The sequence below is a fragment of the Salipiger marinus genome, assembly GCF_900100085.1.
In the GTDB taxonomy this organism is placed as follows: Bacteria; Pseudomonadota; Alphaproteobacteria; order Rhodobacterales; family Rhodobacteraceae; genus Salipiger; species Salipiger marinus.
In genome coordinates this window covers 331,207-378,633 of sequence record NZ_FNEJ01000001.1, presented here as the reverse complement: position 1 = coordinate 378,633, position 47,427 = coordinate 331,207, and the positions used below count along the sequence as shown (strand labels likewise).

Genomic DNA, 47,427 nt, shown 5'->3' with positions numbered 1-47,427 from the left:
GAAATCACTCCGGGGCAGACATCCGATTACCTGGGGTTCGACCTGGTCATGGTCAACAACCTGCCAGAGCCGAGCGTCCTGCTGGCTGACAGAGGCTATGATGCTGACCGCATTCGGAAAAAGATGGAGGCGCGGGAGGTGCTCACCCAAATTCCCATGCGCAAATCACGCAGGATGCGCGTGGGTGTGGATCATTCTCTCTATTCCTTGCGCAACCTTGTCGAGCGGTGCTTCAACAAGTTGAAAAACGCACGCCGTGTCGCCACACGCTACGACAAAACCGCTGAGAGCTTCTTGGGCTTCATCGACATCACCTCCATCCGACTTTGGCTGCGCCTTTTGTCAACATGACCTAGTTCGCTCAGGCGGAGAGGGACAAAGACTTGGCGCGCAAGAAATTTCAGTCGCGCCGAGATTTCCTTCGCCCTCCGGCGCAAGCGCAGTCCCAGCAGAACCACCTCTAGAAGACCTGCCCTTGTCGGATGTGGTCAGGCAGGTCGCAGGCAGCAAGGCAGCGTCGCCGACATCACCCCAAACTTTTCCCTCCGTCGCAAGATCTGCGGGTAGGGTTTCTCCCCCTGCGATTAGCGTATCTGTGTTGGCTGGGGATCGGGCGAACACAGGTGACGAGGCGGTATTGCCTGAGACAAGTCGTCTGCCACCTGTTGACGGTCATGCAGTTTTGGCGAGTTCGCTCAAGGCTAGTTTCCACCCGCCTACTCCAGATGCGCAACGCAGCGACAATATGGTGTCGCCCCGTGCACAGAGATCAACGGTTACATCCGTCCCGACCCGCTCCGTCACGGGCGAGCCAGTTCCGGTCGCTCAGGCCCTGTCGACTGAGAGGGCACAAAGCGCCAGTGACGTGACAATGCCCCCTATGCCAAAAGCACCTTTTTCCTTTGTTGTAAGCCGTCTTGCTACGGAAAAGACCGCTTCGTCTGAGCTGACGATAACAAATCCAGATCTGCAAAGCGTAGTTGAGACGGAATCACCCGCAGCAAGATCACCGCAGCGCCCCAGTGTCGCGGATTCAGGTGCGGCTGTCCCATTCCAGGCCAACCATCCTCTGCCGGATACAGAAGGGAGGCACGTAACTGGAAACAAGGCGCGACCCGCTTCAAGCCCGGTCCTTCCTTCAGCCGCAACCCCTCTGGTTCCGGCGGAATCTTGGCCGTCATTTGAAGTAGATGCCGCGCCGCGCCGTTCAGAAACTCCTGTCCTGCCAGCGGCTGTCAGACCGGAGCTTGCACCAGCTATGGCTCCAAAGCCTGATAGCGCAACAGCCGAGATCTTGGAGTTGCCTACGGGGGGAAGGGAGAAGAAAGACATACCTGTCTCAACGCAGACCCACCAATGGGATTCGGGGTTCCCTATCCGAGCTGACGCCAAGATTCTGACCCCAGATCCGGCCTCTCAGGCGGAGGCCGTGACTATGCGCCCGCCAGCTCCCACAACCGACCCTTCACGGGGCGCCTCGACCGTACCGCCTGAGTTGCTCAAAATAGGAGCACAGAGCCAACCGCTGGACGAGCGAAGTGAGGCGGCGGGTGAAATGCTCCCGCGGAGCGCTGATGAAGAGGCGAGTGCGCCTGTGCCGCTGGCGCGCTCTCACTTCAAAGTGGCCTCGGTGGATGAGGTGCAAGTGCGGGGGGGGCCGCCTCTGCAAAGCACGGCGTCTGTCGATCAGCCACCTGCCGAGATTCGTGTCCGCCCCGTTGCGTCGGTCACAGCGCAACAGCCCTCACCGGAGACCGGACGAAGGACAGAAGAGGCGTTGCCTGTACGCATAGACGAGACTGCTTTGGGGCAAGGGCCATCCGCTACGGAGCGAATGCCAACCAAAGCTTTTGCTTTCCCAAGGACTGTTCATAAAAATCCGCCCTTAAACATCCCTTCCAAAGATGTCGTTTTCAATGGCGTGTCTCAGCAAGATGCCCCTCTGTCGCGACAGCGCGGCGCGTCTGTGCTGGCCCCGCGGATCGAGGAGCCGGAAGACCCGAAAATCGATCCCCTTCCTGCTGTCGCCGAGCCGCGCGCGCCACAGGCGACCTCGGGTTTGCAGCTACGAGCGCACCGGCACGAAACAGCAATGCAGGTGATTCGTCAGATCGGGGAGGCCATCGTAGACCGAGGGGGCGATGTAGTGGAACTGCGTCTGGAACCGGAGGAGCTTGGCCATGTCCGGTTCCGCATGACCGGGGGCGAGCATGCTCTGAGCGTGACAATCTTGGCGGACCGCCCCGAAACGCTTGATCTTCTGCGGCGGCATGTCGACCAGCTGGCGCGGCATCTCGACGATCTCGGCTGTTCCGCGACGCAGTTCCGGTTTGGCGAGGGTTCAGGGCAAGGGGGCGCCTTTCACGGTCCCTTTGCCGGGGGAGACGGACCTGAAGACCTTGACGCAATTCCGCAAAACGACACCAGCGAGCCTTCATCCGGGCTCGACATACGGGTTTAGGAGACTCAGATGGACCTGACCAGCACGCAGACCATTTCCCCGACCACGGCTCTGACTGCCACGCCTCAAACTCCACCAGCTGTGTTGAACAGCGACTTTGAGACGTTTCTCCGCATGCTTACGACGCAGGCCCAAAACCAGGATCCGTTCAATCCTGTCGATGCCACCGAATATGCGTCGCAACTGGCAACATTTTCTTCGGTTGAACAGCAGGTAAAGACCAACCAGATTCTCGCCGGACTGGCCGAGCAGGTGACGGGCAGCGCGTTTGAGCGCATTGCGGGCTGGATCGGGATGGAGGCTTTGGTGGACACTCCGGTGCGGTTTGAAGGAGTTCCGGTGACCCTGCGCCTTGATCCGCACAAGGAAGCGGAGTCGGCCAAGCTGGTTGTCAGGAATGAGGCGGGCACGGTCCTTCAGTCGGTGGCCGTGGACCTATCGAAGCCCGAATTGGAGTGGACGGGGCTGGACGAGTCCGGTGCCGCGCATCCAAGCGGCCTCTATCGGTTCGAAATCGAGAGCTATCGGGGAGAAGAGCTGCTTTCGACCACCCCCGCTTTGACCTATGCGCGGGTGCAGGAGGTGCGGCAGCAGGGAACGGATGTGCTGCTGACGCTCGCCAACGGCACCCACCTGTCTGCCGCGGAAGTCCAAGGGCTGCGCACCCCAAATGGCTGAGCCGGTTCGCCTAAAGCCAGCTTTGCATAAGGGTGACGGCTGCCGCTCCGATCGCTGCGCCGAAGACAAGCCACAGGGCGTTTCTCCGCCAGCGCCGGTCCGGGTGGCGGTCCTTCTGCTCCGCCTGGCGTATCAGCGCCTCTTCCACAAGGCCCGGCAGTCTTGGTCCAAACCGCGCCAGCACCACGGCCGTGCGCTGCAGGTCGCGCAGCACGGCGCGCGGTCCGATCGACGTCTTGATGTACTGCTCAACAACGGGATGCGCGACGCTCCAGATGTTCATGCGGGGGTTGAGCGATCGCGCGACACCTTCGACCACGACCATGGTGCGCTGCAGCAGGATCAGCTCTGTCCGCGTTTCCATCCCGAAACGCTCGGTCACGTCGAACAGATAGCTGAGCAGCCGCGCCATGGAGATGCGGGTGGCATCCATGCCAAAGATCGGCTCGCCGACGGCGCGCAGCGCGCGGGCGAATTCATCCACGTCGCGATCGGCTGGCACATAGCCCGCCTCGAAATGCACCTCGGCCACGCGCCGGTAATCGCGCCGGATGAAGCCATAAAGGATCTCTGCATACACGCGCCGGGTGTATTCATCGATATGGCCCATGATTCCAAAATCATAGGCGATGATGTCGCCATTGGGCGCCACCTTCAGGTTCCCCTGATGCATGTCGGCGTGGAAGAATCCGTCGCGCAGGGCATGGTTGAGAAAGAGCTGCAGAACCCGCTCGCTGAGCGCGACGCGGTCATGTCCTGCGGCGTCGATCGCGGCATTGTCCCCAAGCGGCACGCCTTCCGCCCAGCTCATGGTCATCACCCGCCGTCCGGACAGGCCCCAGACCACCTCCGGCAAGGAAAAGCCTGCATCATTGGCGGTGTTGGCGGCAAATTCACTGGCGGAGGCGCTTTCCAGCCGGAAATCCAGCTCGCCCATCACCACGCCTTCAAAATGGGCGATCACGTCCCGGGGCCGCAGGCGGCGCGAGGCCGGAGACAGGAATTCGATCACATCGGCGGCGAGCCAGAAGGCATCCACATCACGACGGAACGCGCGTTCGATCCCGGGCCGCAGCACCTTGACCGCGACCGTCTCCCCCGTTTCGGCCAGCCGCGCCTTGTGGACCTGCGCGATGGAGGCGGCCGCGACGGGGGCGCTGAATTCGGAAAAGACCTGATCCACGGGAAGACCAAGCTCGGCCTCGATCTGGGCCTTGGCGGCCTCGGTCGGGAAGGGGGGCAGCTTGTCCTGCAGCACCCGCAGCTGATTGGCAAGCTCGTCGCCGACCACGTCAGGCCGGGTCGAAAGCACCTGCCCGAACTTGATATAGGCGGGGCCAAGGGCCGAAAGGGCGCGCGGCGCCGGGGGCATCGACGGGTCGCCTTCGATCCCGAGCCATTTGAAGGGCCAGCCCAGCACCCGCGCGGCGACGCGCAGCGCAGGCGGGGCCTCCATCGCGTCCAGCACCACACGCATCGCCCCCGTGCGCTCCAGCGTGGCGCCGGTGCGCACGAGCCGCCAGATATTGTGCGGTCCCTTCATCCTAGATCTTCCACCCCGAATGCAGGCAGGCGATGCCAAGGCTCAGGTTGCGATACTTGGCATTGCCGAAGCCTGCCTCCCTGACCATCTGCAGGAACCGGTCCTGATCCGGGAAGCGGCGGATCGATTCCACCAGATACTGGTAGCTGTCGCGGTCATTCGCGATGACCTGTCCCATGCGGGGAATGATGTGGAAGGAATAGAGGTCATAGACCTTCTGCATCATCTCGTTGGGAATCTGGCTGAATTCCAGAACCATCAGCCGCCCGCCGGGACGCAGCACACGGAACGCCTCGTTCAGCGCCTGCTGGGGCTGGGTCACGTTCCGGATCCCGAAGGAAATCGTGTAAACGTCGAAGCTGTTGTCGGCAAAGGGCAGCGCCATGGCATCCCCAACCACCCAGTCCAGACTGTCGGCGCGGGCCGCCGCCTCGGCGCGCTTCCGGCCTTCGATCAGCATGGGCTCGGTCAGATCGCAGACGGTGGCATGGCCGGACCCGGCGCGGTCCAGAAAGCGGAAGGCGATGTCGCCGGTGCCGCCCGCCACGTCCAGCAGCCGCTGTCCCTTCCGCGGCGCGAGCCAGTCCATCATCGCATCCTTCCAGATGCGGTGGATGCCAAAGGACATGGCGTCGTTCATCACGTCATATTTCGACGCGACGGAGCCGAAGACGCCGCGCACGCGGCCCGCCTTTTCGCTTTCAGGGATTTCGGTAAAGCCGAAATGCGTGGTTTTTGCGTTCTCGTCGGTCATGGGCCTTGTGTCCTTCCGTCCGCACCTCCTTATAGGGCGCGCGTGCCGCGCTGCAATGCGGCCCTTTGGAAAGGAACCCCATGCCCGAACTGCCCGAGGTCGAAACGGTGCGCGCCGGACTTGCCCCCGTGATGGAGGGGCAGGTGATCGCAGAGGCGCGGGTGAACCGGGCGGATCTGCGCTGGCCCTTCCCGCCGCGCATGGCAGACAGGCTGAGCGGGGCAAGGATTCTGCGGCTGCGGCGGCGGTCCAAATACCTTCTGGCCGATCTCGACCGGGGCGAAACCCTGCTGATCCATCTGGGCATGTCGGGGCGGATGCTGGTGTCGGGCGATGCGCTGGGACGGTTCGTGCACGACCATCCTGCCGCGCAGAAGCACGATCATGTGATCTTCGACATGGCTACGGGGGTGCGCATCACCTTCAACGATCCACGCCGCTTTGGCGCCATGGATCTGATGCCGACCACGGGCGCGGAGTCGCATCCGCTGCTGGCGGCGCTGGGACCGGAACCGCTGGGCAACGCCTTTTCCGAATCCCATCTGCTGGCGGCGCTGGCCGGGCGCAGCCTGCCGGTCAAAAGCGCGCTTCTGGACCAGAAGATCGTCGCCGGGCTGGGCAATATCTATGTCTGCGAGGCGCTTTACCGGGCCCGGCTGCATCCCGCCCGTCGCGTCAACCAGATCGCGCCGGAGCAGCTGGCGGCGCTGGTGCCGATCATCCGCGCGGTGCTGACCGAGGCGATTGCCGCGGGCGGATCGTCGCTGCGCGATTTCCGCCAAGCCGATGGCGAGCTTGGCTATTTCCAGCACAGCTTCGATGTTTACGGACGCGAGGGGCAGCCCTGCCGCACCCCCGGTTGCGCAAACATGATCCACCGTCTGGTGCAGTCTGGCCGGTCGTCCTTCTACTGTCCGGACTGCCAAAGATAGCTTGATTGCAGGCATCAAGTTGTTAAGGCTGCGCGACAATGCCAACGGACGGGAGCCCGAAGTCATGGCCTATGAGACGATTATCGTCGAAGTAGACGACGAGGTCGCTACGATCACCCTGAACCGACCCGATGCCCTGAACGCGCTCAACAGCCAGCTTCTGGGCGAGCTGTCGCAGGCGCTGGCCGAGGTGGATGCCAGCGACAAGGTGCGGTGCATCATCGTGACCGGCTCGGCCAAGGCCTTTGCCGCCGGGGCCGACATCAAGGAGATGTCCGAGAAGAGCTTTGTCGAGATGTTCCTCGGCGATTATTTCGGCACGGCCTCTGACGCGATCGGACGCGTGCGCAAGCCCGTGATTGCGGCGGTGTCGGGCTATGCGCTGGGCGGCGGCTGCGAACTGGCGATGATGTGCGACTTCATCATCGCGTCGGACACGGCGAAATTCGGCCAGCCCGAGATCAATCTGGGCGTGATCGCCGGCATCGGCGGCACGCAGCGCCTGACGCGTTATGTGGGCAAGTCCAAAAGCATGGACATGCACCTGACGGGCCGGTTCATGGATGCCGAAGAGGCGGAGCGTGCGGGGCTGGTCAGCCGCGTCGTGCCCGCCAAGCAGCTGATGGACGAGGCGCATCAGGCGGCGGCCAAGATCGCCGAAAAATCGGTGCTGGCCACCATGGCGGCCAAGCAGGCGGTGAACCGCGCCTATGAAACGACCCTGACCGAAGGCCTGATGGCCGAACGCAGCCTGTTTCAGTCGCTTTTCGCCACGGAAGACCAGAAAGAAGGCATGGCCGCCTTTCTGGAGAAGCGCACCGCGCAGTTCCGCGACCGCTGAGCCGGAACCGGGCCCGCCGCGACGGGCGGGCCCCAGAGATCATTTCTGCAGCGGCCCGCGCACGCGGCGGATGGCGGCCTGAATCGCGCGCCAGTCCTGCGCTTCGGCGGTCTGGCCACTGGCGGTCTTTTCCCGGGCCTTCTGGGCGGCTTCCGCTTCGGCCCGTCCGCCATGGCTGCGGTAAAGCGCCTGAGCGGCCTGAGAGATCTGCATCGCGTTCATGTCTGTCCTCCTCGGTCAGAATGGGCTCGTCCCCTGCTTGCAGGGACTCCCCTTTTACAGGATTTTTGCCCAAAATCCCATGTCGGATGCCGCCGGGGCTTTGCATTGGGCGGAAAATGGTCTATGCGCCGCCGTTACATGCGCGTGATGCCCGCTCTGGCAGGAATCGGTCCGACAATGACAGGTCCGGGTCTGGCGGCTTTCGCGCGCCCAAAATTCAGACCCTGAGACAAAGACAGGACCGATCCAAATGGCAAATTCGCCCCAGTCCAAGAAGCGCGCTCGTCAGAACGAGAAGCGTCACGCCGTCAACAAAGCCCGCCGGTCGCGCATCCGCACCTTCCTGCGCAAGGTCGAAGAGGCGCTGGCCTCTGGCGACAAGGACGCCGCCACCGCCGCCCTGCGCGCCGCTCAGCCCGAGCTGATGCGTGGTGTGACCAAGGGCGTCTTCCACAAGAACACCGCCTCGCGCAAGATTTCGCGCCTGTCCTCGCGGGTCAAATCGCTGGGCTGAAAAGCCACACAGGACATTTGTCTTGATGGAAAAGGCGCCACTTCATGTGGTGCCTTTTTTCGTTTCAGACCCTACATTTACGAAAGATAGATTCTTTTAGGGGATTCACCGGAGTCAAGTTTGAAGATCGGTTGCTGCCGTTCCGCGAAGGTTGGTAATTTGCCCGAGCGAGTCACATCGCTTGGGGGGACAGGCACGCGGAAAAGGTCCACAATTTCGTGAGATATGTTCCGCCGATTCAAAGGTCTGCTGCTCAGACCTTTGGAGCTGAGGGCTAAGGCGCCCGGCCAGTCCAGCAATACGCGCGCACAGCGCAAGTCAGGGATGCTCCGGATTGGGATTTTCCGGAGGCACTCCTTTTGTGTCTGTGACGCCGGGGATGGCAGGCCATCCCCGCACCTGTGCTCACTCGGCACGGGAGGGTGTCTTGCGTTCCGGGCTGTGTGACCGTTCGGGGCCAGTGTGTGTGAAGACCCGAAGGACAGACCAAAACGGAGCGGGGTTGATGACGAAGGAACAGTGGGGCGCATTGCAGGACAGGCTGAGCGACACGATCGGTGAGAACAACTACCGGACGTGGATCAAGCCGCTGCAATTCCACGGAATGGAGGCCGACGGGGTGGCGGTTCTCCTGGCGCCCACGAACTTTATCGGCACGTATGTGTCGCAGAACTTTGGCGACCTGCTGCTGTCACAGCTGGCGTCCCTAGATACCACAGTGCGCCGGATCCAGTTCCGCGTCGCCAATCTGCAGCGTCCGGCGCCGCGTCCCGCAGCGGCTTCGGCCCCTGCAGCTTCGGCCCCGGCTCAGGCGGCTGCGTCCAACGACCTGCTGCCCGGCGCGCCGCTGGATGGCCGGTTCACGTTCGACAATTTCATCGTGGGCAAGCCGAACGAGCTGGCCCATGCCGCCGCGCGCCGCGTGGCGGAGGCGGAAACCGTCACCTTCAACCCGCTGTTCCTGTATGGCGGCGTGGGCTTGGGCAAGACCCACCTGATGCACGCCATCGCGCTGGAGCTGCGCAACAACCGGCCCGATCTCAACGTGCTTTACCTGTCGGCGGAGCAGTTCATGTATCGTTTCGTGCAGGCCCTGCGCGAACGCCGCATGATGGATTTCAAGGAGCTGTTCCGGTCCGTCGACGTGCTGATGGTCGATGACGTGCAGTTCATCGCGGGCAAGGATTCCACGCAGGAGGAATTCTTTCACACCTTCAACGCGCTGGTCGACCAGAACAAGCAGATCGTCATCTCTGCCGACCGTGCGCCGGACGAGATCAAGGATCTGGAAAACCGCATCCGGTCGCGCCTGCAGTCGGGGCTGGTGGTGGACCTGCACCCCACCGATTATGAACTGCGTCTTGGCATCCTGCAGTCCAAGGTGATGAACTACCGCGCGCAATATCCCTCGCTGAAGATCGATGACGGCATTCTGGAGTTTCTGGCGCACCGCATCTCGACCAACGTGCGGGTGCTGGAAGGCGCGCTGACCCGGCTCTTCGCCTTTGCCTCGCTGGTGGGCCAGCCCATCACCATGGAACTGACGCAGGACTGTCTGGCCGACGTGCTGCGCGCCTCGGACCGCAAGATCTCCATCGAGGAGATCCAGCGCAAGGTGGCGGATCACTACAACATCCGGCTCAGCGACCTGATCGGGCCGAAGCGGCTGCGCAACTTTGCCCGCCCGCGGCAGGTGGCGATGTATCTCTGCAAGCAGCTGACCGCCCGGTCGCTACCCGAAATCGGTCGCCGCTTCGGCGGGCGCGACCACACCACGGTCATGCATGGCGTCAAGCGCATCGAAGAGCTGCGCAGTCAGGACAGCCAGATCGCCGATGACGTCGAGCTTCTGCGCCGCGCGCTGGAAGCCTGAGACCCCGTCACAACACATCCGCCCGGGGCTGCCGCAAGGCGGCCCCGCGGACTTGACGCTGTCGTGAAAGCGTCGGATCAATCGCAAAACAGGTTGGAGCGGTTCCGGCACGATGCCGGGCGGCACCTCCGGCCCACGGAGGAACAGGGTGATGAAAGTCAGCATTGAACGGGCGACGCTGCTCAAGGCCGTAAGTCAGGCGCAATCGGTGGTCGAACGGCGCAATACCATCCCGATCCTTGCCAATGTGCTGATCGAGGCCGAGGGCGATGCGGTCAGCTTCCGCGCCACCGATCTGGACATCGAGGTTCTGGACCGTGCCCCCGCTCAGGTGGAGCGGGCCGGATCCACCACGGTGTCTGCCGTGACGCTGCATGAAATCGTGCGCAAGCTGCCCGATGGCGCGCTGGTGGGGCTGACGGCGGATGCCGCCTCCGGACGGCTGACCGTGGCGGCTGGCCGCTCGACCTTCAGTCTTGCGACGCTGCCGAAAGAAGATTTCCCGGTGATGGCCTCGTCGGAATACAGCTCCAACTTCACGGCCAAGGCCGAGGTGCTGCGGCGGCTGTTCGACAAGTCGAAATTTGCCATTTCCACCGAAGAAACCCGCTATTACCTCAACGGCGTCTACATGCATGTGTCTGACGGCGAAGATGGCCGGGTGCTGCGCTGCGTGGCGACCGATGGCCACCGGCTGGCGCGCATCGATGCGCCGCTGCCCGGCGGGGCCGAAGGCATGCCCGGCGTGATCGTCCCGCGCAAGACCGTGGGCGAATTGCGCAAGCTGCTGGACGAGGATGACATGGACATCGACGTGTCGGTGTCGGAAACCAAGGTGCGCTTTGCCACGCCGCAGATCACCCTTACCTCCAAGGTCATCGACGGCACCTTCCCCGATTATTCCCGCGTGATCCCCACCAACAACACCCGCCGTCTGGAAGTGGACGCGGGCGAGTTCGCCAAGGCGGTGGACCGCGTGGCCACGGTGTCGTCGGAACGGTCGCGCGCGGTGAAGCTGCAGCTGGACGAGGACCGGCTGATCCTGTCGGTCAACGCGCCCGACAGCGGCGCCGCCGAGGAAGAGCTGGCCGTCGCCTATGCCGACGAGCCGCTGGAGATCGGCTTCAACGCCAAGTATCTGCTGGAAATCGCCAGTCAGGTGGACCGGGAAAACGCCGTGTTCCTGTTCAACTCCTCGGGCGATCCGACCCTGATGCGCGAGGGTGGCGACATGTCTGCGGTCTATGTCGTGATGCCGATGCGGGTCTGAGGCGGCGCGCATCCCGTTTGCAGCGCGCGCCCGGATCGGCGATAGCATCGGGCCATGGTCCAGCATCTGTCCCGCCTGACGCTGTCGCATTTCCGGTCCCATACGCGGATCGCACTGGATCTTGACGCGCGTCCGGTGGCGATCTTCGGCCCCAATGGCGCGGGCAAGACCAATCTGATCGAGGCGGTGTCGCTGTTTTCGCCGGGGCGGGGGCTGCGCCGCGCCTCGGCGCAGGACATGGTGCGGCGCCCGGAATCGCTGGGGTGGAAGGTGACCGGCCTGCTGCGCGACGGCGACAGCGCGCATGACCTTGCCTTCCTGTCCGATCACGGCGCCGCGCGTCAGGTCAGCGTGGATGGCAAGCCCGCGCCGCAGGTGCATCTGGCGCGGCTGGTGCGGGTGCTGTGGCTGATCCCCGCCATGGACCGGCTGTGGATCGAGGCGCCAGAGGGGCGGCGGCGGTTTCTGGACCGCATGACGCTGAGCTTTTTTCCGGATCATGCCGATCACAGCCTGACCTATGAAAAGGCCATGCGCGAACGCAACCGGCTGCTGCGCGACGAGGTGCGCGATGGTCACTGGTATGCGGCGCTGGAAAACCAGATGGCGCAAAGCGGCGCCCTGCTGACCGCCAACCGCCGCGCGGCGCTGGACCGGCTGGCGCAGGCGCAGGACGGGGCGGAGACGCAGTTTCCCGCCGCCACCCTGTCGCTGCTGGAGGGCGAGGCGCCGCTGCCAGAGGCTGCGGCGGATCTGCGCGCCGCACTGGCCGATCACCGGGGCCGCGACATGATGGCGGGGCGCACCCTGCTGGGGCCGCATCGCGCCGATCTGGCGGGCGTGTTCGCGGCCAAGGGCGTGGCTGCACAGGACTGCTCCACTGGCGAACAGAAGGCGCTGCTGATATCGCTGATCCTTGCCAATGCCCGGGCGCTGGCGGCGGAAACCGGCACGCCGCCGCTTCTGCTGCTGGACGAGGTGGCGGCCCATCTGGACGCCTCCCGCCGCGCGGCGCTTTATGATGAAATCTGTGCGCTGGGGGCGCAGGCGTGGATGACCGGGACCGGACCCGAGTTGTTCATGGACTTGGGCGCCCGGGCGCAGTATCTGGAAGTCACGGAACGTGAGGGCCAATCGGTCGTTGAAAACCGCCGGTTGTGATACCAAATCTTGTGTCAGCGGCGTGACATTCTTTGCGGAAACCCGTATAAAACCAACAAAAATCATGAAGGAAGGCGGCATGGCCGAACCGGCAAGCGCACCGCAGGAATACGGCGCGGATTCCATCAAGGTTCTCAAAGGGTTGGAGGCAGTCCGCAAGCGTCCCGGTATGTATATCGGGGATACGGACGATGGCTCTGGCCTGCATCACATGGTCTATGAGGTCGTGGACAACGGCATCGACGAGGCGCTGGCGGGCCACGCGGATTTTGTGAGCGTGAAGATTCACGCCGACAGTTCCGTGTCCGTGCGCGACAATGGCCGCGGCATCCCCGTGGACATGCACACCGAAGAGGGCGTGTCCGCGGCAGAGGTCATCATGACCCAGCTGCATGCGGGCGGCAAATTCGACCAGAACAGCTACAAGGTCTCGGGTGGTCTGCACGGTGTGGGCGTGTCCGTGGTCAACGCGCTGTCGGTCTGGCTGGAGCTGCGGATCTGGCGCAATGGCAAGGAACATTACGCCCGGTTCGAACATGGCGACACGGTCGAGCATCTGCGCGTCGTGGGCGATTCCAATGGCGAACAGGGCACCGAAGTGCGGTTTCTGGCCTCCACCGGCACCTTCTCTAACCTCGAGTACAGCTTCGAGACGCTGGAAAAGCGCCTGCGCGAACTGGCCTTCCTGAATTCCGGGGTGCGGATCCTGCTGGAGGATGAACGCCCCGCCGAACCGCTGCGGTCCGAACTGCATTACGAAGGCGGCGTGCGCGAATTCGTCAAATATCTCGACCGCTCCAAGCAGCCGATGATGGCGGATCCGATCTACATGACCGGCGAACGCGACGGCATCGGGGTCGAGGTGGCGATGTGGTGGAATGACAGCTACCACGAAAACGTGCTGCCCTTCACCAACAACATCCCGCAGCGGGACGGTGGCGCGCATATGGCGGGCTTCCGCGGCGCGCTGACCCGGACGCTGACCCGCTACGCCACCGAAAGCGGCATCGCCAAGCGCGAAAAGATCAGCTTCACCGGCGATGATGCCCGCGAAGGTCTGACCTGCGTGCTGTCGGTGAAGGTGCCGGATCCCAAATTCTCCAGCCAGACCAAAGACAAGCTCGTTTCCTCCGAAGTGCGGCCCGCGGTCGAGAATCTGGTGAACGAGAAGCTGGGCGAGTGGTTCGAGGAAAACCCCGGACAGGCCAAGATCATCGTCGGCAAGATCGTCGAGGCGGCGCTGGCGCGGGAAGCCGCGCGCAAGGCCCGCGAACTGACCCGTCGCAAGACGGCGATGGACGTGAACTTTCTGGCGGGCAAGCTGAAGGACTGTTCGGAAAAGGATCCGTCCAAGACCGAACTCTTCATCGTCGAGGGTGACTCCGCCGGCGGCTCCGCCCAGACCGGGCGCGACCGGGGCACGCAGGCCATCCTGCCGCTGAAGGGCAAGATCCTGAACGTGGAGCGGGCGCGGTTTGACCGGATGCTGGCCTCGCAGGAGATCGGCAATCTGGTGATGGCGCTTGGCACCGGCATCGGGCGGGATGAATTCAACATCTCGAAGCTGCGCTACCACAAGATCATCCTGATGACGGATGCAGACGTGGACGGCGCGCATATCCGCACGCTGCTGCTGACCTTCTTCTACCGGCAGATGCCCTCGCTGATCGAAGGCGGGTTTCTGTATATCGCGCAGCCACCGCTGTTCAAGGTGACGCGCGGCAAGTCCGAGGTCTATGTCAAGGATCAGGCGGCGCTGGACGATTACCTGATCAATCAGGGTCTGGACGGCGCGCAGCTGGTGCTGGGCACGGGCGAGGCGATGGCCGGGCAGGATCTGGCGCGGGTCATCGACGAGGCGCGGCAGCTGAAGCGGGTGCTGGATGCTTTCCCCACCCATTACCCGCGGCATATTCTGGAACAGGCGGCGATTTCCGGCGCCTTCGTGCCCGGCGCGGTGGAACAGGATCTGCAGGGGGTCGCCGACAAGGTGGCGAAGCGTCTGGATCTGATCGCGGTGGAATACGAACGCGGCTGGCAGGGGCGGATCACGCAGGATCGCGGCATCCGTCTGGCCCGCATCCTGCGCGGCGTCGAAGAGGTGCGCACGCTGGACGGCTCGCTGCTGCGCTCGGGCGAGGCGCGGCGCACCGGCAGCTTCACGCAGGCGCTGCAAGCGGTCTATGACCTGCCCGCCACGCTGGAACGCAAGGACCGCAAGCAGGCGATCTATGGCCCGCTGGGGCTGCTGCAGGCGATTCTGGAAGAGGGCGAAAAGGGTCTGTCCCTGCAGCGCTACAAGGGTCTGGGCGAGATGAACCCGGGCCAGCTGTGGGAAACCACGCTGGATCCGGATGCGCGCACCCTGCTGCAGGTCAAGATCGACGATATGGCCGAAGCGGATGACATGTTCACCAAGCTGATGGGCGACGTGGTCGAACCGCGCCGCGATTTTATCCAGCAGAACGCGCTGAACGTCGAAAACCTCGATTTCTGATCCCGTGCCTGCCCCTGGGGGCGGGCGCCTTGCGATGCCACAGACCTCGCCGCGCGGTTCTGCGCGGCGGGGTTTTTGCTGCGGCTCAGCCCCGGTCCAGCCCGAACAGCGCGCGCAGCGCCTGCGGCCCGCCCCCCGCGCCCAGATCGGCCATCTGCGCAGGGGGCACCGCCCGCCCGCTCCCCAGCGGCGCCGCGCAGAGCGCGGGCACCCGCGCGCCCTGTGCGGCCTCTGCCAGCAGCAGCCGGTTGAGCCGCGCTGCCCCCGGCGCGCGCGGCGCGCGCCCCAGCGGATGCGCAATCCCGGCCCAGAGCGCCATCTGCAGCGCCTGATTCAGCAGCCCCGGACGCCCGGCAAAGGGCGGGATGGTCTCGATATCGCCGAACCGGGCCGGACCCTGCGCCAGCCGCGTCAGCAGCGGCGCATAAAGCCGGGGATCCGCCTCCACGGGGCCGATGGGGGTGGTGAAGGTCAGCGCGGCAGGCGGCGGCGCGCCGGGCAGCAGCGCCCAGACCACGCCGCGCAGCAGCGCCAGATGCGCCTCGTCCCCGGCGGGGGCTTTGGGCCGGGTGAACAGATCGTAGCGCAGCGCCTGATTGCGGGCGAGATCCTTCATCGTCTCGCGCAGCACAGTGTCGCGCACGCCAGCAAGGCTCCGCGCCGCCTGTTCGGGGATCGAGGCGGCATCGATGTTGTCGAGCGGCGTGGCGCTGCCCCGCCAGACCAGCCCGCGATCGGAAAACAGCCCCGCCACCTCGCCGAAGGCCAGCGGCTGAAAGGTGGCGTTCATGTATTCGTGCCGGATATAGCCGGGCGGCTGGGTCAGCAGGTTGTCCAGCGTCTGCGCGGCATGGGCGTGCATCTGGAAAAACCCGGCCTTTGCCTCGCGCAGCGCGGCCAGCCGGGCCAGCCCTTCGGCCACCGGATCGGGCGCCCCGGCGCAGGCCCGGAACACGGCGTGAAAGGCGCGGAAGGCGGCACCACCCGGTTCGCTCATATACTGCACCGCCGCGACGCCGCCGGGCGCCAGATGGGTGGCGATGAAGGCGGCGAGGGCGGTGCGCACCTCTGGTCCCACCCATGACAGCACGCCATGGGTCACGATCATGTCGAAGGGCCCCGCCAGCCCCTGCGGATCGCGCAGATCGGCGCAGTGAAACTCCAGATTGTCGAGCCCCGCCGCCTTGGCCCGGGCGCGGGCGGTGGCGATATGGCGCGGGTTCAGGTCGATGCCGGTAAAGCGCATGTCGGGATTGGCGGCGGCCAGCAGCGCGGCGCTGAACCCCTCGCCGCAGCCCAGTTCGCACCAGTGCCCCCGCGCGGGCGCGGGATGCCCCAGCGCCACCAGCACCGCCGCCAGCCAGCCGGGCGCCTGTTCGGGATGGAACACCGGCGGATAGTCGTGATCGGTCAGGTAATCGGGCTGGGGGGCGGTCATGCGCTGCTCCGGAACTGCGGCGCCGCCCGGAGCGGATCCGGGCGGCCCGTAATGGTCGGGACGAGCCGATCAGAAGGTCTTGGTCAGACCGATGAAATAGGCACGCCCCGGTTCGTTGAAGGTCTCCGACCCGTTGCCGGTGCGCTCGATCGAGGTGTCGAACAGGTTGGTGACCCCCGCAGAGATGTGGGAGTCGTCGCCCAGATCCCATTTGGCTGACAGATCGACCAGCGTGTAGGGATCACGCTCGGTCAGATCGGCCTCGTCGGTGACCTCGACATTGGTGCTGAGCGTGGTGGTGATGGTCGGGATCGTGCCGTAATGGGTGGCCGACAGCCGCAGCAGCAGATCGTCGGTGGCCTGCCAGTCCAGCGCCGCGTTGACCGTGTAATCGGGCACAAGGCTCAGCGGGTTGCCGGTCTGCTTGTTTTCCGATTCCGTCATCACGGTGAAGTTCATGTTGAAGGCGAAATCCTCGGCAATCGGGGTGTAGAAATTGCCTTCCCAGCCCGCCACCACCGCTTCGGGCACGTTTGCCCACTGGAAGACGGAGCCGCCGGTGGATGGATCGACCTCGCCGCCGACCACATCCGCAGCGATGCGGTCGCGGTAATCGTTGTGGAAATAGGTCAGGCTGAAGCTGCGGCCCGAAAGGCCGTTATAGGCCACGCCGATTTCCTTGTTGATCGAGATTTCCGGATCCAGATCGGCATTGCCCTGAATCCGGCAGGGGCCGCTGAACCCGTCCGGGCAGCCCATGCCCATGGTGTTGTAATAGTAATCCGGGTTCAGCTGGAACAGGTTCGGCGCCTTGAACGCCCGCGCGATGCCCACTTTCATCGACCATTCGTCGTCGAAATCATAGGTGGCGTTCAGGCTGGGCGACCAGTTGCCGCCGAACTTGTCGGACCTGTCGTAGCGCAGGCCCGGAGTCAGGGTCAGCCGGTCGTTCACAAGGATGTTGGCTTCGGAATAGACGCCCCAGATGGTCTGGCGCTTGGCGTCTTCGTCCTTGAACTCGTCGCGGGTCGGGCTGGCGGCCAGCAGCGCGTCGGGGATGTCCTGATTGATGCGCTCGGCCCGCAGTTCGGCCCCCAGCGTATAGGTGGTTTCCGCCCCCATCAGGCTGCCATACAGATCCCACTGCGTCTTGCCCGACAGCGCGTCATAGTCGGTATCGACCCACGCCACATCGTCATTGGTGCCGTCGCCGTCACTGTCGACGCAATAGGACAGCGTGCCCTCGCCACCGCCGGACGTGCCTTGGCACAGCGCGCTGTTCAGCGTGCGTTCATACTGAAGATAGCTCTGCGAACTGCCGAAATCGTAATCGCCAGTATGGGTGACCGCCAGAACGGTGCGCGTGTCGCGGCGGGTTTCTTCGCCCACGGGGCTGAAGGTGCCGGTGGTGTCGTCGCCGATTTCCTCGGTCACGCCCGAGCCGAAGCCGGTTTCCCCCGCAAAAAGGTTGGTCTGCCGAGAATGGGTCAGTTCGAAATCCAGCGTGTTCTGCGCGTTCAGCTGCCAGCTCAGCAGGGCGCCCAGATCGCGGTTGGTGACCCCTTCGCTGCCAGCGGCCTCGCCCTCGTTGATGTCCGGATCGTCGCCATCGGTCTTGTTGACATTGGCATAAAGCCGGTAGCTCAGCCGGTCGTTCAGCGGGCCTGCGAACAGCACGTTGGCGCGGCGGGTGACGCCCTCCTTGTCGCTTTCGGGGGCATCAAAATGCAGGCTGACCTGTGCGGTCGGTTCGTCGAGCTGCTTTTTGGTGATGATGTTGACCACACCGCCCGCCGCGCCAGAGCCATAGCGGGCGGCAGCCGGGCCGCGGATCACCTCGATCCGCTCCACCAGTTCGGCGGGCACCCAGTTGGAATCGCCGCGCGTGTCGCGTTCGCCCTGACGGCCCATGCGCGCCGCATTGCGCGAGGTCACCGGGCGGCCATCTACAAGGATCAGCACGTTTTCCGGACCCATGCCGCGAATGTCGATCTGGCGCTGGTTGCCGCGCTGGCCAGAGGCGCTGTTGCCGGTCAGGTTGACGCCGGGTTGCTTGCGGATGATGTCGGCGATATCATTGACGACAGGCTGCTTTTCCAGATCTTCCCCGGTCACCGTCGAGGCGCCGAGCGCCTGCTTGATCTGGTCCTCGGCGCTGATGACCAGCGTGCCAAGGTAGCCGTCACCGGCGGTTTCGGAGTCTGTGGACTGGGCGCGGGCGGTGCCGACCAGCGTGCCCATCGACACAAGTAGAAGAATGGCTGTGCCGGACGCAAGGCTTGCGCGTTTTGTCGCCATGGGACGGATCCTGACCTGAAAGGGTGTCTGGCTGGCGAAAAGCTTGCTTTGCCGGTCAAAGACGCTCTGGGGACGGATTTCTCAAGTGTTTCTGTCAAGTATATGCCGCGACTGTTGCAGCCCTGCATCTGTGGGCGCAGGACGCGCGCGGACATGGCTCTGGCTCGACGGGGCGTGCACAGCAAAACGCCCGCGATCCCGCTGCGAGCGGCGGGACATATCGGGAGATTTTTAGGGGGGAGTAAGTGGTGCCCAGGAGAGGACTCGAACCTCCACGGCCTTGCGGCCACTGGCACCTGAAGCCAGCGCGTCTACCATTCCGCCACCTGGGCACAGGTGGTGAAGGGGCGTTTAAGGGGAGTAGCAAACAGTGTCAACGGGTTTTTTTCATTTCGTTTTCCCGGCGACACCACGCCACCTTGCCCGGCCCGGCCTGCATGGGTATTCAGGTCCGGAGAACCTCGCAGCAGGAGTCGCCAGATGAGCAAACTCGTCACCATTTATGGGGGATCCGGCTTTGTCGGTCGTTACGTCGCCCGTCGTATGGCCAAGCTTGGCTGGCGCGTCCGCGTCGCCGTCCGGCGTCCGAACGAGGCGCTGTTTGTCCGCCCCTATGGCACGGTCGGTCAGGTGGAGCCGGTGCTGTGCAACATCCGCAACGACGAGTCGGTGCGGTCGGTGATGATGGGCGCCGATGCGGTGGTCAATTGCGTGGGCACCTTCGATGCCCGGGGCAAGAACAGCTTTGACGCGGTGCAGCACGAAGGCGCCGCGCGCATCGCCCGCATCGCCGCCGAACAGGGCGTGGCGCATATGGTCCATATCTCGGCGCTGGGGGCGGACCGCGACAGCGAGTCGGCCTATGCCCGGACCAAGGCGCTTGGCGAGGATGCGGTGATGGCGGCGTTCCCCGGTGCCGTGATCCTGCGGCCTTCGGTGATCTTCGGCCCCGGTGACGGCTTCTTCAACCGCTTCGCGGGCATGTCGCGCATGGGGCCGGTGCTGCCCGTGGTGGGGGCCAACATCCGGTTCCAGCCGGTCTATGTCGATGACGTGGCGCATGCCGCGGTCAAGGGCGCCACGGGCGAAGCGTCGCCCGGCATCTATGAACTGGGCGGGCCGGAGGTGGAAACCTTCCGCGAGCTGATGGAGGGCATGCTGAAGGTGATCCGCCGCCGCCGTCTGATCGCGGACATCCCCTATGGCGTGGCGAACATCATCGCCAGCGTGTCGGAATTTGGCCAGCGCATGACCGGCGGGCTGTTTCCGGCGCAGATCACCCGCGATCAGGTGGTGATGCTGCGCAAGGACAACGTGGTGTCCGAAGGCGCGCGCGGTTTTGCCGAACTGGGCATCACCCCCACCGCGCCCGAAGCGGTGCTGCCGGAATATCTGTGGCGCTTCCGCCCGTCCGGCCAGTACGACGCCATCAAGGAATCGGCAGGCGGCCTGCGCGCCGACTGATCCTGCCCGGCTCTGCCCCGAATAGAAACGGCCCCCAATTCGGGGGCCGTTTCTGTCTGGGGCCTCAGGCACCGGTCTGCGCCAGCGCCTGCAACGTGCCAAAGAGCCGCCGGTTGGCGCATCCCTCGGGCAGGGGGCGCGGGCTGTCCTCGGGGCGGTCGAGCCAGCGGCCACAGGCCTCGGCCCAGGCGCAGCCCCGGCAGCGCCGCACCATCCCCGCCCAGTGTCGCGGATCCAGCGCGCCATCCTGCTGCGCCTCCACCAGATCAAGCCCGGTGGCGCGGGCCATGCGCTGCACGCGCCAGTAATGCTCTGTCGCATCGCCCAAGGGCCGCGGCGGGCGGGGTCTGGCGCCGGTCACGGCTCAGCCCTTGCGCAGATCGCTGAACAGGGTGGCGTTGCGGCAGTAGTCCGGCGCGGCCTGCTCCGGCGCCCCGTTATGCTGCGCGAGCCAGCTTTCGCAGTCGCCGGGACGGGTGCAGGCGGTGCAGCTGAACACCGCCTCCTCCAGCCCGTCCATGTCGAGCCTGCCGCGCAGCATCTGCTCCTGCAGGTCAAGGCCAAGCGCTGTCGCCATGTCATCGACCAGCCGGGCGTGGCGTTTCAGATCTTCGCGTCCGGGCATCGGGGCCTCCCTCTGTGACCTGTCAGACCGGGGAAGCGTAGCATCGGGCGGGCGCGCCGCCCTTGATGCAGGTCAATGTCGCGGGGTGTGGATCAGACTCCGCCCGCGCGCGCGGCTTCGGCGGTGCGGCGCACGATTTCCATGCGGGCGGCGTTCGGCGGGTGGGTGCCAAGGAAGCGGTTGCCGGGATCGGGCAGGCGGGTGAAGAATTCCGCCCCCCGCACCGGATCATAGCCCGCGCGCAGCGTGACGATGGTGCCAAGCTGGTCGGCCTCCAGCTCGTAATCCTTGGTAAAGGTGCGCGCCCCCAGCGAGGCGCCGAATTCCTCGGCAGAGCGCACGGACTGGGCATCCGCCCCGGTCATGGCGGCGAGCCCGGAAAACACGATGGCGCCGATGGTCGCGTCCTGCTGCACCCGGCCCAGATGCCCAAGGATGTGATGCGACGCTTCGTGCCCCATGACGAAGGCCAGTTCGTCAGCATTGTCCACCGACTGGATGAGCGGGATGTTGAAGGCAAGAATGGGCCGGCCAGAGCGATCCAGCGTCTGAAAGGCGTTGGGCTCCTGCCCCGGACGGTCATCCACCACGATCAGGAAATCGCAATTGGCGGACATCCGCAGCAGGCGGCGGCATTCCGCCTCCGCCACCGGTTCCACCCGGTCCACCACCTGCACGAACTGCCGTGCCGCCCGTTCCGCAGGCTGGCCTTGGATCGCGGAGGGCTGGCCGGGATTGGTCATTACGGGCACGGTGGCGCAGCCGGCCATGGTCAGCAGGGCGAGGACAAGGGGAATCAGGCGGTGCATCGGTGGCGCGCTCTCCGGTTCGGGGTGGACCTTGGGCCAAGCGTAGCCCGGCTGCGGGCGCGGCGCCAGCCTGCCGCCACGGGCATACACGCAGATGCGATTTCGGGGCTGGGCAGGACCACGGGGCTGGTCTAGGCTGAGCCCATGTTCAGCATAGAGCACGAATTTGACGCCACCGTGGTCACCCTCGTCGACGAGGGCAGCCCACATTTGCAGGAAGACGTGATCGTTTCCAGTTTCGAGGAATGTATCACGGTCGAACAGTATGACCCGCGCACCGACCGCGTGAACCGGATCACCCTGTCGCTGTCGCAGATGAAGGATCTGGCGGCGGCGCTCAGCCTGCCCGAAGGCGTCTATACCCGCGCCAAGCGCTGATCACGGCTCGATCCGGAACAGCTTGTCGCGCGATGTGGCGCCCCGGACCAGCGTCAGCCGCGATTTTGGAATCCCCAGCGCCTTGGCCAGCAGCTGCACCACGGCGGCATTGGCCTTGCCGTCCTCCGGCACGGTGGTGACGGTGACGCGCAGCTGCCCGTCCTTCAGCGTGACGGCATTGCGCGCGGCGCGCGGGGTGACGCGCAGGGCAAGCGTGGTGCCGGGCAGGGCAAGATGGCGCAGATCCTCCATGCCGCTGGCTGTAGCAGCCGCCTGCGGATCCGGCAACGCGGGCGGTTGAATCCCGCGCCGCAAAGGCTGACATAGAACCGGCAATCCAAGGAGATGCGCATGCCCAGCCCCAACCCGCAGGCGATGGACTTCCTGCTGACCCGGCGGTCTCGCCCGGCCAAGACCCTGACCACCCCCGCGCCGGACCGCGACCAGCTGGTGCCGATTCTGATCGCCGCCGCCCGCAGCCCCGACCATGGCAAGCTGGAGCCGTGGCGGTTCATCGTGCTGGGCCGCACCGCGCTGGAGCGGCTGGCGCTTGCCGCCACGGGCCGCGCCGCAGCGCTGGGTCTGGACGAGGATCAGGCCGCCAAGGCCCGCGCCGCCTTTGCCGACAGCCCGCTTTGCGTGGTGGTGGTGGAGGTGCAGAAGGACAGCCCCAAGATCCCGCCGCTGGAACAGACCTATTCCGCAGGCGCCGTCTGTCTGGCGCTGCTGAATGCCGCGCTGGCCTCGGGCTGGGGGGCCAACTGGCTCAGCGGCTGGGTGGCGCATGACCGCGCCTTCGGCGAGCAGCAGCTTGGCCTTGCCCCGCAGGAGCGGGTGGCGGGCTTTCTGCATATCGGCACCGAAACCTCTGCGCCGCCGGACCGTCCGCGCCCGGATCTGGACCGCATCACCACATGGATGGACACATGATCCTTGCGTCTTTCTTCGCCGCGCTCGCCCAGCTGGGTGATGTCCGGTTCCGGTCGGTGCTGCTCAAGGGGCTGGCGCTGACGGTGGGGGTGTTCATCGCGATCTATGTCGCCTTTGTCTGGCTGGTGGGCTGGCTGGTGGGCGACAGCGTCACCCTGCCATGGATCGGCCAGATCACATGGGTCGACACCGCCATCAGCTGGGGCGCGGTGCCGCTGATGCTGCTGCTGTCGGTGGTGCTGATGGTGCCCGTGGCCTCCGCCATCACCTCGTTCTTTCTGGACGAGGTGGCGCAGGCGGTGGAGGACCGGCATTATCCGGCACTTGGCCCGGGCCGCAACGTGCCATGGACCGAGGAACTGCGCGACAGCGCCGCCTTTCTGGGGGTGCTGATCCTCGCCAACCTCGTGGCGCTGGTGCTGTATCTGATGTTTGCGCCCTTCGCGCCCTTCATCTTCTGGGGGCTGAACGGCTTTCTGCTGGGGCGGGAATATTTCACCCTTGCCGCCATCCGGCGCGTCGGGCGCGCCGAGGCGACGCGCCTGCGCCGCCGCCATCTGGGCACGATCTGGATCGCCGGGGTGCTGATGGCGCTGCCGCTGACCATCCCGCTGGTGAACCTGCTGATCCCCATTCTGGGGGCCGCGACCTTCACCCATCTGTTCCACCGCCTGCAGGGCCAGCGCCCCGCAGGCTGATCCGGTCAGGATCCGCTGAGCGGTGCCATGCGGTTGAACATCCAGCTGTCGATGTCGCGCACGGTGATGAAGCCGCCAAGGATGATGGTGGCAAGGATCGCCCAGATCACCAGCGCGACGCCGCTGGTGATGATCGCCTTGCGCTTGAGGTTGTGCACCTCGGGGCTGCTGGCATGGGTGCCGGGCACGACCTGCCCCAGATCGCCCTGCGTTTTCAGCCGCAGCGGGATCACGCAGAGAAAGGTCATGAACCAGATCACGGCGTAAAGCACGAGCGCGGAAGTGATGGCCATTCAAATATCTCCTGTCGGTCGGTCAAACCTGTTCCAGTTCCACCAGCGTGCCCTGAAAATCCTTCGGATGCAGGAACAGCACGGGTTTGCCATGGGCGCCGATCTTGGGCTCGCCGGTGCCCAGCACGCGGGCGCCCGCCGCTTTCAGATGGTCCCGCGCCGCCAGAATGTCATCCACCTCGTAGCAGACGTGATGAATCCCGCCTGACGGGTTCTTTTCCAGAAATCCCGCGATCGGGGAATTTTCGCCCAAGGGATACAGCAGTTCGATCTTGGTGTTGGGCAGTTCGATGAAGATCACGGTCACGCCGTGATCGGGTTCGTCCTGCGGCGCGCCGACCTTTGCCCCCAGCGTGCAGCGATACTGCGCGGCGGCGGCGTCAAGGTCGGGGACGGCGATGGCGACATGGTTCAGGCGACCGATCATGCTGGACACTCCAAGGGCAAGGCTGGTCCCGCTTATGGCTTGGCCGAGGGGATTCTCGCAAGGAGGGTGCGTCCATTAACCGCCTGTTAGGGAGGAGACCGGAGGATGCGGGGGTGGCTGAAGGAGACTCAGATGACCGACAAGGATGGACTGAACCCGATCGCGCGGCCGTCGCAGTCGCGGCCCCTGCTGGGCATGACGGTTCTGGTGGTGGAAGACAGCCGCTATGCCTGTGATGCCATGCGGCTGCTCTGCCTGCGCAGCGGGGCGCGGATCCGGCGGGCGGACTGCCTGCAATCGGCGCGGCGGCATCTGGCGGTGTATCGCCCCACGGTGGTGATCATCGATCTGGGCCTGCCCGATGGGTCCGGCGCCGAACTGATCGCCGATCTGGCGGCAGCCGCGCCGCGGGTGTCGGTGATCCTTGGCACCAGCGGCGACCGCTTCGCGGAGGATGTGGCGCTGGCGGCGGGGGCGGATGATTTCCTGCCGAAACCGGTGGAAAGCCTTGCGATTTTCCAGAACACCATTCTGGCGCAGCTGCCCGAAGAGCGGCGGCCCAAGGGCATGCGGCTGGTCTGCGACGACGTGATCCGCCCCGATCCGCTGGCCTATCGCGATGACATGGCCCATGCCGCCGATGTGCTGGGGGACGAGGCGGACGATCACCTGCTGGGCTATGTGACCCATTTCCTGCGCGGCGTGGCGCATAGCGCGGGGGATCACGTGCTGGAACAGGCGGCGCAGCGGCTGGCCACCGCCCATGCGCAGGGCAGGCCGGTCCAGCCCGATGTCGCGCGGCTGGCCGGACTGGTGCAGGACCGGCTGGCCGAGCGAGTGGCGATCTGACTACAGCAGCAGCCGGGGATCGGCGCCCAGATCCACCCCCGGAAAGACGGTGCGTTCCACCACGCCGCGGTCCAGCCCGAACAGGCCCTGAATGATCCAGCCGGCATGGGCGCGCAGGTCGCGGGTGGGCATCAGATCGCGGCGGGCATACAGGTCGGCCTCGGTCAGGCCGGGCCAGTCCGCCACCACCTGCCCGCCACGGATCGCACCCCCGGCAAGGATCATGGCACCGCCGGTGCCGTGATCGGTGCCGCCGGTGCCGTTCAGCCGCACGGTGCGGCCAAATTCGGTCATGGCAATCACCGCCGTCTGCTGCCAGACCGGCCCGCCCAGCCCGTCGCGCAGGGTCAGGATCACCTCGGACAGCTTGGCCAGCGCGCGGGTCAGGGCCACCTCCTGCCTGTCATGCGTGTCCCAGCCGTTGATCGAAAAAGACGCGATGCGCGCCGCCCCCGAAAGCTGCTGCGCGGCAAATTCGGCGATCCGGCCTTCGGGCGAAGGGCCCTTCTTGCCCCGCGCCTTTGGCTGGTCCGACCCGCCCATCTCTGGCTGGCTGGTGATGTCATAGGCCTGCGCCAGCGCCGCCGCGAACAGCGGATCATCCTGCATCACCAGTTCGGCGAGCTTCAGCGCCTGCGGGCTTAGCGTCAGATCGGCCTCTGGCGACCAGCGCGACACCGGCGCCGCACCGCCAAGGATCGGCAGCGCATCGCGCCCGATGGCATAGGCGGTGTCGGTGCCTACGCCCGGATAGTGCTGCAGCAGCCGGTTCAGCCAGCCATCGCGGCTAAGCCCGGCGCTGAGGTCGGTGATCCCCGCCTCCAGCAGATCCTGCCCGTCAAAATGGCTGCGCTTGTCGCGATAGGGGGTGGATACGGCATGCACCACGCCCAGCTGGCCCTGCTGCCACAGCGGCATCAGCGGCGCGAGCGCGGGATGCAGCGCATGGAACCCGTCCAGATCCGCCGCGCCTTCGGGCAGGGCGCCGCGCAGCCCGGCATAGGCCGGATCGCCATGCGGCATCACCGCGCCCAGCCCGTCCATGGCGCCGCGCAGGATGATGACCACCAGCCGCGCGTCGCCGGGGGTTGCGGCAAAGGTCACCGGCGTGATCAGCGGGCTTGCCGCCAGCGAACATCCCAGCGCGGCGGAGCGGGTCAGGAACAGGCGGCGGGTCAGATCGGCAGCCATGGCTCACATCCTCTGAAAAGCGGGGGAGGCCAGCACCAGCCCCACGCCATCGGCGCGGGTTTCGGCGGCGCGGGCGGCAAAGGCGACGGCGGGCGGGACGCGCGGCCCCAGCGCCACCTCGACAAAGGCGCGGGGGTCGGGCAGGTCGGCCATCAGCTGTTGCGGCACGGCCACGGCCCATTGCAGCCGCGCCGACAGGCCCTGCGGCGAAATCCACGCGCTGTCGGCCTCGGGCAGGCCATCCGGCCCGTCGGGGTCTTCCCAGACATGGCCCATCAGCGCCATGGGATAGTGCACCAGCTGCCGCCCCTGCTTTTCGTCCAGCTTCACCAGCCGCGCCGGATCCACCGCCAGCGCGCGCAGCGCCGAACCGATGAAGTCCAGCGGCGGTTTCACGTTCGGGCTGGCCGCCGCCCATGTCGCGGGGTGGCCGATCAGCGCGGCATAGCCCGCGCGCAGATCGGTGCCGCTGTCCAGAAAGGCGCGCTCCACCGCCGTGACCAGCGCCGGATCGGGCGTGTCGCTGACAAAATGAACGGCAAGCTTGCGGGCCAGATGCCGCGCGGTGGCGGGGTGGCGGGCAAGATCGCGCAGCACGGCATGGACGTCGCGCAGGCGCGCGCCCTTGCCATCGCCATAGGCCACGCCCAGCACGGTTTCCCGCCCCGGTTCGGCCAAGGCCTTGCGGAACTGCTGCCCCTGCCGTTCGGTCATGGTAAGCCCGGTCAGCAGTTCAGCCAGTTCGCGCACGTCATCCTGAGTATAGGGCCCGTCAGCCCCCAGCGTGTGCAGTTCCAGCACCTCGCGGGCGAGGTTTTCGTTCAGCCCGCCGGATTTGGCCTTTTTCGCCTGCGCGGCGGGGGAGCTGGGGCCGATGGACCGGGTCTGGTCCAGATAATGCACCATCAGCGGATGGGTGACGGCGGCGATCAGCAGATCCTCGAACCGCCCGCCAAGGTGGGGCCGCAGCGCGCTTTCCACATAGGGCGAACTGCCGAAGCGCAGCAGCCCGGTCTTGCCGGTTGCGGTGAAATGATCCGCCCAGAAGGTGGTCAACCGTTCGCGGAAGGGCGCCGGAGTGACCACGCGGCGCGCCAGCTGCTGCCGGAGCCAGAGCATCTGCGCGGTGCGGGCCTGCTTGTTCAGACGCTTGAGCTGTTTGATCGCGTTCTCGGCGGCGGGGGAGCCTTTTTCCTTGCTGCGGATGGCGCGAAAGTCGAGCCGCGCCTGCAGCCGGGTCAGGAAGGTGTCGAAATCCTCCACCGGAAACTGCTTTGCCACCTTGTCCGGGGCATCAAGCTGCGCCAGCAGCGCCTTGGCCTCGCCGGGAGGGGCGATCCGGGGCGACAGGCCGCAGCCGAAACGGATATCGGCAAGGATCGGATCGAACGCGGCCATGGCGGTGCTCCGTGCAGGGGCTTTGCACAAAGATAATCGCACGCGGGCCGGATTTCATCTCTGCCGTAGCGAAACGGGCGGGCAGGGCGGCGGAAACAGGCCGACCTCTCTGCGTCATCTGGCGCAGATCTGGAGTTCCAATTTTGTTCCGGCTGTGAGAAGCTGGTGTTTGATGCTGAAAGCCGCGTGACAAGCGGGCGAACCGGAGGCTATATCTTGGACATGAGCCAAATCGCCGCGCAAGACCTGTCCGGGTTCCTTGGAAGGGACCGTTTCGCCACCGTCATGGCGGACCCGCCGTGGCGGTTCACCAACCGTACCGGAAAGGTGGCGCCGGAACATAAGCGGCTGGCCCGCTATCCGACCATGACGCTGGAGGATATCTGCGCGCTGCCTGTCGCGGATTTCCTTGAAGATACAGCGCATTGCTACCTGTGGGTGCCCAACGCGCTGCTGCCTGAAGGGCTGCAGGTGCTGACCTCGTGGGGGTTCGAATACAAATCGAACATCGTCTGGCACAAGATCCGCAAGGATGGCGGGTCGGACGGGCGCGGCGTCGGGTTCTACTTCCGCAACGTGACCGAACTTCTGCTGTTCGGGACAAGGGGCCGCAACGCGCGCACCCTGTCGCCGGGGCGCAGTCAGGTGAACATGCTGCAAACCCGCAAGCGCGAACATTCGCGCAAGCCGGACGAACAGTATGAGCTGATCGAAAGCTGCTCCAAGGGTCCGTATCTGGAGATGTTTGGCCGTGGCGTGCGTCAGGGCTGGACGGTCTGGGGCAATCAGGCGGATGCGGATTACAAACCCAGCTGGAAGACCTATTCCTACAATTCGTCGCTCGCGGCGGAATGATCAGTCGTCCAGGCTGAACAGGTCCAGCGCGCCGGGATCCTCCAGCGGCTGATCGGTCAGCAGGCTGTCCGGCAGCCCGATCAGCAGCAGCGGGCAGGGGTTGCCCACCCCGCGCGCCACGCGATCCTCCAGCTTTGACCAGTGGGTGGAGGCGGGGCCGAACTTGCTGGTCACGAAGGTGCGGGCAAAGGCTTCGGCAAAGGACATGCCGCGCGCCATGCGCGTGGCGACAGAGGCGCGCTGCGCCCGCGTGCGTTCGGTGATGTTGAGCCGGTCCAGATCCGCTTCGGAATTCAGCCCCTGCTGGTTCATCCATGCGGCGATGCGGGGAAAAAATGCCTCCTGCATCGAGGCGCCGCGGGTCACCACGATGCCCAGACTGATCGCCGACAGCGCGTGCAGCCGCTGGAAATTTTCCAGATCGCGGTCAAAGAACGGATCCTTGTTGTTCCATTCGATTTCCAGCGCCAGCGTGCCGGTGGGACCAAAGCGCACATGATCGACCTCGTGGCTGATCGCCTCGCGCTCGCGCCCGTCGACCACGGTGCGCACGTTGAAGCTGTGCTTGGCCCAGCCGGTGGCGGACAGCGCGTGGCGCAGCCGCTGGGTCTGGCGCGACTCGCCGCCGCCACCCCCCACCAGTTCCGCAAGCGAGATGCGGAAGGCGGTCAGGGCGGCGACCAGTTCGGCCAGTTCCTCGGGGAAGTCGAAGGCGAGGATCGCCTCCGCATGGTTGCGGGTCAGGACGTCGAAGCCCTGATCCCGCAACGTCTGCAGCATCGCGCTCACTCCTGCGGAATGACCCGCAGGGACAGCTCCATGAGCTGGTCCGAGGTGGGTTCGGAGGGCGCGCCCATCATCAGATCCTCGGCGCGCTGGTTCATCGGGAACATGATGACCTCGCGGATGTTGGCGGTGTCGGCCAGCAGCATCACGATCCGGTCGATGCCCGCCGCACAGCCGCCATGCGGCGGGGCGCCGAAGCGGAAGGCGTTGACCATGCCGCCAAAACGGCGCCGCACCTCGTCCTCGCCATAGCCTGCCAGCTCAAACGCCTTGAACATGATCTCGGGCTTGTGGTTGCGGATGGCGCCGGAAATCAGCTCGTAACCGTTGCAGGCAAGGTCATACTGGAAGCCCAGAACCTTCAGCGGATCGCCCTTGAGCGCCTCCAGCCCGCCCTGCGGCATGGAGAAGGGGTTGTGGCTGAAGTCGATCTTGCCGGTGGTTTCGTCTTTTTCATACATCGGGAAATCGACGATCCACGCGAAGGCGAAGCGGTTCTTGTCGGTCAGGCCAAGCTCTTCGCCGATCACGGTGCGGGCGCGGCCCGCCACCCGTTCAAAGCTGGCAGGCTTGCCGCCAAGGAAGAAGGCGGCATCGCCCACGCCCAGACCAAGCTGCTGGCGGATCGCCTCGGTCCGCTCGGGGCCGATGTTCTTGGCCAAGGGGCCTGCGGCCTCCATCTGGCCGTCGGTTTCGCGCCAGAAGATGTAGCCCATGCCGGGCAGACCCTCTTTCTGGGCAAAGGCGTTCATCCGGTCGCAGAATTTGCGCGAGCCGCCGGTGGGGGCGGGGATGGCGCGGATTTCGGTGCCGTCCTGTTCCAGCAGCTTGGCGAAGATGGCAAAGCCGGATCCGGCAAAATGCTCGCTCACCACCTGCATCTTGATCGGGTTGCGCAGGTCGGGCTTGTCGGTGCCATACCACAGCGCGGAATCGGCGTAGCTGATCTGTTCCCATGTCTCGGGGGCGTCGACCTTCTTGCCGCCGCCAAATTCCTCGAACACGCCAGCGACCACGGGGGCCACGGTGTCGAACACGTCCTGCTGGGTGACGAAGCTCATTTCGAGGTCGAGCTGGTAGAAATCGGTGGGCGAGCGGTCGGCGCGCGGATCCTCGTCGCGGAAACAGGGCGCGATCTGGAAATACTTGTCGTAGCCCGACACCATGATCAGCTGCTTGAACTGCTGCGGCGCCTGCGGCAGCGCGTAGAACTTGCCCGGATGCAGCCGCGACGGCACGAGGAAGTCGCGCGCGCCTTCGGGGCTGGAGGCGGTGATGATCGGGGTCTGGAATTCGCGGAAGTCCTGCGCCCACATCCGCTTGCGGATCGACGACACCACATCCGACCGCAGCACCATGTTGCGCTGCATCGCCTCGCGGCGCAGGTCAAGGTAGCGGTAGCGCAGGCGGGTTTCCTCGGGATATTCCTGATCGCCGAACACCATCAGCGGCAGTTCGTCGGAGGCGCCCAGCACCTCCAGATCGCGGATGAACACCTCGATCTCGCCGGTGGGCAGCTTGGGGTTCACAAGGCTCGCATCGCGCGCCTTCACCACGCCGTCGATGCGCACGCACCATTCCGCCCGCAGCTTTTCCACCGATGCAAAGACGGGGCTGTCGGGATCGCACAGCACCTGTGTGATGCCGTAATGGTCGCGCAGGTCGATGAACAGGATGCCGCCATGGTCGCGGATGCGGTTCACCCAGCCCGACAGGCGAACGGTTTCGCCCTCGTTGGCCTTGGTCAGGTCGGCGCAGGTATGGCTGCGATAGGCATGCATGTGGAGTGCCCTTCGGAAACTGCTTGAAAGTCAGGCGCCGATACACAGGGGCGCGGGGGGGAAGTCAAGGGAAGCCCGGTGTCTTTGCCATATTTCGCATCTGTTGTAACCTAGGGGAACAATTTTGCGAGTCTGCGCGTTTGGCTTCGTTTTCTGGAACAGGGTCACTCGGGGGTGTGACATGTGGGAAACCGTACTCGACAGAATGCTGCATCGCCTGATCGTGACCGGGCGGCTGCGGGTCACCTATCCGGAGGGCACCGTGCGCGACTACGGGCCCGGCGGCGCCGAGGCGGAGGTGGTGCTGAAGGAGGCCCGGCTGCTGCGCGCGCTGTGCCTGCGGCCGGTGCTGGCGCTTGGCGAGGGCTACATGGACGGCAGCCTGCAGGTGCCATCCGACCGGCTTTACGATCTTCTGGCGCTTCTGATCCGCAACCAGCAGGCCGGGCGGCTGCCGGTCTGGGTCAATGCGGTCCATGCGCTGCGCGGGCAGCTGCGCGGGCTGGTCCAGCGCAACACGCCGCTGCTGTCGCAGCGCAACGTGCAGCATCATTACGACATTTCCGATGATCTTTACCGGCTCTTCCTTGACCGGGACATGCAGTATTCCTGTGCCTATTTCACCGATCCGGATCTGTCGCTGGAGGAGGCGCAGCAGGCGAAAAAGGACCATATCGCCCAGAAGCTGCTGCTGAAGCCGGGGATGCGGGTGCTGGACATCGGCTGCGGCTGGGGCGGCATGGCGCTGACGCTGGCGCGCGATCACGGCGTGCATGTGACGGGGGTCACGCTGTCGGAAAACCAGCTTGCCACCGCGCGCCGCCGCGCTGCAGAGGAAGGCCTTGCCGACAGGACCGATTTCCGCCTGCTGGATTACCGGCTGCTGCAGGACCGCTTTGACCGCATCGTCAGCGTCGGCATGCTGGAACATGTGGGGGCGCCGCATCTGCACGACTATTTCGCCAAGCTCGACGACCTGCTGGCCCCGGAAGGCGTGGCGCTGGTCCATTCCATCGGCCATGTCTCGCCGCCCGCCGCGACCTCGGCCTGGATCGACAGGTATATCTTCCCCGGCGGCTATGTGCCCTCGCTGTCCGAAGTGGCGGCGGCGGTGGAACGCACAGGGCTCTGGGCCGCGGATGTGGAGGTGCTGCGCGGCCATTACGGCCCCACGCTCAACCACTGGCGGCAGCGGTTCGAGGCGGCGCTGCCCCGCGTGCGTGCCATGTATGACGAGCGGTTCATCCGCATGTGGCGGTTCTATCTGGCGGTCTGCGAAGCCGCGTTCGAGGAGTCGTTTCAGGCGGTCTTCCACATGCAGCTGTCGCATCGGCAATATGCCGTGCCCGTCACGCGCGATTATCTGTATCAGCGCGACCCCGCCCGCGACCACAGCCGCTCCCGCGAGGGGATGCTGCACGCCGCACAGTAGCGTGCCACAGCGGCGGATCCCGGTCGGATTGGGGTTGCACGGGCAGGGCTTCTGTCTATAACCCACGACAATTTGCGGGGAGCTGCGACTCCCGCGCAGGATGCCCCGTGCCTGAACCGCACCGCCACACCGTCAAGACGAGGTCCGACCATGCCCAAAAGAACCGATATCAAATCCATCATGATTATCGGAGCGGGGCCCATCGTGATCGGGCAGGCCTGCGAATTCGACTATTCCGGCGCACAGGCCTGCAAGGCCCTGCGTGAGGAAGGTTACCGGGTCATTCTGGTGAATTCCAACCCCGCCACGATCATGACCGACCCGGAACTGGCCGATGCCACCTATATCGAGCCGATCACGCCCGAAATCGTGGCAAAGATCATCGAAAAGGAACGGCCCGACGCGCTGCTGCCCACGATGGGCGGCCAGACCGGCCTGAACACCTCGCTGGCGCTCGAGGAAATGGGCGTGCTCGCGAAATACGGGGTCGAGATGATCGGCGCCAAGCGCGAGGCCATCGAGATGGCCGAAGACCGCAAGCTGTTCCGCGAGGCGATGGACCGCATCGGGCTGGAAAACCCCAAGGCGACCATCGTCACCGCCCCGAAAAAGCCCAACGGCAAGGCCGATCTGGACGCGGGCGTGGCCATCGCGCTGGAGGCGCTGGAAGGCATCGGCCTTCCGGCGATCATCCGCCCCGCCTTCACGCTGGGCGGCACCGGTGGCGGCGTCGCCTATAACCGCGAGGATTACGTGCATTACTGCCGGTCGGGCATGGATGCCTCGCCGGTGAACCAGATCCTTGTGGATGAATCCCTGCTGGGCTGGAAGGAATACGAGATGGAGGTGGTCCGCGACAAGGCGGACAATGCCATCATCGTCTGCGCCATCGAAAACGTCGATCCCATGGGCGTGCATACCGGCGACAGCATCACCGTGGCCCCGGCGCTGACCCTGACCGACAAGGAATACCAGATCATGCGCAACGGCTCCATCGCCGTGCTGCGCGAGATCGGCGTGGAAACCGGCGGGTCGAACGTGCAATGGGCGGTGAATCCGGAAAATGGCCGCATGGTCGTGATCGAGATGAACCCGCGCGTATCGCGGTCTTCGGCGTTGGCCTCCAAGGCCACCGGCTTTCCGATCGCCAAGATCGCGGCGAAGCTGGCCGTGGGCTACACGCTGGACGAGCTGGACAACGACATCACCAAGGTGACGCCTGCCAGCTTCGAGCCGACCATCGACTATGTCGTGACCAAGATCCCGCGCTTTGCCTTTGAAAAGTTCCCCGGATCCGAACCGCATCTGACCACCGCGATGAAATCGGTGGGCGAGGCGATGGCGATTGGCCGGACCATCCACGAATCGCTGCAGAAGGCGCTGTGCTCGCTGGAAACCGGGCTCAACGGCTTTGACGAGATCACCATTCCCGGCGCGCCGGAAAAATCCGCCGTCATCAAGGCGCTGAGCAAGCAGACGCCCGACCGGCTGCGCACCATCGCGCAGGCGATGCGGCACGGGCTGTCGGATGACGACATCCACGGCGTGACCATGTTTGACCCGTGGTTCCTTGCCCGGATCCGCGAAATCATCGAGGCCGAGGATCAGGTGCGCCGCGAAGGCCTGCCGCAGAATGCCGAAGGTCTGCGCGCGCTCAAGATGATGGGCTTCTCCGATGCCCGTCTGGCCGTGCTCACCGGCTTTTCCGAAAAGGACGTGCGCAAGCGCCGCCTGTCGCAGGGCGTGGTCGCCAGCTTCAAGCGGATCGACACCTGCGCCGCCGAATTCGAGGCGCAGACGCCCTATATGTATTCCACCTATGAAATGCCCATGATGGGCGAGGTGGAATGCGAGGCGCGGCCTTCGGACAAGAAAAAGGTCGTCATCCTTGGCGGCGGTCCGAACCGGATCGGGCAGGGGATCGAATTCGATTACTGCTGCTGCCACGCCTGTTTCGCGCTGACCGCGGCGGGCTATGAAACCATCATGGTCAACTGCAACCCGGAAACCGTGTCCACTGACTATGACACCTCGGACCGGCTGTATTTCGAACCGCTGACCTTTGAACATGTGATGGAGATCCTGCGGGTCGAGCTGGAAAATGGCACGCTGCATGGCGTGATCGTGCAGTTCGGCGGTCAGACCCCGCTCAAGCTTGCCAACGCGCTGGAGGCGGAGGGCATCCCGATCCTTGGCACCACGCCCGATGCCATCGACCTTGCCGAAGACCGCGAGCGGTTTCAGGCGCTGGTCAACCAGCTGGGCCTCAAGCAGCCGAAAAACGGCATCGCCTCCACCGACGCGCAGGCACTGGCCATCGCCGACAGCATCGGCTTCCCGCTGGTGATCCGTCCCTCCTATGTGCTGGGCGGGCGCGCCATGGAAATCGTGCGCGACATGGCGCATCTGGAACGCTACATCCGCGAGGCGGTGGTGGTGTCGGGCGACAGCCCGGTGCTGCTGGACAGCTACCTGTCGGGCGCGGTCGAGCTGGACGTGGACGCGATCTGCGACGGCGAGGCGGTGCATGTCGCGGGCATCATGCAGCATATCGAAGAGGCGGGCGTGCATTCCGGCGACAGCGCCTGTTCGCTGCCGCCCTATTCGCTGTCCGACGAGCTGATCGCCGAGATCAAGGTCCAGACCGAGGCGCTGGCCCGCGCGCTGCATGTGGTCGGCCTGATGAACGTGCAGTTCGCCATCAAGGACAACGAGATTTACCTGATCGAGGTGAACCCCCGCGCCAGCCGCACCGTGCCGTTTGTGGCCAAGGCCACCGACAGCGCCATTGCCTCTATTGCGGCGCGGATCATGGCGGGGGAAAAGCTCTCTGCCTTCCCGATGCGCGCGCCCTATCCCGACAACGCCGATTATGACAGCGTGCTGCCGCTGGCCGATCCGATGACGCTGGCCGATCCGAACATGCCGTGGTTCTCGGTCAAGGAAGCGGTGCTGCCCTTCGCCCGTTTCCCCGGTGTCGACACCATCCTTGGGCCGGAAATGCGCTCCACGGGCGAGGTGATGGGCTGGGACCGCAGCTTCCCGCGCGCCTTCCTCAAGGCGCAGATGGGCGCGGGCAACATCCTGCCGACCGAAGGCGCGGTGTTCATCTCCATCCGCGACGAGGACAAGACCCCGCAGATGGTGGAGGCGGCCTCGCTGCTGTCCGGCATGGGGTTCCATCTGGTGGCGACGGCGGGCACCGCCGCTTTCCTGTCGCAGAACGACATCCCCTGCGAACGGGTCAAGAAGGTCTATGAAGGCCGCCCCAACGTGGTGGATCTGATGAAGGATGGCGGCGTGCAGCTGGTGCTGAACACCACCGAAGGCGCTGCCTCGGTCGCGGACAGCCGGGAAATCCGGTCGGTCGCGCTCTATGACAAGATCCCCTATTACACGACCGCCGCAGGCGCCCATGCCACCGCGCTGGCCATGAAGGCCCGCGAGGAAGGCGAACTGGTGGTCAAGCCGCTTCAGGCCTGACCGGGCGGGATCGCGATACCGGGGCGGCCCTTGGGGCCGCCCTTTTTTATGTCCTGACGTCGGGTCTCAGACGCCCAGATAGCGCTCCGCCTCGGCGGGGCCCAGATCGGCAAAGGCTCCGGACCAGACGGATGTGCCGCGTTCAAGGATCACGGCGCGGTCGGCCACGGCGGCCATTTCGCGCAGCGACTTGTCCACCACAAGGATCGACAGGCCCGCGCCGCGTTTCAGCAGCAGCAGCGCGTCCCAGATTTCCTGCCGCACCAAGGGCGCCAGTCCTTCGGTCGCCTCGTCCAGCACCAGAAGCCGCGGATTGGTCATCAGCGCGCGCCCGATGGCCAGCATCTGCTGTTCGCCCCCCGACAGGGTCGCGGCCTTCTGCCCGCGCCGTTCCGCCAGCCGGGGAAACAGCAGCTCCACCCGCGCCTGATCCCAGGCGCCGGGACGGGCGGCGGCAAGCAGGTTTTCGGTCACGCTCAGGTCGCGGAAACAGCGGCGCCCCTCCGGCACCAGCCCCACCCCCAGCCGGGCGATGCGATGCGCGGGCAGCCGCGCCAGATCCTGCCCGGCAAAGCGCCGCACCCCACCCGACGGCATCAGCCCGCAGAGACAGCGCAGCGTCGTGGATTTGCCCATGCCGTTACGCCCCATCAGGGCCAGCACCTCGCCCTCTTCCAGCGCCAGCGTGACGCCGAACAGCGCCTGCGACGCGCCGTAGGAGGCGGTGATGTCGCGCAGCTCCAGCAAGCTCATGGCGCTTCTCCCAGATAGGCCTCGCGCACCTCCGGGTTGGCGCGGATCTCGGCGACGGTGCCGGTGGCGATGATGCGGCCATAGACCAGCACGCTGATCCGGTCGGCCAGCGCGAACACCGCGTCCATGTCATGTTCGACCAGCAGAATGGGCGCCTCGGCCCGCAGCCCGTCCAGCACGCGGGTCAGGGCCAGCGAGCCTTCGCTGCCCAGCCCCGCCATCGGCTCGTCCATCAGAAAGGCGCGCGGGGCCAGCGTCAGGGCCACCGCCACTTCCAGCTGCCGCCGCTGCCCGTGGCTGAGCGTCGCGACGCGGGTCGCGGCCAGATCGGCCAGCCCCATCCGGTCCAGCGCGGCCATGGCGCGGTCGCGCAGATGGCGCCGCCCCAGCGCGGGCCGCAGGAACCGGTAGGGCGATCCGCTGGCCCCCAGCGCCCCCAGCAGCGCGTTCTGCAGCACGGTGTCTTCCATCGCCAGCGCCGAGATCTGGAAGCTGCGCGCCAGCCCCGCCCGCGCCCGCGCCATGGTCGACCACTGCGTGACATCGCGCCCCAGCAGCCGCACCTGCCCGGCATCGGGCGCGATATTGCCGCAGATCTGCTTGATGAGCGTGGATTTCCCCGCGCCATTGGGGCCGATCACCGCGTGAATTTCGCCCCTGCGCAGATCCAGCGTGACGCCATCCGTGGCGCGCAGGGCGCCGAAGCTCTTGACCAGCCCGCGGGTTTCCAGAACCGGCTCAGTCATGGGCGCGCGCCCGCCCCGCGATCAGCCCGACCAGCCCGCCGCGCGCGAACAGCACCACCGCCAGCAGCAGCAGCCCCAGCCAGATGTGCCAGAATTCCGACAGCCCGCCCAGCCAGTGCTCCAGCAGCACGAACACCGCCGCACCGATCACCGGCCCGCACAGCCGCGCCACGCCGCCAAGGATCAGGAACACCATGATCTCGCCGCTGGTCTGCCAGCTGAACATCGTCGGGCTGACAAAGCGGTTGAGATCGGCAAACAGCGCGCCCGCAAGCCCGGTCACCGCGCCGGACAGCACAAAGGCCACAAGCTGCAGCCGCTTGGGGTCCAGCCCCACCGCCATCACCCGGTCCGGGCTCTGCCGCGCGGCGTTCAGCGCAAGGCCGAAGGGGCTGCGCGCCAGCAGATGCGAGGCCAGCAGGATCAGGCAGAGCAGGCCGAAACACAGGCCGAAGAACTGGATCGGCACCAGCGTGTTCAGCCCCGGAAAGCTGTTGCGCACATAGATGGACAGCCCGTCCTCGCCGCCATAGGCGTTCCACGAAATGGCGAAGAAAAACGCCATCTGGCCAAAGGCCAGCGTGATCATGATGAAATAGACCCCCGCCGTGCGCAGCGCCAGCAGCCCGATCAGCAGCGCCGCCATGGCAGAGGCGGCGACCGCCACCAGCCAGATCACCGGCATGGATTTGGTCCCCGGCACGGTGAAGGCGCCGTCATAGATCGGCGTATAGTCCTGCGCGTGGCTGGCAAGGATGCCCATGGCATAGCCGCCGATGCCGAAAAACAGCGCGTGGCCTAGGCTGACCAGCCCGCCCAGCCCCAGCGCGATGTTCAGCCCCACGGCGGCCAGCGCAAGGATGGCGGCGCGGGTGGCCAGCGTGATGGTGAAAGGCTCGTCCGACAGATGGGCCCAGACCGGCAGCAGGCCAAGCGCCAGCAGCACCAGCGCGTTGAGCAGGGTCTCGCGCGTCATGTCCGGGCTCCGAACAGGCCGGTGGGCCGCCAGACCAGCACCGCCGCCATCAGCATGTAGATGGCCATCGACGACAGCGCCGCGCCGGTCTGGGTCGCTGCCGCCGGATCCATGACCAGCGCAAACAGCCGGGGCAGGAAGATGCCGCCCAGCGTGTCGGTCAGCCCGACCAGCAGCGCACCGACCAGCGCGCCGGTGATCGACCCGATGCCACCGATCACGATGACCACGAAGGCAAGGATCAGCACCGGCTCGCCCATGCCGACCTGCACCGACTGGATGGCGCCCACCAGCGCGCCCGCAAGCCCGGCAAGGGCGGCGCCAAGCGCAAAGACCAGCGTGTAAAGCCGCGCGATGTCGACCCCCAGCGCCGCGATCATCTCCCGGTCGTTTTCACCGGCGCGGATGCGGATGCCCAGCCGGGTGCGCCCGATCAGCCAGAACAGCGCCCCCGCCAGCACCAGCCCCACGCCGATCAGGAACAGCCGGTAGAGCGGATACTGGATGCCGCCGGGCAGGGTGACCGGCCCCGACAGCGCGGGCGGAATATCAAGGTAAAGCGGGAAGGATCCAAAAATCCACCGCGTGCCTTCGGAAAAGATCAGGATCAGCGCGAAGGTGGCCAGCACCTGATCCAGATGGTCGCGGTCATAAAGACGGCGGATCACCAGCCGTTCCACCAGCGCCCCGGCGCAGGCGGCGGCGACCAGCGCCGCCCCCAGCCCCAGCAGGAAGGATCCGGTGGCGGCGGCGGTGGCGGCAGCGGCAAAGGCGCCCACCATGAACAGCGAGCCATGGGCAAGGTTGATGAGCCCCATGACGCCAAAGATCAGCGTCAGCCCCGCCGCCATCAGAAACAGCATGATGCCGGACTGCAGCCCGTTCAGCACCTGTTCGACAATCAGCAGCGGGGTCATGACTTGTCCTGTCCTGCGGCGGCCCCGGCTGGGGCCGCGCCTGCCCTTACATCTTGCACTCGGCCTCGTAGGCATGGCCGCGGTCGGTGATCGCGGTGTCAACGATCTGGTTGGTCAGGATGTCGCCCTCGCGCACCACCTCGCGCACATACAGATCCTGCACCGGGTGCTGGCTGGCGTTGAAGCTGAACTTGCCCCGGACGGAGTCGAAATCGGCCTCCATCAGCGCGGCGCGGAACGCCTCGTCATCGCTGACCTCCGCCTTGTCCATGGCCGAAAGCAGCAGGTTGGCGGTGTCATAGCCCTGCGCGGAATAGAGCGAAGGCAGGCGGCCATATTTCTCGGAATAGGCGGTGACAAAGGCCGCGTTGGCGGCATTGTCCAGATCCTTGCTCCAGGACGAGGTGTTCTTCACCCCCAGCGCGGCATCACCCACCGCCTGCAGGATGTTCTGGTCAAAGGAAAAGGCCGGGCCGATCAGGGGCAGATCCACGCCGCTGTCGGCATATTGCTTGAGGAAGGAAATCCCCATGCCGCCGGGCAGGAAGAAGAACACGCTGTCGGCGCCGCTGGCCCGGATCTGCGCGATCTCTGCGGCGTAATCGGTCTGGCCAAGGTCGGTATAGATCTCGCCCGCCAGCTCGCCTTCGTAGAAGCGTTTGAAACCGTTCAGAGAATCCTTGCCCGCGGGATAGTTGGGCGCAAGGATGAAGCTGTTGGCAAACCCGGCCTTGGTGGCATAGGCGCCCGCCGCCTCGTGCAGGTTGTCATTCTGGTAGGACACCGAGAAATAGTTGGGGTTGCAGCCCGCGCCCGCCAGCTGCGCCGGGGCGGCATTGGTGGACAGGTAGAACAGCCCCTGCGCGGTGGCGGCGGGCACCACCGCCATGGCAAGGTTGGACCAGACGATGCCGGTCAGCACGTCGACCTTTTCGGACTGGATCAGCCGGTCGGCCAACTGCACCGCCACATCGGGCTTCTGCTGGTCATCCTCGATCACCACCTCGACATCGTCACGGCCCGCCTGTTCCAGCGCCAGCATGAAGCCGTCGCGCGTGTCGATGCCCAGACCGGCCCCGCCGCCCGACAGCGTGGTGATAAGCCCGACCTTGACCTCGGCCATGGCGGTGGTGGCGCAGGCGGCAAGCGCCACCGATGCAAGCAGCTGTTTCAGCATGTGTCGTCTCCCTGTTCCCGGTCGGCGCAGCTCTGCGGGCGGCCTGACCTCTGGCGCGCAGTTTTCGTCAGCGCGCCCGGAAAGACAATGCCTGCCATGCCTGTGGCGCCGCTTTTGCGCCGCCATCTTGTCAGACCTGCCGGGATGGCGGACAACCGGATCCATGAAAGAGGCCCCAAAAGACAGCGACGCCCCCCGGATCCGCCTGCGGATCCTGTTGGGCACCGATGCGATGCTGGGGCCGGGCAAGGCCGACCTGCTGGATCTGATCCGCCAGACCGGATCCATCGCCGCGGCGGGGCGGGCCATGTCCATGAGCTACAAACGTGCGTGGTCGCTGGTCGAAGAAATGAACGGCGCCTTTCGCGAGCCGCTGGTGGACAGCAGCCGGGGTGGCGCCAAGGGCGGCGGCGCAAGGCTGACGGAAACCGGCGAACTGGTGCTGGAGCAGTATCGCAAGATCGAGGAGATCGCGACCGAAGCCGGGGCGGCACGGATCGGGCTGCTGCGCTCCCTGCTGCGCGATGTGGCCGATGGGAAATAACGCTTGCCGTGTCGGGGCGCGATTGCGATATGTTTTGCCATACCTGTCGCCAGGGAGAGGAATCCGCATGCCCGTCCGTCATGTCCTGCTGCCCGCGCTTGCGCTGCTGCTGCCGGGGCTGGCCCATGCCGAACAGGTCACCGTCTTTGCCGCCGCCAGCCTGAAAAACGCCATGGATGACATCGTGGCCAGCTATCAGGCGCAGTCCGGTCACAGCGTGGTGGTGTCGCTGGCCGGATCCTCGGCGCTGGCCAAGCAGATCCAGCAGGGGGCCCCCGCCGACATCTTCATCTCTGCCAATCCCGACTGGATGGACCTGCTGGAGGCGGAGGGGCTGCTGGAAGACGGCTCGCGCCGCGATCTGCTGGGCAACAGCCTTGTGCTGGTGGCGCATGGCACGGATGCGGCGCCGGTCACGATCGGGCCGGATCTGGATCTGCCCGCCCTGCTGGGCGACGGGCGGCTGGCCATGGCTCTGGTCGATTCGGTGCCTGCGGGCATCTACGGCAAGGCAGCGCTGGAGCATCTGGGCCTCTGGCAGGAAGTGGCGCCTTCGGTCGCGCAGTCGGACAATGTCCGGGCCGCGCTGGCGCTGGTCGCCACCGGCGAGGCGCCGTTTGGCATCGTCTATGCCACCGATGCCGGGGCAGAGGACCGCGTGACCGTGGCGGGCCGCTTTCCCGCCGACAGCCACCCGCCGATCCTCTATCCCGTTGCCGATCTGGCCAACCGCGACAGCGCCGCCGAGGAGGATTTCCTGACCTATCTGCAGGGGGCCGAGGCCCGCGCCGCCTTCGAGGCGCAGGGTTTCACCGTACTGGCCGACTGACGCATGGACTGGCTCGGCCCCGAGGAAACACAGGCGCTGCTGCTGTCCCTGCGCGTATCGCTCTGGGCCACGCTGCTGGGGCTGCCGCTGGCGGTGTTCGTGGCCTATGCGCTGGCGCGCTGGCGCTTTCCGGGGCACGCTCTGCTGAACGGGCTGGTGCATCTGCCGCTGATCCTGCCGCCGGTGGTGACCGGCTATCTGCTGCTGCTGACCTTCGGCACGAAGGGGCCGGTGGGCGCCGTGCTGCAGGACTGGGGCATCGTGCTGGCCTTCCGCTGGACCGGGGCGGCGCTGGCGGCGGGGATCATGGCCTTTCCGCTGCTGGTCCGCGCCATCCGCCTGTCGATCGAGGCGGTGGATCCCAAGCTGGAACAGGCGGCGGGCACGCTGGGCGCCTCGCGGCTGATGGTGTTCCTGACGGTGACGCTGCCGCTGATCCTGCCCGGCATCGTCGCGGGCGGCATTCTGGGCTTTGCCAAGGCGATGGGGGAATTTGGCGCCACCATCACCTTTGTTTCCAACATCCCCGGCCAGACCCGGACGCTGCCTTCGGCCATCTATGCCTTTCTGCAGGTGCCGGGGGGCGATGCCGCCGCGTTCCGGCTGGTGCTGGTGGCGGTGGCGGTGGCGATGGCGGCGCTGCTGCTGTCGGAATGGGTGGGGCGGCGCGTGGCGCGGCGGGTGGCCGGGCAATGACGCTGTCGGTTCACGTGAAACATTCCTTTCCGGCCTTCACGCTTGACGCAAGCTTCGAGGCGCCGCCGGGCATCACCGTGCTGTTTGGCCGCTCCGGGTCCGGCAAGACCACGCTGGTCAATGCCGTGGCCGGGCTGCTGCGCCCCGAGCAGGGTCGCGTCGCCGTCAACGGGTGGGAGCTGTTCGACACCGGCGCGCGGCGCTGGCTGCCGCCGCACAAGCGCAGGCTGGGCTACATCTTTCAGGAGGGGCGGCTTTTTCCGCATCTCAACGTGCGGCAGAACCTGATGTATGGCCGCTGGTTCGCCCCGCGCGACGCCCCGCGCGCCGAATTTGGCCGCGTGGTCGATCTGCTGGGCATCGGCGCGCTGCTGGACCGGCGGCCCGGTGCGCTGTCGGGCGGGGAAAAGCAGCGGGTGGCCATCGGGCGCGCGCTGCTGGCGGCCCCGCGCCTGCTGCTGGCGGATGAACCGCTGGCGGCGCTGGACGAGGCGCGCAAGGCCGAGATCCTGCCCTATTTCGAACGTCTGCGTGACGAGGTCGCGATCCCCATCCTGTTCGTCAGCCATTCCGCCGCCGAGGTGGCGCGGCTTGCCACCACGGTCGTGGCGCTGGAGGCGGGGCGGGTCACCCGCGCGGGCCCCGCCGCCGAGGTGCTGGCCGATCCCGCCGTCACGCCCTTGGGCGCGCGGGCGGCGGGGGCGGTGCTGGAGGCGGTGGTGCTGCGCCATGCCGAGGACGGGCTGACCGAACTGGGTGCGGGCGGGCTGACGCTGGTGGTGCCCCGGCTGGACGCGGCCCCCGGCACCGCCATGCGGCTGCGCATCGCCGCGCATGACGTCATCCTGTCGCGGGAGGCACCGGTGGGCCTGTCGGCGCTGAACATCCTGCCCGGCACGATTCAGGACATCCGCAGCGGCGACGGACCCGGGGCGCTGGTGTCGCTGGACACTGCGGCGGGGCGGGTGCTGGCGCGGATCACCCGCCGCTCGGCGCAGGCGATGGGGCTGGAGCCCGGGCAGGTCTGTCACGCGGTGGTCAAATCGGTGGCGGTGGCCCCCGATGATGTGGGCGGCGGCCCGGGGATGTCTGGCCTTCGGGGCCCGGGATCGGCCTGAATTTTAGTGTCTGGTGATCCGACCTTGATCTGAAACCGTATCTTTCTTTTCAGTTTCGGCTAGAAAGGGTCAGTTCGTTTTCGGGTGTCAGCCATGGACAATCTTGCCAGAGCCACCTTCGACCCGACGGCGCCGCTTGCGCCTCAGATCTATGCCTATCTGCGGGCGCTGATCACGCGCAACGCGGTCTATCCGGGCCAGCCGCTGGCGGAACAGCGGCTGGCGCTGCGGCTTGCGGTGCCGCAACCCGCGCTGCGCGAGGCGATCCTGCGGCTTGCGGGCGAAGGGCTGGTTGATCTTTGCCCCGATGGCAGCCCGAAGGTGGGGCGGATCTGCATGTCGGGCGTGGTGGGGGCGCGGTTCCTGCGCGAAGCCATCGAGGCCGATATCGTCAAGGCAGTGGCGGAGCGCGCGGATTTTGCGCTGATCACCGAATTGCGCGAACAGATCGTGCGGCAGAAACTGGTCTGCGGGCGCGATCCGCGCAGCATGGTGCATCTGGACGAACGCTTTCACCGCACGCTGGCCGAAGCGGCGGGGATGGGGCCGATCTGGCGCGATCTGGAGGGGCTGAAGCTGCGCATGGACCGGGTGCGGCACCTGTCGCCGGAGCCGCTGTCGCCGCAGCCGCTGATCGAACAGCACAGCGCCATCGTCGACCGGATCGCCATGCGCGACGTGTTCGGGGCCGAGGCCGCGATGCGGGGTCATCTGCGCGATCTGGTCGCCGTGCTGCCCGCGCTGGTGCAGCGCTTTCCCGACTATTTCGACACCCCGCAGGAGGATCCCGAAGGCCCGCCACTGGTGCCGCTGCGCTGACGGGCTAGAGCGCGGGCAGCAGCCGGGCGGCGGATTCCACCCCGTCGAGGATGGGCAGCGCGAAGCGGCGGCGCAGGTCGGCGGTCAGCTTGGCCATGCCCGCGCAGCCAAGGATCACCGCATCGATCCCGTCCTCGGCCCGGGCGCGGTCCAGTTCGGCGGCGATGCGCGCCCCGGCGGCGTCGGGGTCATCTTCCAGCGCCAGCACCGGCACGTCCGAGGCGCGGACCCGGCCCAGCAGCGGCGCAAAGCCGTAGCGCGCGATGTTCTCTTCAAGGATGGGCACCGACACGGCCAGCGTCGTCACCACGGAAAACCGCCAGCCGCGCAGGGCGGCCATATGGCAGGCGGCCTGACAGATGCCCAGCACCGGCACCGCCGAGCGCGCCACTGCCTGCTCCAGCGCGGTATCGTCGAAACAGCCGATGACGATGCCCTGCATGCCTTCGGCATTGGCGCGGTCCACCAGCGCCAGCAGCGGCGCCGTGGCGGCCTCGCCATCCTCGCGGCCCTGAATGGCGGGGGGCGCCCCGGTCGAGGTCCAGCCCTGAAACCCGGCCTCGGGGGCGGTGGCCTGCGCCACGGCCAGCATCGCCTCGGTCATGGACCGGGTGCTGTTGGGGTTGATGATGAGATGCGCCATGTTCAGACCATGCCCTTGCCCGCGTCGGATCCCTGCCGGGCGCGGCGGCGGTTCAGGCCCCAGACCGTCAGCAGGAACACCGCGATGATGACCAGCGAAAACGCCGTGGTCAGGGTGCCAAGCGCAAAGATCACCGGCGTGGTGACGTTGGTGGTCATGCCGTAGATCTCCAGCGGCAGGGTGTTGTAGCTGCCCGCCGTCAGCAGCGTGCGGGCGAATTCGTCATAGCTGAGCGTGAAGCCGAACAGCGCCACCCCGATCAGCGAGGGCGCGATGATCGGCAGGATCACGTGGCGGATCGTCTGCCAGTTGCTGGCGCCCTGATCGCGCGCGGCTTCTTCATAGCTTTTGTCGAAACGGTTGAAGACGGCGAACATGATGAGCAGGCCAAAGGGCAGCGTCCATGTCAGCTGCGACCCGAAGCCGGAACTGGCCCAGTGGATCGGCAGGCCCAGCTGGCTGAAGATCAGCCCGACCCCCAGCGAGATCAGGATCGACGGGATCACCAGCGCGGTGATGACCAGATAGAACAGCACCGCATTGCCGGCGAAGCGTTTGCGGAAGGCGAGCCCGCCCATGACCGACACCACCACCGTGGTGACCATGACCATCAGCCCCAGCGCAAGGCTGCGGCGGAAGCTGCCCCAGATGTCCCCCACCGCCTGCTGTTCGAAAAGGTCGCGGAACCAGTGCAGCGAGGTGCCGCGCATCGGAAAGGTCAGCCCGCCCTGCGGCCCCTGAAAGCTGAGGATCGCGATGGTGAAGGTGGGGCCATAGAGGAACAGCAGGAACAGCCCGAAAAAGCCGGCCAGCACATAGAACGAACGCGAGCGGGGTTCCATGGATCAAAGCTCCTTCCGGATGTCGACGAAGCGCAGCAGGATGCCGATGACCATCAGCACGGTGACAAGCAGCACCACCGCCGTGGCCGAGGCCGAGGGATATTGCAGTAGGGCGATGTCGTTCTGGATGAGCCGTCCGACATTGGCGGACTGGCTGCCCGACATGAAGCGCACGGTGACAAAATCGCCCATCACCAGCGTGATGACAAAGATGGTGCCGATCATGATGCCCGGCTTGCAGAGCGGGATGATGACATTGGTCAGGGTCTGAAACCCGGTGGCGCCTGCGTCATAGGCCGCCTCGATCAGCGATTTGTCGATGCGCATCATGGTGTTGAAGATCGGGACCACCATGAACAGCGTGTAAAGATGCACGAAGGCAAGGATCACCGAGAAATCGGAGTAAAGCAGCCAGTCCAGCGGTTCCTCCGTCACGCCCATGGAGATCAGCGCCGAATTGGCGAGCCCGTTGCGGCCCAGAAACGGGATCCACGAGATCATGCGGATGATGTTCGAGGTCCAGAACGGGATGGTGCACAGCAGGAACAGCGCGATCTGCCATGTCTGGCTGCGCACGTGGAAGGCAAGGAAATAGGCCACGGCAAAGCCGATGCCCAGCGTGAAGACCCAGACGATCAGCGCGTATTTGATGGTGGTGCCGAACACCCGGTAGGTGACCGGAGAGCCGAACAGGAAGTCGTAATTTTCCATCGAAAACGCGGGGATGATGGAAAATTCCGTGGCCTTCCAGAAGCTGACCACCACGATCATGGCGATGGGCAGCACCAGAAACAGGATCAGCACCAGCGACAGCGGCGAGGCCAGCAGCCAGCCGGTCAGATGTCGGGACATGTTGCCTGCGCGCATGGAACCTCCGGGGCGGCGGCGCGCCGGGGCGCGCGGATCAGGGGCCGCATCCCGGGCACAAACCGGGATGCGGCGGGTTCGTCAGGACCAAGGTGTATCGGTCAGGCCGCGACGAATTCGTTCCACTTGCGGACCATGTACTGGTTTTCGTCCATCACGGCGTTCCAGCAGGCCACGGCGCCCATGCGGTCCTGGAAGGATCCGCCGTCGCGCACCTCGCCGGGCTGGGCCATGGCGTCGCCGAAGGGGTTGGTGATGACTTCGGTGGCTTCCTTGCCCTCGAACCAGTAGCCCCATTCGTTTTCCGACATGTAGGCCTTGGAGGTTTCCGGCACGGCGGAATAATAGCCCTGCCGCATCAGGAAGCCGCCGACCCAGCCGTCGAGATACCAGTTGATGTATTCATAGGCCGCATCCAGTTCGAGCCCGGACAGGTTCTTGGACAGGCCGATCCCGCCGCCCCAGCTGCGATAGCCTTCCTTCAGCGGCTGATACACGCAGTCGATGCCGCGCGATTTCACGGCGGTGATGGCGGGGGACCACATGGACTGGATCACCACCTCGCCGGAGGCCATCAGGTTCACCGACTCGTCGAAGGTTTTCCAGAAGGCGCGGAACT

At 65.9% G+C, this 47,427-nt stretch carries 47 protein-coding genes and 1 tRNA gene (1 of these 48 only partly in view); 23 read left to right on the top strand and 25 right to left on the bottom strand.

What is annotated here, in order from left to right; all coding sequences use genetic code 11:
• The 3 genes from BLR51_RS01920 to BLR51_RS01910 all read left to right on the top strand — a co-directional run.
• Window positions 1-351, top strand: a 351-nt coding sequence (locus tag BLR51_RS01920) for a transposase (protein ID WP_165616713.1), incomplete at its 5' end; no start/stop codon positions are given.
• Window positions 352-1,834: 1,483 nt separating this feature from the next.
• Window positions 1,835-2,461: a flagellar hook-length control protein FliK gene (locus tag BLR51_RS27640; protein ID WP_165616712.1), complete on the top strand. Its 627-nt coding sequence runs from the start codon at window positions 1,835-1,837 to the stop codon at window positions 2,459-2,461.
• Window positions 2,462-2,470: 9 nt separating this feature from the next.
• A complete protein-coding gene (locus tag BLR51_RS01910) occupies window positions 2,471-3,139 on the top strand; it encodes a flagellar hook capping FlgD N-terminal domain-containing protein (RefSeq protein ID WP_089842926.1) in 669 nt (222 codons plus the stop codon).
• 10 nt (window positions 3,140-3,149) lie between these two features.
• Here BLR51_RS01910 and ubiB read toward each other — a convergent pair whose 3' ends face one another.
• Together ubiB and ubiE are read right to left on the bottom strand one after the other, a co-directional pair.
• On the bottom strand, window positions 3,150-4,682 hold the full coding sequence (gene ubiB, locus BLR51_RS01905) for a 2-polyprenylphenol 6-hydroxylase (RefSeq protein WP_089842922.1): 1,533 nt from the start codon (window positions 4,680-4,682) through the stop codon (window positions 3,150-3,152).
• 1 nt (window position 4,683) lies between these two features.
• Window positions 4,684-5,436, bottom strand: coding sequence for a bifunctional demethylmenaquinone methyltransferase/2-methoxy-6-polyprenyl-1,4-benzoquinol methylase UbiE (gene ubiE / locus BLR51_RS01900; RefSeq protein WP_089842918.1), 753 nt, complete (start codon window positions 5,434-5,436; stop codon window positions 4,684-4,686).
• 80 nt (window positions 5,437-5,516) lie between these two features.
• On the opposite strand from ubiE, the gene mutM reads away from it, so the two are divergent.
• Window positions 5,517-6,368 carry a bifunctional DNA-formamidopyrimidine glycosylase/DNA-(apurinic or apyrimidinic site) lyase gene (mutM, locus tag BLR51_RS01895; RefSeq protein WP_089842912.1) on the top strand — a complete coding sequence of 284 codons (852 nt, stop codon included), beginning with the start codon at window positions 5,517-5,519 and terminating at the stop codon, window positions 6,366-6,368.
• A gap of 64 nt (window positions 6,369-6,432) precedes the next feature.
• Window positions 6,433-7,209 carry an enoyl-CoA hydratase gene (locus BLR51_RS01890; RefSeq protein ID WP_089842909.1) on the top strand — a complete coding sequence of 259 codons (777 nt, stop codon included), beginning with the start codon at window positions 6,433-6,435 and terminating at the stop codon, window positions 7,207-7,209.
• A 39-nt stretch (window positions 7,210-7,248) separates the two neighbouring features.
• Here BLR51_RS01890 and BLR51_RS01885 read toward each other — a convergent pair whose 3' ends face one another.
• Window positions 7,249-7,431 carry a hypothetical protein gene (locus tag BLR51_RS01885; protein WP_089842905.1) on the bottom strand — a complete coding sequence of 61 codons (183 nt, stop codon included), beginning with the start codon at window positions 7,429-7,431 and terminating at the stop codon, window positions 7,249-7,251.
• Between the two features lie 250 nt (window positions 7,432-7,681).
• Between BLR51_RS01885 and rpsT the strand changes: the two genes are divergently transcribed.
• The 5 genes from rpsT (at window position 7,682) to gyrB (ending at window position 14,746) form a co-directional block, all read left to right on the top strand.
• A complete protein-coding gene (gene rpsT / locus BLR51_RS01880) occupies window positions 7,682-7,945 on the top strand; it encodes a 30S ribosomal protein S20 (RefSeq protein ID WP_089842902.1) in 264 nt (87 codons plus the stop codon).
• A 505-nt stretch (window positions 7,946-8,450) separates the two neighbouring features.
• Window positions 8,451-9,818, top strand: coding sequence for a chromosomal replication initiator protein DnaA (gene dnaA, locus BLR51_RS01875; RefSeq protein WP_230794847.1), 1,368 nt, complete (start codon window positions 8,451-8,453; stop codon window positions 9,816-9,818).
• A gap of 151 nt (window positions 9,819-9,969) precedes the next feature.
• On the top strand, window positions 9,970-11,088 hold the full coding sequence (gene dnaN / locus BLR51_RS01870; RefSeq protein WP_089842897.1) for a DNA polymerase III subunit beta: 1,119 nt from the start codon (window positions 9,970-9,972) through the stop codon (window positions 11,086-11,088).
• 54 nt (window positions 11,089-11,142) lie between these two features.
• Window positions 11,143-12,249, top strand: a complete 1,107-nt coding sequence (gene recF / locus BLR51_RS01865) for a DNA replication/repair protein RecF (RefSeq protein ID WP_089842893.1) — start codon at window positions 11,143-11,145, stop codon at window positions 12,247-12,249.
• A 79-nt stretch (window positions 12,250-12,328) separates the two neighbouring features.
• Window positions 12,329-14,746, top strand: coding sequence for a DNA topoisomerase (ATP-hydrolyzing) subunit B (gene gyrB, locus BLR51_RS01860; protein ID WP_089842890.1), 2,418 nt, complete (start codon window positions 12,329-12,331; stop codon window positions 14,744-14,746).
• 85 nt (window positions 14,747-14,831) lie between these two features.
• Here the strand turns inward: gyrB and BLR51_RS01855 are convergent, their stop codons facing one another.
• From BLR51_RS01855 to BLR51_RS01845, 3 genes are all read right to left on the bottom strand, one after another.
• Window positions 14,832-16,184, bottom strand: a complete 1,353-nt coding sequence (locus BLR51_RS01855) for a class I SAM-dependent methyltransferase (RefSeq protein WP_089842886.1) — start codon at window positions 16,182-16,184, stop codon at window positions 14,832-14,834.
• 69 nt (window positions 16,185-16,253) lie between these two features.
• A complete protein-coding gene (locus BLR51_RS01850; protein WP_089842883.1) occupies window positions 16,254-18,482 on the bottom strand; it encodes a FepA family TonB-dependent siderophore receptor in 2,229 nt (742 codons plus the stop codon).
• Between the two features lie 246 nt (window positions 18,483-18,728).
• Window positions 18,729-18,814, bottom strand: a tRNA-Leu gene (locus tag BLR51_RS01845).
• A 148-nt stretch (window positions 18,815-18,962) separates the two neighbouring features.
• On the opposite strand from BLR51_RS01845, the gene BLR51_RS01840 reads away from it, so the two are divergent.
• A complete protein-coding gene (locus BLR51_RS01840; RefSeq protein ID WP_089842880.1) occupies window positions 18,963-19,946 on the top strand; it encodes a complex I NDUFA9 subunit family protein in 984 nt (327 codons plus the stop codon).
• 64 nt (window positions 19,947-20,010) lie between these two features.
• On the opposite strand, the gene BLR51_RS01835 is transcribed toward BLR51_RS01840, so the two are convergent.
• The 3 genes from BLR51_RS01835 to BLR51_RS01825 all read right to left on the bottom strand — a co-directional run bounded on the left by BLR51_RS01835 (window position 20,011) and on the right by BLR51_RS01825 (window position 21,380).
• Window positions 20,011-20,307 carry a DUF6455 family protein gene (locus tag BLR51_RS01835; protein ID WP_089842877.1) on the bottom strand — a complete coding sequence of 99 codons (297 nt, stop codon included), beginning with the start codon at window positions 20,305-20,307 and terminating at the stop codon, window positions 20,011-20,013.
• A 3-nt stretch (window positions 20,308-20,310) separates the two neighbouring features.
• On the bottom strand, window positions 20,311-20,571 hold the full coding sequence (locus BLR51_RS01830; protein WP_089842874.1) for a DUF6455 family protein: 261 nt from the start codon (window positions 20,569-20,571) through the stop codon (window positions 20,311-20,313).
• A gap of 92 nt (window positions 20,572-20,663) precedes the next feature.
• Entirely contained in the window at window positions 20,664-21,380 is a 717-nt protein-coding gene (locus tag BLR51_RS01825) for a M48 family metallopeptidase (protein WP_089842871.1), read from the bottom strand.
• A 144-nt stretch (window positions 21,381-21,524) separates the two neighbouring features.
• Between BLR51_RS01825 and BLR51_RS01820 the strand changes: the two genes are divergently transcribed.
• Window positions 21,525-21,758, top strand: a complete 234-nt coding sequence (locus tag BLR51_RS01820) for a DUF8831 family protein (RefSeq protein WP_089842868.1) — start codon at window positions 21,525-21,527, stop codon at window positions 21,756-21,758.
• Here BLR51_RS01820 and BLR51_RS01815 read toward each other — a convergent pair whose 3' ends face one another.
• Window positions 21,759-22,010, bottom strand: coding sequence for a DUF167 domain-containing protein (locus tag BLR51_RS01815; protein ID WP_089842865.1), 252 nt, complete (start codon window positions 22,008-22,010; stop codon window positions 21,759-21,761).
• A 99-nt stretch (window positions 22,011-22,109) separates the two neighbouring features.
• Here BLR51_RS01815 and BLR51_RS01810 point away from each other — a divergent pair, with 99 nt between their 5' ends.
• The gene (locus BLR51_RS01810) at window positions 22,110-22,688 is read left to right on the top strand and encodes a nitroreductase family protein (RefSeq protein ID WP_089842862.1); all 579 of its coding nucleotides are present in this window, start codon (window positions 22,110-22,112) and stop codon (window positions 22,686-22,688) included.
• On the top strand, window positions 22,685-23,386 hold the full coding sequence (locus BLR51_RS01805; RefSeq protein ID WP_089842859.1) for an EI24 domain-containing protein: 702 nt from the start codon (window positions 22,685-22,687) through the stop codon (window positions 23,384-23,386). The genes BLR51_RS01810 and BLR51_RS01805 overlap by 4 nt, the downstream gene beginning before the upstream one ends.
• Window positions 23,387-23,391: 5 nt before the next feature.
• On the opposite strand, the gene BLR51_RS01800 is transcribed toward BLR51_RS01805, so the two are convergent.
• Both BLR51_RS01800 and mce read right to left on the bottom strand, forming a co-directional pair.
• On the bottom strand, window positions 23,392-23,679 hold the full coding sequence (locus BLR51_RS01800; RefSeq protein WP_089842856.1) for a DUF1467 family protein: 288 nt from the start codon (window positions 23,677-23,679) through the stop codon (window positions 23,392-23,394).
• A 22-nt stretch (window positions 23,680-23,701) separates the two neighbouring features.
• Window positions 23,702-24,106, bottom strand: coding sequence for a methylmalonyl-CoA epimerase (mce, locus tag BLR51_RS01795; protein WP_089842854.1), 405 nt, complete (start codon window positions 24,104-24,106; stop codon window positions 23,702-23,704).
• A 132-nt stretch (window positions 24,107-24,238) separates the two neighbouring features.
• Between mce and BLR51_RS01790 the strand changes: the two genes are divergently transcribed.
• A complete protein-coding gene (locus tag BLR51_RS01790) occupies window positions 24,239-24,955 on the top strand; it encodes a response regulator transcription factor (protein WP_089842851.1) in 717 nt (238 codons plus the stop codon).
• Here BLR51_RS01790 and BLR51_RS01785 read toward each other — a convergent pair whose 3' ends face one another.
• Together BLR51_RS01785 and BLR51_RS01780 are read right to left on the bottom strand one after the other, a co-directional pair.
• Window positions 24,956-26,146 carry a DUF1501 domain-containing protein gene (locus BLR51_RS01785; protein ID WP_089842848.1) on the bottom strand — a complete coding sequence of 397 codons (1,191 nt, stop codon included), beginning with the start codon at window positions 26,144-26,146 and terminating at the stop codon, window positions 24,956-24,958.
• Window positions 26,147-26,149: 3 nt separating this feature from the next.
• Window positions 26,150-27,544, bottom strand: coding sequence for a DUF1800 domain-containing protein (locus tag BLR51_RS01780; protein ID WP_089842845.1), 1,395 nt, complete (start codon window positions 27,542-27,544; stop codon window positions 26,150-26,152).
• Between the two features lie 222 nt (window positions 27,545-27,766).
• On the opposite strand from BLR51_RS01780, the gene BLR51_RS01775 reads away from it, so the two are divergent.
• Complete coding sequence (locus BLR51_RS01775) at window positions 27,767-28,399, top strand: MT-A70 family methyltransferase (protein WP_089842843.1); 633 nt, start codon at window positions 27,767-27,769, stop codon at window positions 28,397-28,399.
• Here the strand turns inward: BLR51_RS01775 and BLR51_RS01770 are convergent, their stop codons facing one another.
• Together BLR51_RS01770 and aspS are read right to left on the bottom strand one after the other, a co-directional pair.
• Window positions 28,400-29,179, bottom strand: coding sequence for a BglII/BstYI family type II restriction endonuclease (locus BLR51_RS01770; RefSeq protein WP_089842840.1), 780 nt, complete (start codon window positions 29,177-29,179; stop codon window positions 28,400-28,402).
• A 5-nt stretch (window positions 29,180-29,184) separates the two neighbouring features.
• The gene (gene aspS, locus BLR51_RS01765; protein ID WP_089842837.1) at window positions 29,185-30,966 is read right to left on the bottom strand and encodes an aspartate--tRNA ligase; all 1,782 of its coding nucleotides are present in this window, start codon (window positions 30,964-30,966) and stop codon (window positions 29,185-29,187) included.
• 181 nt (window positions 30,967-31,147) lie between these two features.
• Here aspS and BLR51_RS01760 point away from each other — a divergent pair, with 181 nt between their 5' ends.
• Both BLR51_RS01760 and carB read left to right on the top strand, forming a co-directional pair.
• A complete protein-coding gene (locus BLR51_RS01760; protein WP_089842834.1) occupies window positions 31,148-32,398 on the top strand; it encodes an SAM-dependent methyltransferase in 1,251 nt (416 codons plus the stop codon).
• 150 nt (window positions 32,399-32,548) lie between these two features.
• Window positions 32,549-35,881 (top strand): carbamoyl-phosphate synthase large subunit, encoded by a 3,333-nt coding sequence (gene carB, locus BLR51_RS01755; RefSeq protein WP_089842830.1) that lies wholly within the window; start codon window positions 32,549-32,551, stop codon window positions 35,879-35,881.
• 66 nt (window positions 35,882-35,947) lie between these two features.
• On the opposite strand, the gene BLR51_RS01750 is transcribed toward carB, so the two are convergent.
• From BLR51_RS01750 to BLR51_RS01730, 5 genes are read right to left on the bottom strand one after another with little or no spacing between them, the layout of a single operon-like run.
• The gene (locus tag BLR51_RS01750) at window positions 35,948-36,634 is read right to left on the bottom strand and encodes an ABC transporter ATP-binding protein (RefSeq protein WP_089842827.1); all 687 of its coding nucleotides are present in this window, start codon (window positions 36,632-36,634) and stop codon (window positions 35,948-35,950) included.
• Window positions 36,631-37,380 (bottom strand): ABC transporter ATP-binding protein, encoded by a 750-nt coding sequence (locus BLR51_RS01745; protein ID WP_089842824.1) that lies wholly within the window; start codon window positions 37,378-37,380, stop codon window positions 36,631-36,633. Before BLR51_RS01745 ends, BLR51_RS01750 begins: the two co-directional genes overlap by 4 nt.
• Entirely contained in the window at window positions 37,373-38,356 is a 984-nt protein-coding gene (locus BLR51_RS01740; RefSeq protein ID WP_089842820.1) for a branched-chain amino acid ABC transporter permease, read from the bottom strand. The genes BLR51_RS01745 and BLR51_RS01740 overlap by 8 nt, the downstream gene beginning before the upstream one ends.
• Window positions 38,353-39,273 (bottom strand): branched-chain amino acid ABC transporter permease, encoded by a 921-nt coding sequence (locus tag BLR51_RS01735; RefSeq protein WP_089842817.1) that lies wholly within the window; start codon window positions 39,271-39,273, stop codon window positions 38,353-38,355. The genes BLR51_RS01740 and BLR51_RS01735 overlap by 4 nt, the downstream gene beginning before the upstream one ends.
• A 46-nt stretch (window positions 39,274-39,319) precedes the next feature.
• Entirely contained in the window at window positions 39,320-40,450 is a 1,131-nt protein-coding gene (locus BLR51_RS01730; RefSeq protein WP_089842814.1) for an ABC transporter substrate-binding protein, read from the bottom strand.
• Window positions 40,451-40,613: 163 nt separating this feature from the next.
• Here BLR51_RS01730 and BLR51_RS01725 point away from each other — a divergent pair, with 163 nt between their 5' ends.
• From BLR51_RS01725 to BLR51_RS01705, 5 genes are all read left to right on the top strand, one after another.
• Window positions 40,614-40,994, top strand: a complete 381-nt coding sequence (locus tag BLR51_RS01725; RefSeq protein ID WP_089842811.1) for a winged helix-turn-helix domain-containing protein — start codon at window positions 40,614-40,616, stop codon at window positions 40,992-40,994.
• Window positions 40,995-41,061: 67 nt separating this feature from the next.
• Entirely contained in the window at window positions 41,062-41,823 is a 762-nt protein-coding gene (gene modA, locus BLR51_RS01720; protein WP_089842808.1) for a molybdate ABC transporter substrate-binding protein, read from the top strand.
• A 3-nt stretch (window positions 41,824-41,826) separates the two neighbouring features.
• The gene (gene modB, locus BLR51_RS01715; RefSeq protein WP_089842805.1) at window positions 41,827-42,519 is read left to right on the top strand and encodes a molybdate ABC transporter permease subunit; all 693 of its coding nucleotides are present in this window, start codon (window positions 41,827-41,829) and stop codon (window positions 42,517-42,519) included.
• Window positions 42,516-43,637 (top strand): molybdenum ABC transporter ATP-binding protein, encoded by a 1,122-nt coding sequence (modC, locus tag BLR51_RS01710; protein ID WP_089842802.1) that lies wholly within the window; start codon window positions 42,516-42,518, stop codon window positions 43,635-43,637. Before modB ends, modC begins: the two co-directional genes overlap by 4 nt.
• A 93-nt stretch (window positions 43,638-43,730) precedes the next feature.
• Complete coding sequence (locus BLR51_RS01705) at window positions 43,731-44,456, top strand: GntR family transcriptional regulator (protein ID WP_089842797.1); 726 nt, start codon at window positions 43,731-43,733, stop codon at window positions 44,454-44,456.
• Window positions 44,457-44,460: 4 nt separating this feature from the next.
• On the opposite strand, the gene BLR51_RS01700 is transcribed toward BLR51_RS01705, so the two are convergent.
• The 4 genes from BLR51_RS01700 to BLR51_RS01685 all read right to left on the bottom strand — a co-directional run.
• Window positions 44,461-45,099: an aspartate/glutamate racemase family protein gene (locus BLR51_RS01700; protein WP_089842794.1), complete on the bottom strand. Its 639-nt coding sequence runs from the start codon at window positions 45,097-45,099 to the stop codon at window positions 44,461-44,463.
• 2 nt (window positions 45,100-45,101) lie between these two features.
• A complete protein-coding gene (locus BLR51_RS01695; protein ID WP_089842791.1) occupies window positions 45,102-45,941 on the bottom strand; it encodes an ABC transporter permease in 840 nt (279 codons plus the stop codon).
• 3 nt (window positions 45,942-45,944) lie between these two features.
• On the bottom strand, window positions 45,945-46,808 hold the full coding sequence (locus BLR51_RS01690; RefSeq protein WP_089842788.1) for an ABC transporter permease: 864 nt from the start codon (window positions 46,806-46,808) through the stop codon (window positions 45,945-45,947).
• A gap of 101 nt (window positions 46,809-46,909) precedes the next feature.
• Window positions 46,910-47,427, bottom strand: partial view of an ABC transporter substrate-binding protein gene (locus BLR51_RS01685; protein ID WP_089842995.1) — the end only. 748 nt of this gene lie beyond the right edge of the window; 518 of the gene's 1,266 nt are visible here — the last part of the coding sequence; its start codon lies off the right edge, out of view; the stop codon is at window positions 46,910-46,912.

Excerpts from the sequence above, each read along its gene's own strand:
- BLR51_RS01790 (WP_089842851.1), top strand. The coding sequence starts at position 24,239 with ATGACCGACAAGGATGGACTGAACCCGATCGCGCGGCCGTCGCAGTCG.
- carB (WP_089842830.1), top strand. The coding sequence starts at position 32,549 with ATGCCCAAAAGAACCGATATCAAATCCATCATGATTATCGGAGCGGGG.
- mutM (WP_089842912.1), top strand. The coding sequence starts at position 5,517 with ATGCCCGAACTGCCCGAGGTCGAAACGGTGCGCGCCGGACTTGCCCCC.
- gyrB (WP_089842890.1), top strand. The coding sequence starts at position 12,329 with ATGGCCGAACCGGCAAGCGCACCGCAGGAATACGGCGCGGATTCCATC.
- BLR51_RS27640 (WP_165616712.1), top strand. The coding sequence starts at position 1,835 with ATGCCAACCAAAGCTTTTGCTTTCCCAAGGACTGTTCATAAAAATCCG.
- BLR51_RS01820 (WP_089842868.1), top strand. The coding sequence starts at position 21,525 with ATGTTCAGCATAGAGCACGAATTTGACGCCACCGTGGTCACCCTCGTC.
- BLR51_RS01740 (WP_089842820.1), bottom strand. The coding sequence starts at position 38,356 with ATGACGCGCGAGACCCTGCTCAACGCGCTGGTGCTGCTGGCGCTTGGC.
- BLR51_RS01780 (WP_089842845.1), bottom strand. The coding sequence starts at position 27,544 with ATGGCCGCGTTCGATCCGATCCTTGCCGATATCCGTTTCGGCTGCGGC.
- BLR51_RS01800 (WP_089842856.1), bottom strand. The coding sequence starts at position 23,679 with ATGGCCATCACTTCCGCGCTCGTGCTTTACGCCGTGATCTGGTTCATG.
- BLR51_RS01750 (WP_089842827.1), bottom strand. The coding sequence starts at position 36,634 with ATGAGCTTGCTGGAGCTGCGCGACATCACCGCCTCCTACGGCGCGTCG.
- BLR51_RS01775 (WP_089842843.1), top strand. The coding sequence starts at position 27,767 with ATGAGCCAAATCGCCGCGCAAGACCTGTCCGGGTTCCTTGGAAGGGAC.
- BLR51_RS01830 (WP_089842874.1), bottom strand. The coding sequence starts at position 20,571 with ATGCCCGGACGCGAAGATCTGAAACGCCACGCCCGGCTGGTCGATGAC.
- BLR51_RS01700 (WP_089842794.1), bottom strand. The coding sequence starts at position 45,099 with ATGGCGCATCTCATCATCAACCCCAACAGCACCCGGTCCATGACCGAG.
- BLR51_RS01910 (WP_089842926.1), top strand. The coding sequence starts at position 2,471 with ATGGACCTGACCAGCACGCAGACCATTTCCCCGACCACGGCTCTGACT.
- BLR51_RS01770 (WP_089842840.1), bottom strand. The coding sequence starts at position 29,179 with ATGCTGCAGACGTTGCGGGATCAGGGCTTCGACGTCCTGACCCGCAAC.
- ubiB (WP_089842922.1), bottom strand. The coding sequence starts at position 4,682 with ATGAAGGGACCGCACAATATCTGGCGGCTCGTGCGCACCGGCGCCACG.
- BLR51_RS01850 (WP_089842883.1), bottom strand. The coding sequence starts at position 18,482 with ATGGCGACAAAACGCGCAAGCCTTGCGTCCGGCACAGCCATTCTTCTA.
- BLR51_RS01730 (WP_089842814.1), bottom strand. The coding sequence starts at position 40,450 with ATGCTGAAACAGCTGCTTGCATCGGTGGCGCTTGCCGCCTGCGCCACC.
- BLR51_RS01890 (WP_089842909.1), top strand. The coding sequence starts at position 6,433 with ATGGCCTATGAGACGATTATCGTCGAAGTAGACGACGAGGTCGCTACG.
- BLR51_RS01855 (WP_089842886.1), bottom strand. The coding sequence starts at position 16,184 with ATGACCGCCCCCCAGCCCGATTACCTGACCGATCACGACTATCCGCCG.
- modC (WP_089842802.1), top strand. The coding sequence starts at position 42,516 with ATGACGCTGTCGGTTCACGTGAAACATTCCTTTCCGGCCTTCACGCTT.
- BLR51_RS01690 (WP_089842788.1), bottom strand. The coding sequence starts at position 46,808 with ATGCGCGCAGGCAACATGTCCCGACATCTGACCGGCTGGCTGCTGGCC.
- ubiE (WP_089842918.1), bottom strand. The coding sequence starts at position 5,436 with ATGACCGACGAGAACGCAAAAACCACGCATTTCGGCTTTACCGAAATC.
- BLR51_RS01735 (WP_089842817.1), bottom strand. The coding sequence starts at position 39,273 with ATGACCCCGCTGCTGATTGTCGAACAGGTGCTGAACGGGCTGCAGTCC.
- modB (WP_089842805.1), top strand. The coding sequence starts at position 41,827 with ATGGACTGGCTCGGCCCCGAGGAAACACAGGCGCTGCTGCTGTCCCTG.
- BLR51_RS01815 (WP_089842865.1), bottom strand. The coding sequence starts at position 22,010 with ATGGAGGATCTGCGCCATCTTGCCCTGCCCGGCACCACGCTTGCCCTG.
- modA (WP_089842808.1), top strand. The coding sequence starts at position 41,062 with ATGCCCGTCCGTCATGTCCTGCTGCCCGCGCTTGCGCTGCTGCTGCCG.
- BLR51_RS01745 (WP_089842824.1), bottom strand. The coding sequence starts at position 37,380 with ATGACTGAGCCGGTTCTGGAAACCCGCGGGCTGGTCAAGAGCTTCGGC.
- rpsT (WP_089842902.1), top strand. The coding sequence starts at position 7,682 with ATGGCAAATTCGCCCCAGTCCAAGAAGCGCGCTCGTCAGAACGAGAAG.
- BLR51_RS01695 (WP_089842791.1), bottom strand. The coding sequence starts at position 45,941 with ATGGAACCCCGCTCGCGTTCGTTCTATGTGCTGGCCGGCTTTTTCGGG.
- BLR51_RS01785 (WP_089842848.1), bottom strand. The coding sequence starts at position 26,146 with ATGGCTGCCGATCTGACCCGCCGCCTGTTCCTGACCCGCTCCGCCGCG.
- mce (WP_089842854.1), bottom strand. The coding sequence starts at position 24,106 with ATGATCGGTCGCCTGAACCATGTCGCCATCGCCGTCCCCGACCTTGAC.
- BLR51_RS01885 (WP_089842905.1), bottom strand. The coding sequence starts at position 7,431 with ATGAACGCGATGCAGATCTCTCAGGCCGCTCAGGCGCTTTACCGCAGC.
- aspS (WP_089842837.1), bottom strand. The coding sequence starts at position 30,966 with ATGCATGCCTATCGCAGCCATACCTGCGCCGACCTGACCAAGGCCAAC.
- recF (WP_089842893.1), top strand. The coding sequence starts at position 11,143 with ATGGTCCAGCATCTGTCCCGCCTGACGCTGTCGCATTTCCGGTCCCAT.
- BLR51_RS01705 (WP_089842797.1), top strand. The coding sequence starts at position 43,731 with ATGGACAATCTTGCCAGAGCCACCTTCGACCCGACGGCGCCGCTTGCG.
- BLR51_RS01725 (WP_089842811.1), top strand. The coding sequence starts at position 40,614 with ATGAAAGAGGCCCCAAAAGACAGCGACGCCCCCCGGATCCGCCTGCGG.
- BLR51_RS01805 (WP_089842859.1), top strand. The coding sequence starts at position 22,685 with ATGATCCTTGCGTCTTTCTTCGCCGCGCTCGCCCAGCTGGGTGATGTC.
- dnaN (WP_089842897.1), top strand. The coding sequence starts at position 9,970 with ATGAAAGTCAGCATTGAACGGGCGACGCTGCTCAAGGCCGTAAGTCAG.
- BLR51_RS01810 (WP_089842862.1), top strand. The coding sequence starts at position 22,110 with ATGCCCAGCCCCAACCCGCAGGCGATGGACTTCCTGCTGACCCGGCGG.
- BLR51_RS01760 (WP_089842834.1), top strand. The coding sequence starts at position 31,148 with ATGTGGGAAACCGTACTCGACAGAATGCTGCATCGCCTGATCGTGACC.
- BLR51_RS01840 (WP_089842880.1), top strand. The coding sequence starts at position 18,963 with ATGAGCAAACTCGTCACCATTTATGGGGGATCCGGCTTTGTCGGTCGT.
- dnaA (WP_230794847.1), top strand. The coding sequence starts at position 8,451 with ATGACGAAGGAACAGTGGGGCGCATTGCAGGACAGGCTGAGCGACACG.
- BLR51_RS01825 (WP_089842871.1), bottom strand. The coding sequence starts at position 21,380 with ATGCACCGCCTGATTCCCCTTGTCCTCGCCCTGCTGACCATGGCCGGC.